Below are 52437 nucleotides of genomic sequence, written 5' to 3' on the forward strand. Positions count from 1 at the left end.
AGTTCCGCTAGCTGATCAACCCGCTGAATCATTTCCTTAATTACTTGATTCCATGAATCTCCAAAACTTTCGGCAGCCACGCCTTCCCAAGCTGGAATTGTGTAGCGCGCCAGCTCCAGGTCGTTCATCAAAAGTTCGGGAATTCTAGATGCATGCTCCACCGCATACTGGATATCTCGTAGTGCTACCTGGTCGCGGTCCTTGCGCAACACTTGCAAGAGCAGGTCAGCATATACGCATGCCGAAGCAAGGGCGCGCGGATGGCCGTGTGTACTCAACCCATTTTTCAGCACCTCAAGCATAACGTCATACGACGATCGCTTACTCTTAGCCCCCTCCCATGCATGGGGCTGCACTCGAATTACGACTCCGTTTCCGCCGGCGTCCGTCCAACCAGAATAAGTGTTAGCTAGCCACTTCCCCCCTCGGGCCAAGTTCCCAGCAGCATGCTTACTAGCCCTGCCTGCCCCGAGCGAATATGACAGCCATACAGGAAGTTCTACCTTCGCGAAGACCTCAGGATCGAAACCCTGACCTGCTCCTATCGCACGGCAGGTGGCCAGGCGTAGTTGAGTGTCATCAGAATATGTTCCAGCGGGCAGCGAGACGAAGGCTCCCTGCCGACCGCCGACTCGTCGCCGCCAGTCAACGGTGCGCTGTAGCGGCCAAGCCTCAACCGGCAGATCACCCCAAGGGATGGCCCCCTCGTCGCCGCCAAGATCGACGTTGCGCCCTAGGCGCCTCAGCAGTCCCCTAGCGTCAGTCAGCTCAGAGATGAACCCGAGGGCGTCCCCATAAGCGGCCCAACGGGCCGAATTGATGATGCGATACTCAAATTTTGATTTCACCGAAATGCCTCAGGATCGTATTTTATCTCCACGGATGGATGTCCAACGGCATCCATGGTCGCCGCCACCTTCTCCTCATGCTCGGGGAAGCGTACGTAGATGCGGAGCAGGTGCTCGGTGGACAGGCGTTGAGGATATAGGGCTTCAGCCCTAGCATCCGTCGGACACTCTTCGGGCTGATTGCTCCGCTTGATGATCACATTGGGGGGCGGGATGAACGGGCGGATCTCATCCGCAAAGAGTGCCTTGAGCGCCCCGACTCCTTCGCCGCGCTTGACATTTGAATAGATGTTATTTGTGGTGGTGAAGATTACTCCTGGGTGCGCAAGGACGGAAGCTTCAATTCCAAGCACTACCCACCAGACATCCGAACTGGCGTGCCATGAACCGCTGCAAACATTAAAGAAGTCGGCGTTGATTTTACTAATAGACAGACTGATGGTATCCAGATAGTGACGATCCTTCCTGGTGTCACAATTGGGTGTAAAAATATGTTCCAGGTATGACTCCTCAGGAAGCTGCTTCCGGGACAACAGCGATTGCGTTGCTAAAACACCGGCCAAGCCGCGGTTCGTAGTGAAATGCCGAATCTCACTGACTCCGCGTTGAACAAGATAACTATCTACGGTTTCTGGAGATTGAGTCACAGCCTTACCTCTTCATAGGTTCCCGACTGAAAGAACTGGAGCAAGTCAGACGCCTCTTCCGGCTTGTAGCCAAGGGTAAGTGTCTTTTTAGCACGCCCTACGCCCATTGCGAAGAGACGCCTAAGTGTTAGAACACTCTCGTGTTCCACGCCGTCACTGCTCGTCAGAAATTTTTCCCTCAGGCCAGGAATGATCACGTGATCGAATTCAAGGCCTTTGGCGGAATGAAAGGTAGTCAGGGCAATTGGCTCCGTGCCCAGAGGCCAGCTGCGGCGCTGCTGAAGTTCTGTGAACTTAAGCCCTGCTCGGGTTAGACGACTCCGAACATCGTCAAACCATCCGCCCCCATTGACCATGAGGAACCCAACATTTTCAGTCGCGAGATCCACCTCGCCAGACGAAAGGTAGTCCACGATCCAGTCCATCTGCTGGCTGAACCGACCAGCAAGAACAACAGGCTTCTTTCCACTGTGTCGCGCGGCTTCCGGATTCGGGAGTGAACCGTCCTCGTCGATTTGAAGGCCTGCCACCACGCCTTGCGCGAACGCGGCGATTTCCTTTGTATTCCGATAATTGCTTTTAAGGTGATGAGTTCTGCGAAAACGGGGGACGCCGGCTTCGGCAAAGTTGACATATCGCGGGTAGATGCGCTGGGCAGTATCGGTGACGAACGTCAACGAATATTCTTGCGCCAGATGAGACATGATGGCTCTGACCTGATTGTTGGAAAAGTCCTGGGCTTCATCGGCAATGACAACCTCGTAGCTCCTCCTAGGAGCAGTCATTGCAGCCAGGGAGAGGTCATTCCAGTCAAAGAGAGTGTTCTGATTTTTGTGGAGGGTATAAGGGCGAACGATCTCATCGAGTATGCGTTGCCTCATCTGGCTGTCGACACGCGGCCTCACGCCGCGCCCGGTCCTCTCGGCAGTCAAGTACTTATCGATGTCGAGCGGAAGGAAGCGGCCTAGAAGATAATCAACTTCACTGATCAGAAATCTCTCATCTAGCGGGATCCGTGACTGCCGAATAAGGCTCTTCAGGATCCGGTCTCGGTCGACATTTTCGAGGACTTCGCCTGTGAAGTTTGAGACGCTCTTCGCCCATGCTGCAACCGTAGAAATCTCAAGGTGGAGATTCTCGTCCTTGGGCACTTGGATGCGAGCTAGTTGCTCAACGTATCCTGCCAGGGTCCTGTTGAACGTGAGCACCAAAACCTGAACCGGAGTATTCAGCCCCAGACGCTTATTTCGCCGCATCCAATAACTGCTCAAATACGAGAGGCGGAGCAAAGCAGTCGAAGTTTTGCCGCTGCCAGCCGAACCGCGGATCAAAACTGCGCCTGGATCGTCGTCCGTGACGATGATCAGTTGCTCAGGTGTAGCTCTCGGGTTCCTCAGAGGCTGCACATTTCCCCCTCGATTTGACTCAGCCGGACGTGCGACCGGCCGCCCACCCCCCGGTGGCTGGTCTTAGTATGCGATGTCTCCTGTCGCTATGTCTCAAAGTGCACGAGATCTGCGAGGCCCCTGGGTCCTGTAGCGGAGCCGAGAGAGCTGCCGCTGCCTCGCTCGGCCCCCAGGACGTGGAAGTCCTTGGCAGTTCGGTATGCAGAGGGCCAGACGGAACGCACGTCGGCCGCCCTGTCTGTCCCAGTTTCCGTCTCGTTCGTCGTCGTACGCTGGCGTAGGACAGCGTTCAGGCCATCCGCCGAGTCTGCGTGCGCGTCCGGTCCTGAACCCACGTGAACGACACTCATTGTGCCCAGGCCCGGCACGACAAACCGGCAGACCGGGTTACGCAGGCGCGGTTTCCCAACGTCGCGCGGATACGCGCCTTCGGCAGCCGTCACGGCACGTGATGGGACCCAGCCGCTCCCGGAGGGCACAACGAGGGCACAACGGCTTCAGGCTGGTTCAACAGCAGCCAACGCCACCAAACACCATTTCGCCTGGTCAGCGACGTACCTTGACAGGCCCCGCACAGCATGCCCGAAGGGGCGGCACCCCCGCACAGGGTGTCGCCCCTTCTCTTTCGAACACCGGAGCCGCCGCCAATCGGTGAGGGTCGGGGACCAGCGGCGGCCCCGGATTCACGGGAGGATCAGCGGTGGTCGCTGCCCGCCGACTGGGTGGCGGCGCGGCCCGCTTCCAGCCGGGCCACCGGGATACGGAACGGGGAGCAGGAGACGTAGTCGAGCCCCACCTCGTGGAAGAAGTGGACCGACTCCGGGTCGCCGCCGTGCTCGCCGCAGACGCCGAGCTTGAGGTCGGGGCGGGTCTCACGGCCGGCCTTCACGGCGGACTTCACCAGGGAGCCGACACCGTCCCTGTCGATCGTCTCGAAGGGGCTGACGCCGAAGATGCCCTTCTCCAGGTACGCCGTGAAGAACGAGGCCTCCACGTCGTCCCGGCTGAAGCCCCACACCGTCTGGGTGAGGTCGTTCGTGCCGAAGGAGAAGAACTCCGCCGCCTCGGCGATCTGACCGGCGGTCAGCGCGGCCCGCGGCAGCTCGATCATGGTGCCGATGGCCAGCTTCAGCTCGGTGCCGGTGGCCGCCTGGACCTCGGCGATGACCTGGTCGGCCTCCTCGCGGACGATCTCCAGCTCCTGGACGGTGCCGACGAGCGGGATCATGATCTCGGCGCGCGGGTCGCCCTTGGCGTTCTTGCGCTCGGCGGCGGCCTCGGCGATGGCCCGTACCTGCATGGTGAACAGTCCGGGGATCACCAGGCCGAGGCGGACACCGCGCAGGCCCAGCATCGGGTTCTGCTCGTGCAGGCGGTGGACCGCCTGGAGCAGGCGCAGCTCGTTCTCGTGCGGGTCCTTGCGGGCCTCGGCGAGCGCCACGCGCACCGACAGCTCGGTGATGTCGGGCAGGAACTCGTGCAGCGGCGGGTCGAGCAGCCGGACCGTGACCGGGAGGCCGTCCATCGCCTCGAACAGCTCCACGAAGTCCTGCTTCTGGAGCGGGAGCAGCTCTTTGAGCGACTCCTCGCGCTCGGTCTCCGTGTCGGCCAGGATCAGCCGCTCCACCAGCTCGCGCCGGTCGCCGAGGAACATGTGCTCCGTACGGCACAGGCCGATGCCCTGGGCGCCGAAGCGGCGGGCGCGCAGCGCGTCCTCGGCGTTGTCGGCGTTGGCGCGCACGCGCAGCCGGCGCTTGCGGTCGGCGAACGCCATGATCCGGTGTACGGCCTCGACCAGTTCGTCGGCGTCGTCGGCGCCCGCGTGCATCCGGCCCTCGAAGTACTCCACGACCGGGGAGGGCACGACGGGCACCTCGCCGAGGTACACCTTGCCGCTCGACCCGTCGATGGAGATGACGTCGCCCTCCTCGACGACGTGCCCGCCGGGGACCGTCATCCGGCGGCGCTTGGTGTCGACCTCGAGCTCCTCGGCGCCGCAGACGCACGTCTTGCCCATGCCGCGCGCGACCACGGCCGCGTGGGAGGTCTTGCCGCCGCGCGAGGTCAGGATGCCCTCGGCCGCGATCATGCCGTCCAGGTCGTCGGGGTTGGTCTCACGGCGGACGAGGATGACCTTCTCACCCGAGCGGGACCACTTGACGGCCGTGTACGAGTCGAAGACCGCCTTGCCGACCGCCGCGCCGGGCGAGGCCGCGATGCCCCGGCCGACCTGCTCGGTCTTCGCCTGCTCGTCGAAGCGCGGGAACATCAGCTGGGCCAGCTGGGCGCCGGTGACGCGCTGAAGCGCCTCGGTCTCGTCGATGAGGCCCTGATCCACCAGCTGGGTGGCGATACGGAAGGCCGCGCCCGCCGTCCGCTTGCCGACGCGGGTCTGGAGCATCCACAGCTGACCGCGCTCGATGGTGAACTCGATGTCGCAGAGATCCTTGTAGTGGTTCTCCAGGGTCTCCATGATCTGCATCAGCTGGTCGTACGACTTCTTGTCGATCGTCTCCAGCTCGGCCAGCGGGACGGTGTTGCGGATGCCCGCGACCACGTCCTCGCCCTGGGCGTTCTGGAGGTAGTCGCCGTACACGCCCTGGTGGCCGGAGGCCGGGTCGCGGGTGAAGGCGACACCGGTGCCGGAGTCCGGGCCCAGGTTGCCGAAGACCATCGAGCAGACGTTGACGGCCGTGCCCAGGTCGTGCGGGATGCGCTCCTGGCGGCGGTAGAGCTTCGCGCGCTCGGTGTTCCAGGAGTCGAAGACCGCGTGGATGGCGAGGTCCATCTGCTCGCGCGGGTCCTGCGGGAAGTCCCGGCCGGCCTCGGTCTTGACGATCCGCTTGAACTTGGTGACCAGCTTCTTCAGGTCCGCGGCCTCCAGCTCGGTGTCGACCGTGACCTTCTTGGCGTCCTTGGCCTTGTCCAGGGCGTCCTCGAAGAGCTCGCCGTCGACGCCGAGGACGGTCTTGCCGAACATCTGGATGAGGCGGCGGTAGGAGTCCCAGGCGAACCGCTCGTCGCCGGCCTGCTGGGCGAGGCCTTGCACGGACTTGTCGGAGAGACCGATGTTCAGGACGGTATCCATCATGCCGGGCATGGAGAACTTGGCCCCGGAACGGACCGACACGAGGAGGGGGTTGTCGGCCTGGCCGAGCTTCTTGCCCATCGTCGCTTCGAGGGCGTCGAGGTGCGCACTCACCTCGTCACGCAGTGCCGCGGGCTCCTCGCCGCTGTCGAGGTAGGTCTTGCAGGCCTCGGTGGTGATCGTGAAGCCCGGGGGGACCGGAAGGCCCAGGTTGGTCATCTCGGCGAGGTTGGCGCCCTTGCCGCCGAGGAGGTCCTTGAGGTCCTTGTTGCCCTCGGTGAAGTCGTAGACGAACTTCACGTCCTCAACGCTGGTGCCGTGCTCGGCTACCTGGGGTTCTTTGTTTTCCGACACGGGTCTCGACTCCTCGAGGACGCGGTGGCTGCCCTGACGGCCAGGAACATACCCAGATCGAAGGCGTCTGGGTACGTCCACTCGTGCGTCATGCGCCTGTAACGCGACGTCCGCCAGGGGATCGAAAGTCAAAGCTTGGCAAGCGTCAGGCAGCTGATGTTTTCACTTGTTGAACGCATCAATGCGCACAGACCCCCAATAACGCTCATCTGAGCGACTCGGGGCACGTCTGATTTCGATCGATGAACGATCAAGGCATGGCACTCAGTGCCACTCCTTGGAGAAGTGCAATCGCTCAAGATCCGCTCATCTGAGCGGAACCCTTATCAAGGGTGGCGAGAATCACGCTTCCACAGGCGACCGGATTTCACCATCCGGACGTCCGCCCGGACCGGAAACACGCTCGTCATCCGCTTCACACACCGAGCGCGAGCAGTCGTTCCTCCACCCGCTCCGGCGCGTACAGGTACTCCACGACCATCGCACCGGCCCCCACCAGCCCGGCCCGCTCCCCGAGCCGCGAGGTCACCACATCGAGCCGGGCCGTGGAACGCGGCAGCGCCCGCTGGTACAGCAGCTCCCGCAGGCCGGTGAGGAAGGGAGTTCCGGCCAGATCTCCGGCGATCATCAGCACGCCGGGGTTGAGCAGGGTCACGACGGTCGCGAGAACGTCCCCGACCTGGCGCCCGGCCTCGCGCGCGAGCGCCGCCGCCTCCGGATGCCCGGCCGCGAGCAGGTCGCGCACGTCGGAGCCGGACGCCGCCGGCAGGCCGGCCTCGGCGAGCCGCCGGGCCACGGCGCCACCGCTGGCGACGGCGGCCAGACAGCCGTAGGAGCCGCACCGGCACAGCGCCTCGGCGCCCACCCGGATGTGCCCGATGTCACCCGCGCCGCCGTCGATCCCGCGGTAGACCGAGCCGTCCACCACGACGCCCGCGCCGATACCGGTCGACACCTTCACCAGCATGAACGCCGAGCAGTCCGGGTGTCCGGTGCGCTGTTCGCCGTACGCCATGAGGTTGGCGTCGTTGTCGACGAGGACCGGGACCGGCGGGGCGCCCGTGTGTTCGGTGAGAGCGCGGGCCAGCCGGCCCCTGATGTCGTAGCCGTCCCAGCCTGGCATGATCGGCGGCTGGACGACCCGGCCGGTCTCGCTGTCGACCGGGCCCGGCACCGCGAGCCCGACGCCGCAGACCTCACCCGCCGGATGCCCCGCCTTCTCCAGCAGTTCGGCGAACCACCGGCCCAGCTCGCCCAGCACGGCGTCCGGGCCGTCCTCGATGACCAGCGTGCCGGAGTGCTCGGCGAGGATCTCGCCGGTCAGCGTGAGGACGGCGGCGCGCGCGTGCCGGGTGTCGAGGTCGGCGACGAGGACGACCGCGTGGGCGTCGTCGAACTCCAGGGTGATGGAGGGGCGGCCGCCCAACGGGGAGTCCACGGGGCCGCCGGCGCCCTCGCGCAGCCAGCCCGCGCGGAAGAGGCGGTCCAGTCGCTGGCCGACGGTCGCGCGGGACAACCCGGTCACCCGTTGGAGCGCTCCGCGTGTGGTGGCGCGGCCTGTGCGCACCAGTTCGAGCAGCTCGCCGGCGCTCGCCTGGCTGCCCGTCCTGGTGGCCCTGCCGGTCCTGCCCGGCCGTCCGGTCATGCGCACCCCCTTGTGTTTCTCAACCCTGCATTACATATTGAGTTTTGCGTGTTAAATAGACGTAACCCTACGGTAGCCACTGCCGACCGGTCCGCCCTACGACGTCTTCGGGGAGCCCGAGTGGATCGCACCGCCCAGCTGACCGCCCGTCCCGCGGAGCGCGCCGTTGCATACGATCCGCCGTCCTCGGCGGGTTCGCTGCACCTCAGGGCCGCGCACGTGCTGGACGGGAACTGGACGGGAACGTCGACGGTGCCCTCGCACAGCCTGTACCCGCACCAGTGGTCCTGGGACTCGGCGTTCATTGCGATCGGCCTGCGGCACGTCTCGCCGCTGCGCGCCCAGACGGAGCTGGAGACGCTGTTCGCCGCCCAGTGGGGCGACGGGCGCATCCCGCACATCGTCTTCAACCCCTCCGTACCGCTCGACGCCTACTTCCCGAGCCCGGACTTCTGGCGCTCCTCGACCGCGGGGCGCGCTGCGGGCGCCCCGCGCACCGTACAGACCTCGGGCATCGTGCAGCCACCGGTGCACGCGCTGGCCGCGTGGCTGGTGCACTCCGCCGACCCCGGGCTGTCCCGGGCACGCGGCTTCCTGCCCAGGGTCTACCCGAGTCTCGCGGCCTGGCACCGCTACCTCCTGCACCGCCGGGACCTGGGTGGCGGCGGACTCGCGTCCGTCGTGCACCCCTGGGAGCAGGGGATGGACAACAGTCCCTGCTGGGACGCCCCCCTCTCCCGCGTCACCCCGGCCCCGGCCCGCTCCTTCCGCCGCGCCGACCTCGACCACGGCGCGGCCGAGGACCGGCCCACCGACCTGGACTACGGGCGGTACGTGCGGCTGGCGACGGACTACCGGGACGGGGGGTACGCGGACGGCGCAGGGGTGTTCGCCGTGGAGGACCCGGCGTTCAACGCCCTGCTGATCGCATCCGAGCACGCGCTGGCCCGGATCGCGCACGAACTGGGCGCGACCGGGACCGCCCGGCACGCCCGCGCGGAGCGGCTGACGGCGGCGCTGGTGGAGCGGCTGTGGGACCCGGCGGAGGGGATGTTCCTGTGCCGGGACGTCCGCGGGGCGCGGACGATCCCCGAGCGCGGCGTCTCCGGACTGGTCCCGCTCCTGCTGCCGGGCCTCCCCCGCGACATCGCCGCCGCCCTCGTCCGCACCGCCCGCGGACCCCACTTCGGCCTGGGCGACAGCACCCGTCTCGTGCCGAGCTACGACCTCCTCGGCGAGGCCTTCGACCCGCACCGCTACTGGCGGGGACCGGCCTGGTTCAACACCGGCTGGCTGCTGGAGCGCGGGCTGCGGCTGCACGGCGAACAGACGCGGGCCGACGCGCTGCGGACGGCGGCGCTGGACATCGCCGACGCCACCGGGTTCGCGGAGTACGTGGACCCGTACACCGGCGAGGCCTGCGGCGCGGCCGGTTTCAGCTGGACCGCGGCGCTCTCGCTCGACCTGCTCCACCGGCCCTCGGGGCACCGCGTGTCCACCACGGGCATCGGCACGTTCGACATGAGTGACAAGGGAGGGGACCGAGGATGACGGACCGGCTTCATCTGCTCGTGTACGGCGGCACGTTCGCCGCCGTGGGCGACGGAGGGGACATCAGCGGCGTGCGTGGCGGCTCCCCCGACGGGTTATTCGTGCGCGACGCCCGGCACCTCAGCCGCTGGCAGCTCACGGTCGACGGCGCGGTGCCGGAGGCGCTGTCGCCGGTCGCGGACGGGGACACGGCGCACTGTGTGCTCGTACCGCGCGGTGGGCGCGCCGAGCCGCCCGCCTACACGCTCTTCCGTGAACAGGCCGTCGGCGACGGTTCGTTCGTCGAGACGGTCCGGGTCACCAGCAACCGTCCGGTGCCCACCACCGTCCGCCTGGCAGTCAACGCGGACGCCGACTTCACCGACCAGTTCGAGCTGCGCTCCGACCACCGCACCTACGCCAAGTCCGGCGCCGTCCGCTCCCGCCAGATCCTCGACGACGGGGTGGAGTTCACCTACCGGCGCGGGGAATGGCGTTCCTGTACGACGGTGACGGCCGAGCCCGCGCCGGACGGCATCGAGGAGACCGGCACCGGCGCCCGCCGCCTGGTGTGGACGCTCGATCTCGCACCGCACGGCACGCAGGAGCTGACACTGCGGGTGATGGCCCGGCCGCACGGCGAGAAGCGGGCCCTGCGGGTGCCGCGCTCCCCGGCCGCCCTCAACGAGCAACTCCTCGCCCAGGAGGGGAGTTTCGTGGAGGGCGTGGCCTTCCCGACCGGCTGGCCGGAGCTGGCGGCGGCCTGCGCCCGGGGCCTCGCCGACCTCGCCACGCTCCAGGTCCCGGCGACCGGCCCGGACGGCGAGGAGCTGCGGGTTCCGGCGGCGGGAGCCCCGTGGTTCCTGACGCTGCTCGGCCGGGACGCCCTGCTGACCTCCCTCTTCGCCCTGCCCTACCGCCCGCGGCTGGCCGCAGACACGCTCCGGGCGCTCGCCGCGGCCCAGGCGACCGACACCGCCGTGGCGGCGGTCTCTCAGCCCGGCAAGATCGTGCACGAGCTGCGCCACGGCGAACTGGCCCACTTCGGCCAGGTGCCGTACGGGCGTTACTACGGCTCGGTCGACGCGACGCCGCTGTTCCTCGTCCTGCTCGGGGCGTACGTCGAGCACACCGGGGACGGCGCCCTGGCCCGCCGGCTGGAGCCGAACGCCCGCGCGGCGATCGGCTGGATGCTGGACCACGGCGGCCTGACGTCCCGCGGCTATCTGGTCTACCGCGCCGACCAGGGCGGCCTCGCGAACCAGAACTGGAAGGACTCCCCCGGGGCCATCTGCGCCGCCGACGGCACCCGCGCACGCGGCACGGTGACGGCGGCGGGGGCCCAGGGGTACGCCTACGACGCCCTGCGCCGTACGGCCTGGGTGGCCCGGACGGTCTGGGCGGACGAGGTCTACGCGGCCCTGCTCGAACAGGCGGCCGCCGACCTGCGCGACCGCTTCCAGCGGGACTTCTGGATGGCGCAGCGCACCTTCCCGGCGCTGGCGCTGGACGGTGAGGGCCGCCAGGTCGACGCGCTGGCCTCGGACGCCGGACATCTGCTGTGGTCGGGGCTGCTGGACAAGGAGTACGGGGAGGTCGTCGGCCGGCGTCTGCTCGAACCGGACTTCTTCTCCGGCTGGGGCGTCCGCACGCTCGCCTCCGGGCAGCCGGCGTACCACCCGCTGTCGTACCACCGGGGTTCCGTCTGGCCGCACGACAACGCGCTGATCACCCTGGGCCTGGCCCGCTACGGCCTGCACGACGAGGCTCGCACGGTCGCCCACGCCCTGGTGGAGGCGGCCACCGCGACGGGCCACAGGCTCCCCGAGGTCCTCGCGGGATACGGCCGGGACACGCACCCGGAGCCGGTTCCCTACCCGCACGCGTGCGTACGGGAGTCCCGGTCGGCGGCCGCCCCGCTCGCTCTGCTGACCGCCGTCGGGGGCGCGTAGGGTTCGGTCCTGCGGGGCCCGGCGGCAATATTGACGAGGCGTTTGCCGGGTGTTTGCCCTGTCTCGTGAACGGACCCCGAGGAGGGGCCGTACGGGATGGCGGCGGGCCCGGCATCCCCGAGCACGGCCCGCCACTCCGTCACGCGCCTCGCACGGAAGGACCTCCGTTGCCCCAGCACACGAGCATTCGCCAGGAACCGGACACGGCAGGGGTTGCCGCGGGCGAGCTCCCGACCCCGGACGCCGACGAGGGGTCGCCTGCGAGGACGGAGAGCGCGCCCGCGGTCCCGGAGGGGACCGAGGCCGCGGGCGACGGGTCCGGGACCGAGGCCGCGGGCGACGGGTCCGGGACCGAGGCCGAGGCCGAGGCGGAGACCGAGGCCGACACCAAGGCGGAGACAGCAGCCGAGGAAGGCCGACCGGCCGAGGACGAGAGCCCTGCGGGGGCCGAGGACGGCGGGTCCGAGACGGCGGAGACCGACAAGTCCGAGGCAGCCAGCACGGCGGCGGCAGCCGACACGTCCGACACCGCGTCAGCCGACGAGCCCCGCACGGCGACGACCGAGACGGACACGGACACGGCAGACCCGAACACAGCGGGCACAGCATCCATGACAGTCACGGCAGACACGGCAGACACGGCAGACACAGCAGCTGCGGACAAGGCGGCCACGGAAGAGGCAGCCACGTCCGCCGCCGAACCGGCCGAGACCAAGACCGAAGCCGGGCCCGAGACCGAGCCCGCGGCCGCCACCCCCGACGGCGAGACCGAGACCGAGACCGAGACCGAGGCCGCCGCCTCCGGCACCGAGACCGAGGCCGCCGCCTCCGACACCGACCCCACCCCCGATCACCCCACCCGCCCCGGAATCCGTGGCCGTTGGCGTGCCCGGCGGGCGAAGCACCCCCGTGTCTCCCGGGCGCTGTCCCTCACCGTCACCGTGCTCGCCGCGCTCCTCGTCCACCTCTGCCTCCAGATGCCGAGCACACTCGGGAACCTGAAGCCGGAGGAGTTCCTGCGGCTGCCCGCGGAGGCGGTGATGCTGGCCGTCGTGCTGCTCAGCCTGCCGCGCCGGCCGCGGCTGGTGGTGTCCGCGGCCGCCGGTGTGCTGCTCGGTGCCGTGACCGTCCTGAACATGCTGGACATGGGGTACAACGACTACCTCGGCCGGCGCTTCAACATCGTCCTCGACTGGGGCCTGCTCGACGACGCCCGGTCGTATCTGGCGGACTCGCTCGGCGGGACGGTCACCCTCCTGCTCACGGTCGGCGTCATCGCCGTCGTGGTGCTGCTGCTCGTCCTGGTCGCGCTCGCGATGGTCCGGCTGGGCAACCTGCTGGACCGACACCGTGCCGGGGCGACCCGGGCCACCCTCCTCGTCGGCACCGTCTGGATCACCTGCACCGCCCTCAGCCTCCAGGTCGGCGGCACCCCGATCGCGTCGCAGCACACGGCAGGCGTCTTCAAGTACCAGGCCCGCGCGGTGCAGGAGACCCTCCGCGACGAGGCGGCGTTCGCGAAGGAGGCCGGGCGGGACACCTTCGGCAACACCCCGGCCGACCAGCTCGTGCCCGATCTGCGCGGCAAGGACATGATCTTCACGTTCATCGAGAGCTACGGCCGCAGCGCGATCGAGGACCCGATCATGGCGCCCGGCGTCGACAAGACGCTCGCCACCAGCACCGAGGCGCTGGCGAAGGCCGGCTTCCACGCCAAGAGCGGCTGGCTGACCTCGGCGACGTACGGCGGCAGCAGCTGGCTCGGCCACTCCACCACCTTGTCCGGCCTGTGGATCGACAACCAGCAGCGCTACCGGACCGTCATGTCCAGCGACCACCTCAGCCTCACCGAGGCGTTCGGGAAGACCGGCGACTGGGACACGGTCGGGGTCATGCCCGGTGTGCAGAAGGCCTGGCCGGAGCAGAAGTACTACGGCCTCGACAAGGTCTACAACGCCTTCCAGATGGGCTACGAGGGACCGAAGTTCAGCTGGTCCACCATGCCCGACCAGTACGCGCTGGAGGCGTTCCAGCGGCTGGAGCACGGCAAGAAGCGCGACAAGTCACTGATGGCGGAGATCATCCTGACCTCCAGCCACCAGCCGTGGGCGCCCATCCCGAAGATGGTCGACTGGGGCACCCTCGGCGACGGTTCGGGCTTCGCGGGCATCGAGAAGACGGGCAACAAGGCGGCGGACGTCATCGCCGACGCCACCAAGTCCCGGCAGGAGTACGGCAAGTCCGTCCAGTACTCGGTGAGCGCCGTGACCCAGTGGCTGGAGCGCTACGGCACCGACGACACGGTCCTCGTCTTCCTCGGCGACCACCAGCCGATCTCCCGGGTCAGCGGTACCCACGCCAGCCGTGACGTGCCGATCTCGATCGTCGCCAAGGACCCGAAGGTGCTCGACAAGATCGCCGACTGGAACTGGTCGGACGGCCTGCGGCCCGCCCACGACGCGCCGGTGTGGAAGATGAGCGCGTTCCGCGACCGCTTCCTGACGGCGTACGGCTCGACCCCGCACCCCAGCGCGGACTGATCAGCCTCCGGACGTGTCCAGTTCCGCGTCCTCGCTGATGCCCGAGCAGTCGTACGGGTCCTCCAGCCAGCCGTCCGGCAGCACCACCCGGTTGTTGCCGGACGTACGGCCGCGGGGCCCGTCGGCGGCGCCGGTCGGCCAGGCCTGGTCGAGGTCCAGCTCGTCCAGGCCGGCCCTCAGCTCCGCCAGGGACGAGGTGATCGCGAGCCGCTTGCGCATCTCGGAGCCGACCGCGAAACCCTTCAGGTACCAGGCCACGTGCTTGCGGAAGTCGATGACCCCGCGCGCCTCGTCGCCGATCCACTCGCCGAGCAGGGTGGCGTGCCGGACCATGATGTCGGCGACCTCCCCGAGGCCCGGCCGCGCGATGTCCTGCACCCGGCCCTCGAAGGCGGCCACCAGGTCCCCGAACAGCCACGGACGGCCCAGGCAGCCACGGCCCACGACGACGCCGTCGCAGCCGGTCTCGCGGACCATGCGCAGCGCGTCCTCGGCCGACCAGATGTCGCCGTTGCCGAGCACCGGGATCTCCGGGACGTGCTCCTTCAGCCGGGCGATGGACTCCCAGTCGGCGGTGCCGCCGTAGTGCTGGGCGGCGGTGCGGCCGTGCAGGGCGATCGCGCTGACGCCCTCCTCGACGGCGATGCGGCCCGCGTCGAGGTAGGTCATGTGGTCGTCGTCGATGCCCTTGCGCATCTTCATCGTGACCGGCAGGTCCCCGGCCCCGTCGACCGCCTCGCGCAGGATCGCCCGCATCAGGTTGCGCTTGTAGGGCATGGCCGCGCCGCCGCCCTTGCGGGTCACCTTCGGGACCGGGCAGCCGAAGTTCAGGTCGATGTGGTCGGCGAGGCCCTCCTCCGCGATCATGCGGACGGCCTTGCCCACGGTCGCCGGGTCGACGCCGTACAGCTGGATCGACCGCGGGTCCTCGCTCGCGTCGAACTGGATCAACTGCATGGTCTTCTCGTTGCGTTCGACCAGCGCGCGGGTCGTGATCATCTCGCTGACGAACAGCCCCTTGCCGCCGCTGAACTCCCGGCACAGGGTGCGGAAGGGCGCGTTGGTGATCCCGGCCATGGGGGCCAGCACGACGGGCGGCCGGACGGTGTGCGGGCCGATCTGGAGGGGCGATGCGGGCGTGGGCATTCCCCCATTGTCCCGTACGCCCGCGGGTACTCGGACACCCGTCCGGCCGAGACCTCCCACTGATCATGTATCAACCATTAGTTAGTCGCACTATCGAAATGCGCGTACGATGGATCGCATGCCCGAGCTCAGCCATCGCCGACGTCAGCTCGTGCTCGCCATCTGCTGTATGAGCCTGCTGATCGTGAGCCTCGACAACACCGTTCTGAACGTCGCCCTGCCCTCCCTCCAGCGTGACTTCCACGCCTCCACGGCCGGGCTCCAGTGGACGATCGACGCGTACACGCTGGTGCTGGCCGCCCTGTTGATGCTGGCGGGCTCCACGGCCGACCGGATCGGCCGGAAAAAGGTCTTCATGGCGGGCCTGATCGTCTTCTCGGCCGGCTCGCTGCTGTGCTCCCTCGCCCCGAACCTGGACTCGCTGATCGCGTTCCGCATGGTGCAGGCGGTCGGCGGCTCGATGCTCAACCCGGTCGCCATGTCGATCATCACCAACACCTTCACGGACCCGCGCGAGCGCGCGCGGGCGATCGGCGCCTGGGGCGCGGTCGTCGGCATCTCGATGGCGGCAGGCCCGCTGGTGGGCGGCCTGCTGGTGGACTCGGTCGGCTGGCGGTCGATCTTCTGGATAAACCTGCCGGTCGGACTCACGGCCCTGGTGATGACCCTCCGCTATGTCCCCGAGTCCCGTGCGCCGAAGGCCCGCCGCCCCGACCCGCTCGGCCAGTTGCTGGTGATCGTGCTGTTCGGCTCGCTGACGTACGCGATCATCGAGGCGCCGAACGCGGGCCTCGCCTCGGTCGTCCCGTTCGCGGCGGTCGCCGCCGCGGCCCTGGCCGGGCTGCTGTGGTTCGAGCCCCGACGCCCGGAACCCCTCATCGACCTGCGCTTCTTCCGGTCGGCGCCGTTCAGCGGAGCCACGGTCGTCGCGGTCAGCGCGTTCGCCGCGCTGGGCGGCTTCCTGTTCCTGTCGACCCTGTACCTCCAGAACGTCCGCGGGCTCGACGCCCTGCACGCGGGCCTGTGGATGCTGCCGATGGCGATACCGACGTTCCTGTGCGCGCCGCTGTCCGGACGCTTGGTGGGCAGCCGGGGCCCGCGGCTGCCGTTGCTGATCGCCGGTCTCGCGATGACGGCGAGCGGGGTGCTGTTCGGGGCCTTCGAGGCGGAGACGTCGAACGCCACCCTGTTCCTCGGGTACGCCCTTTTCGGCGTCGGTTTCGGCTTCGTGAACGCGCCCATCACCAACACGGCGGTCTCGGGCATGCCGCGCAGCCAGGCCGGTGTCGCCGCGGCCGTCGCCTCCACCAGCCGGCAGCTCGGGCAGACGCTCGGTGTCGCGGTGATCGGTGCGGTGCTGGCCTCGGGCGTGGGAGCGTCGTCGTACGCGCAGTCGTTCGTGTCGGCGGCCCGGCCCGGCTGGTGGATCCTCACCGGGTGCGGCTTCTGCGTCCTGGTGCTCGGTGTGCTGACCAGCGGGCGGTGGGCACGCGGCACCGCCGAGCGGACGGCCGAGCGCCTGGAGTCCGTGGAGGCGCGGGACGTGGTGGGCGCGAGCGGCCGCGCCTAGGGCGCGTTTCGAAAGTGGCGTCGTCCGCCCGGAGGGCGGGGCCCGCGGCGTCCGGTGCGGTGCGTCGCAAGGCGGAGGGTCGTCCGCGTACCGGACGTACGCGGACGGTCCCGACAACGCGACAACGCGGTGAGGCGGCGTGCCAGGCGTCGCGGGCCGGACGGGACTTTCGACACACGCCCTGCGACTCTTCCGGTCCTGGTGCCGGACCTGGGCATGTGCGACGACCGGGTTGCCGACGCCGCCGACGGCGGCAGTGGTGCTGACCGGGCTGCTCGGCCTGCGGCTGCCCCGCACGATCGGCTGAGCGGGCCGGGTGCGGGGACCGCGGCGTGGGCACGGCTTGGCGAACTCACCGTGAAGAATCCCCTGTTGATGTTGGTCTTGCTGCACACTCCTTGCTGGCCGAGGTTTGCCCGGAGTGACCGTCGGAGGCGTCATGCCGATCAACGCGAGCAAGGTGTCCCGCTGGGACCAGCACGGGCGCGAGCACGTGGTCACGGTGCAGCGCGCGGGCGGTCGGCGCACGATCAGGTGCGAGACGTGCGGCTGGCGGCAGGGCGCGCAGTTCCTGCCCTGGCTGAAGGCGCAGGAGCACCTGGCGGAGGCCCACCAGGCCACGGTGGACCCGTCGGAGACGCAGGAGGCGTCGCGATAGCTTCCGCGGCGCGGGTCGATGACCTCCGGGAGTACGCGGGGCTGACGTTCCCGAGCGCGGGGCGATGACGCACTGGAACTCGGCGAGATGACTTTCCGCAGCGCGGGGAGTCTCATTCCGCACGATGCCCCCGCACGCACCGGAAGGTCTGCCATGAGCGCTCTGTACGACACCCTGCGACGGCACGTCGACGACGGCACGGTGCCCGGCGCCGTGGGCGTGCTGGCCCGCGGCGAGGACGTCGAGGTGGTGGCCGTCGGTGCCACCGACACCGAGGGTACCGCCCCGATGGCCCGGGACTCGATCTTCCGGATCGCCTCGATCACCAAGCCGGTCACGGCGGCGGCGGTGCTGATGCTGGTGGAGGACGGCCGCATCGACCTGGACTCCCCGGTCGAGCGGTGGCTGCCGGAACTGGCGAAGCCGATGGTCGTACGCACCCCGTCCAGCCCGGTGGACGACGTGGTGCCCGCGGCCCGTCCCGTCACGGTCGAGGACCTGCTGAGCTCCCGGGCGGGCTGGGGCTTCCCCTCGGACTTCGCCCTGCCCGCCGTCCAGGCCCTGCTCGAGGTCCACAAGGACGGTCTCGCCCCGCGGGCCCAACCGGACCCGGACACCTGGCTGGCCGCACTCGCCGAGGTGCCGTTGCTGTACCAGCCGGGCGAGGCCTGGCTGTACAACACCTGCTCCGACCTCCAGGGAGTGCTGGTGGCCCGGGCGTCGGGCGACACGCTCCCCGACTTCCTGGCGGAGCGGATCTTCGAGCCGCTGGGCATGCGCGACACGGCGTTCGAGGTACCGGCGGACAAGCGCGGCCGCTTCACGACGTCGTACCGCCCGGGTCCGGTGCCCGGCGCCCTGGAGCGGGCGGACACCCCGGACGGTGCCTGGAGCCGGGTCCCCGCGTTCCCGTCGGGCGCCGGCGGGCTGACCGCCACGGCCGACGACTGGCTGGCCTTCGCCCGGATGCTCCTGGCGGACGGTGAGGCGAACGGCCGCCGGCTGCTCTCCCCGGCCTCGGTGAGCCGGATGACCACCGACCATCTCACGCCCCGCCAGCGCGAACGGGGCGCCCTCTTCCTGGAGGGACAGGGCTGGGGCTACGGCGCCCAGGTCGACATCGCTCCCGTGGACCCCTGGAACGTCCCAGGCCGCTACGGCTGGGTCGGCGGCACGGGCACGACGGCCCACCTCGTCCCGGCCACGGGCTCGGTCGCGATCCTCCTCACGCAGGTCGCGATGGAGAATCCGACTCCGACTCCGCTGATGCGGGAGTTCTGGCGGTGCGCGGCGGACGGCTGAGCGGGCCCCGGACCGACCACGGCGGACGGCTGAGCGGGCCCCGGACCGACCCCTCAGGTGGTGCGCAGACCTCGTACCAGCAGGTCCACGACCGCCTCGAACTCCGTCTCGGCGCCCGGCTTCGCCCACTCGCGGGCGTAGCACGGGTCGTGGAAGCGGCCCGTGGCCTGGAAGACGGCGCCGGCGGCGGCCCCGGGATCAGGGGCGCTGAAGGTGCCCGCCGCGACACCCGCCTCGACGATCCGGGTCAGCTGGCCGGTCAGGTCGGTGACGTGCTCGCCGACCGCCTCGCCGTTCTCGTCGGTCAGCACCATGTAGGTGGCGAACAGTTCCGGGTCGTCGCCCGCCTTGCGGCGCTTGGCCTCGAACAGGGCCCGGAGCCAGGCGCGCAGCCGGTACTCGGGGTCACGGTCCTCGGACACGATCGCGGAGAGGGTCTCCGCGGTACGGTCCAGCCACCGCTTCGTCACGGCCTCGCGCAGCGCCGCCTTCGTACGGAAGTGGCGGTAGACACTGCCGTGGCTGACGCCGAGCGCGCGGGCCACGTCCACCACGGTGGCCTTCGCCGGGCCGTGGCGGCGGAGCACGTCCTCGGTGGCGGCGAGGATGCGCTCCGCGGTCAGGGTTTCGCTGGTGGGAGACATGACTCCGACCGTACCCGGCGGCCCGGACGCTACTTGCTGCCGAGGTGGCCCATCTGCGCGGCCGGGTAGCGGTCGCCCGCCGCCGCGTCCGCCGGGACGGCCTCCTCGATCGCCGCCAGGTCCGCCGCGTCCAGCGTCACGTCCAGCGCGCCCAGCGACTCGCTCAGCCGCTCCCGGGTGCGGGCGCCGACCAGCGGCACGATGTCCTCGCCCCGGGAGAGCACCCAGGCGATGGCGATCTGGGCGACGCTCGCGCCCTTCTGCTCGGCGATCTTCCGCAGCGCGTCGACGAGGTTCAGGTTGTGCTGGAGGTTCTCGCCCTGGAAGCGGGGCGAGTGCGCCCGGAAGTCGTTCGCGGCGAGCTGCCGGTCGCGGGTGAAGTGGCCGGAGATCAGACCGCGGGAGAGCACGCCGTACGCCGTGATGCCGATGCCCAGCTCACGGGTGGTGGGCAGGACCGACTCCTCGATGCCCCGGGAGACGAGCGAGTACTCGATCTGAAGGTCGGAGATGGGGGCGGTGGCGGCGGCCCGGCGGATGGTCTCGGCCCCGACCTCGCTCAGCCCGATGTGCCTGACGTACCCCTTCTCGACGAGTTCCGCGATCGCGCCGACGGTCTCCTCGATCGGTACGGCGGGGTCGAGCCGGGCGATCCGGTAGACGTCGATGTGGTCCACGCCGAGGCGCTGGAGGGAGTAGGCGGCGAAGTTCCGTACGGCGGCCGGACGCCCGTCGTAGCCGGACCAGTTGCCGTCCGGGCCGCGGAGCGCGCCGAACTTCACGCTGACCAGGGCCTGTTCGCGCCGGGCCGCGGGAGCGGCGCGCAGGGCCTCGCCGACCAGCATCTCGTTGTGGCCCATGGCGTAGAAGTCGCCGGTGTCGAGCAGGGTCACGCCCGCTTCCAGGGCGGCGTGGACGGTGGCGATGGACTCGCCCCGGTCCGCGTCTCCGTACAGCGCGGACATGCCCATGCAGCCGAGGCCGAGGGCGAAGACCTGGGGGCCGGTGGTTCCGAGGGTTCGAATGTGCGTCGTCATGTCCTCCACCTTGCCATGACAGCTGACAGATTTCAATATCTGTTACCTGTCACCTGATACTCCGCCCGGTACCGACGACCCCTCGTTCTGGTCCAGACCCATTGACGAGAGGTCTGGACCACGAGCACTGTCATGTCTACGACACCTCACCGACCCCCCACCGGGAGGCCCCGCATGCTCCGCCGCACGCTGCGCCTGTTCGCCGCCGCGCTGACCACGGCCGTCCTCGTCCCCCTCTCGATCGCCACCGCCCCCACCGCGTCCGCGGCCGACACCTGCGCGGTCAAGTCCCGCCCGGCCGGCAAGGTTCTCCAGGGCTACTGGGAGAACTGGGACGGCGCCGCCAACGGCGTCCACCCGCCCTTCGGCTGGACCCCGATCACCGACTCCCGGATCGCCGCGCACGGCTACAACGTGATCAACGCGGCCTTCCCGGTCATCCGCTCCGACGGCACGGCGCTGTGGGAGGACGGCATGGACGCGGGGGTCAAGGTGGCCACGCCCGCGGAGATGTGCGCGGCGAAGGCCTCCGGCCGGACGATCCTGCTCTCCATCGGCGGGGCGGCGGCCGGCATCGACCTGAGTTCGTCCACGGTCGCGGACCGTTTCGTCGCGACGATCGTGCCGATCCTCAAGAAGTACAACTTCGACGGCATCGACATCGACATCGAGACCGGCCTGGTCGGCAGCGGCACCATCAGCCGCCTCTCCACGTCCCAGGCCAACCTGATCCGCATCATCGACGGCGTGCTGGCGCAGATGCCGTCGAACTTCGGGCTCACCATGGCCCCGGAGACGGCGTACGTCACCGGCGGCAGCATCACGTACGGCTCGATCTGGGGCGCCTACCTGCCGATCGTCAAGAAGTACGCCGACAACGGCCGCCTGTGGTGGCTGAACATGCAGTACTACAACGGCAGCATGTACGGCTGCTCCGGCGACTCGTACTCCGCGGGCACCGTCGAGGGCTTCGCCGCCCAGACCGACTGCCTGAACAAGGGACTGGTCGTACAGGGAACCACCGTCAAGGTGCCCTACGACAAGCAGGTCCCGGGGCTGCCCGCCCAGTCGGGCGCGGGCGGCGGATACATGTCACCGAGTCTGGTGTCGCAGGCGTGGCGGCACTACGGCACCTCGCTCAAGGGCCTGATGACCTGGTCGATCAACTGGGACGGCTCGAAGAACTGGACGTTCGGCGACAACGTCAGGTCCCTTCAAGGCCGTTGACGCAGGCGGCCGGGCCGGCCCCCGCGGCCCGTGAACGCACCGGTGCCGGGCCCCGAACGGGACCCGGCACCGGTGATGGCGTCGCGCGGCGTCAGGCGCCGATCAGACGGCTCGCCAGGTAGCCCTCGATCTGGTCCAGCGACACGCGCTCCTGCTTCATCGAGTCGCGCTCACGGACCGTCACGGCGTTGTCGTCCAGCGTGTCGAAGTCGACGGTCACGCAGTACGGGGTGCCGATCTCGTCCTGACGGCGGTAGCGGCGGCCGATGGCGCCGGCGTCGTCGAACTCGATGTTCCAGTTCTGCCGCAGGGCCGTGGCGAGGGCCTTGGCCTTCGGCGACAGCTCCGGGTTACGGGAGAGCGGCAGGACCGCGACCTTCACCGGGGCCAGACGGTGGTCGAGGCGCAGCACCGTGCGCTTCTCCAGCTTGCCCTTGGCGTTCGGGGCCTCGTCCTCGATGTAGGCGTCGAGGAGGAAGGCGAGCATCGCGCGGCCCACACCGGCGGCGGGCTCGATGACGTAGGGGGTCCAGCGCTCGCCGGCCTCCTGGTCGAAGTAGGAGAGGTCCTGGCCGGAGGCCTTGGAGTGGGCGCCCAGGTCGTAGTCCGTGCGGTTGGCGACGCCCTCCAGCTCACCCCACTCGTTGCCGCCGAACTGGAAGCGGTACTCGATGTCGGCGGTGCGCTTGGAGTAGTGGGAGAGCTTCTCCTTCGGGTGGTCGTACCACCGCATGTTCTCCTCGCGCAGGCCCAGGCCGGTGTACCAGTTCCAGCGCTGCTCCATCCAGTACTCCTGCCACTTCTCGTCCTCGCCCGGCTTGACGAAGAACTCCATCTCCATCTGCTCGAACTCGCGGGTGCGGAAGATGAAGTTGCCGGGCGTGATCTCGTTGCGGAAGGACTTGCCCATCTGGGCGATGCCGAACGGCGGCTTGCGGCGCGAGGTGGTCTGCACCTGGGCGAAGTTGGTGAAGATGCCCTGGGCGGTCTCGGGGCGCAGGTACGCGACGGAGCCGCTGTCCTGGGTCGGGCCCAGGTGGGTGGAGAGCAGGCCCGAGAACTGCTTGGGCTCGGTGAACTGGCCCTTGTTGCCGCAGTTGGGGCAGTTCACGTCCGCCAGGCCGTTCTCCGGCAGGCGGTGGTGCTTGGCCTCGTAGGCCTCTTCCAGGTGGTCGGCACGGAACCGCTTGTGGCACGAGGTGCACTCGGTCAGCGGGTCCGTGAAGGTGGCGACGTGGCCGGAGGCGACCCAGACCTCGGGGGCCAGGATCACGGACGAGTCGATACCGACCACGTCCTCGCGCGACGTCACCATGTAGCGCCACCACTGGCGCTTCAGGTTCTCCTTGAGCTCGACACCCAGTGGTCCGTAGTCCCAGGCGGCCTTCTGGCCGCCGTAGATCTCACTGCAGGGGAATACGAAGCCACGGCGCTTGCTCAGGCTGACGATGGTGTCGATCTTGTCGGCGGCCACGGTGCTCTCTTCATAACGACGACGGGCGACGAAGCGAGATGCTTCCAGCGAATGCTTCAGCGTACCGGCGCAGGCTCCCCCTCAATCAAATCGGGCCAGGGTCTGGACGTCCGCCGGACCTCCGCGAGCCGTTACCGAGATGCTTGTTGACAACGGTTTCCATATTTGTTGAAAATGACTGTCATGAACGTACGACGACAGCACATATCCGGGGTCGCGGTCGCGGCGGCCACCGCCCTCGGCCTCGGGGTCCTCTCCGCCTGCTCCACCGACAGCGTGGCCGTGGGCAGCACGGACAAGTTCGACGTCGTCGCGTCGTTCTACCCCATGGCCTTCCTCGCCGAGCGGATCGGCGGGAACCATGTGCACGTCACCAGCCTCACCAAGCCCGGCCAGGAGCCGCACGACCTGGAGGTCAGTGTCCGGCAGCGGGTGGGGCTGGAGGCCGCCGACGCGGTGCTCTACCTCAAGAACCTCCAGCCCGCCGTGGACGACGCCGTCGCCCAGTCCGAGGCGAGAACGAAGATCGACGCCGCCGCCCTGACCAAGCTGGAGGGGCACGGCAACGAGGTCGGCGGCCACGCGGCCGAGCACGACACCCACGAGGGCGAGGAGTCGGCCGGCCTGGATCCCCACATCTGGCTCGACCCGGTCAAGTACGCCGAGGTCGCCAAGGGAGTCGGGGCCGCCTTCGAGAAGGCCGACCCCGGCCACGCGGCGGACTACCGGAAGAACACCGCCGCCCTGGTCGACAGGCTCGACGAGCTCAACACCCGGTTCAAGGACGGCCTGGCCCACACCGACTCCAAGGTCTTCATCACCACGCACGCCGCCTTCGGCTACCTCGCCGAGCGCTACGGCCTGACCGAGGAGGCCATCAACGGCCTGGACCCCGAGTCGGAGCCGAGCGTGAACCGCGTGAAGGACCTTGAGAGGATGGCGAAGGCCGACGGCGTCACGACCGTGTTCTACGAGACGCTCGTCAGCGACAAGACCGCCAGGACCGTCGCCCAGGACGCGGGCCTGAAGACGGACGTCCTCGACCCGATCGAGGGCATCACGGACAAGTCCCGGGGCACCGACTACTTCTCGGTCCAGGAAGCCAACCTCAAGGCGCTGCGCACCGCCCTGGGCGCCAAGTGATCTCCACGGAGGGAGCGGGCATGAGCGAGCCCGTCATATCGCTGCGCGGCGTCCGCGCCGAGCTGGGTGCGCGGCCCGTCCTGCGCGGGATCGACCTGACCGTGCGCCGCGGTGAGGTCGTCGCGCTGCTCGGCGCGAACGGCTCGGGCAAGTCGACGGCCGTGCGCAGCGTCATCGGCCAGGTACCGGTCAGCGCCGGCGAGATCGAGCTGTTCGGCACCCCGCGCGCCCGCTTCCGCGACTGGCGGCGAGTGGGCTACGTACCGCAGCGCACCACGGCCGCGGGCGGGGTGCCCGCGACGGTGACCGAGATCGTCGCCTCCGGGCGGCTGTCCCGGGCCCGCTTCGGCATGCTCCGCAAGGCCGACCACCAGGCCGTCCGGCGGGCCCTGGAGCTGGTCGGCCTGGCGAACCGGGCGAAGGACTCGGTCAACGCCCTGTCCGGCGGCCAGCACCAGCGGGTGCTCATCGCCCGCGCCCTCGCCGCCGAACCCGAACTGCTGATCATGGACGAGCCGATGGCGGGTGTCGACCTGGTCAGCCAGGAGGTGCTCGCGCACACGCTCGCCGAGCAGGTATCCCGGGGTACGACGGTCCTGCTGGTCCTGCACGAACTGGGCCCCGTGGAGCCCCTGATCGACCGGGCGGTCGTGCTGCGCGACGGCTGCGTCCTGCACGACGGGCCGCCTCCGCAGGCGGTCGGCCAGCACGCGCTGCCCGGCCACGACCACGTACACCCGCACGCACCGGCGGGCGCCGAACCGATCCGCACGGGACTGCTGAGCTGATGGAACTCCTCGACTACGCCCTCGTCCAGCGAGCCCTGCTCGCCGCCGTCCTGGTCGGCCTCACCGCCCCCGCCGTCGGCATCTATCTCGTCCAGCGCCGCCAGGCCCTCATGGGCGACGGTCTGGGCCATGTCGCGATGACGGGCGTCGGCCTCGGCGTGCTGCTGAACACCTCACCGGTGTGGATGGCGACGGCGGTCTCCGTCCTCGGTGCGATCCTGATGGAACTGATCCGCTGGTACGGCAGGACCCGTGGCGACATCGCCCTCGCGATGCTCTTCTACGGCGGTATGGCCTGCGGCGTGATGTTCATCAACCTCGCGCCGACGGGCTCGAACGCCAACCTGACCTCGTACCTCTTCGGCTCGCTCTCGACGGTGTCCGAGTCCGAGGTGACGGCGATCTGCGTGCTCGCCGCCTTCGTCCTGCTGGTCACCCTGGGGCTGCGCCGCCAGCTCTTCGCGGTCAGCCAGGACGAGGAGTTCGCCCGGGTGACGGGCCTGCCGGTGCGCGCCCTGAACCTGCTGACGGCGGTCACGGCGGCGGTGACGGTGACGGTCGCGATGCGCGTGGTCGGCCTGCTGCTGGTGTCCGCCCTGATGGTGGTCCCGGTCGCGGCGGCCCAGCAGCTCACCCGCAGTTTCGCGGCGACCTTCGCGATCGCCGTCGCCATCGGCGTGACGGTGACGATCGGCGGCACGGTCACCTCGTACTACCAGGACGTGCCGCCCGGCGCGACGATCGTGCTGCTGACCATCGGGGCCTTCGTGGCGCTGACCGCGCTGGCCGCTCCGCTGGCCCGGCGGCGCGCCCGGGCGCTGGCCGCCGCACAGCCCGCCGGGGACCCGGCAGAGTGTGCGATTCCGGCCGGCCGGGGGGCCGACGGCACGGTCGGCGTCTGACCGGTGACACGCCGGACTGGCACAATGGCCCGGCAGGCGCAGACGTGAGGAGGCAACCCGTGACGACCGCTGGACCGCCCGTGAAGGGCCGCTCCACCCGGCAGCGTGCCGCCGTGGCGGCGGCGCTCGACGAGGTCGACGAGTTCCGCAGCGCGCAGGACCTGCACGACATGCTCAAGCACAAGGGCGACTCGGTCGGCCTGACCACGGTCTACCGCACGCTCCAGTCCCTCGCCGACGCCGGCGAGGTCGACGTCCTGCGCACCTCCGACGGCGAGTCGGTGTACCGCCGCTGCTCCTCGGGGGACCACCACCATCACCTGGTCTGCCGTGTGTGCGGCAAGGCGGTGGAGGTGGAGGGCCCGGCCGTGGAGAAGTGGGCGGAGGCCATCGCGGCGGAACACGGCTACGTCAACGTGGCCCACACCGTGGAGATCTTCGGCACGTGCGCGGACTGCGCGGAGTGCGCGACGGCCCGGCAGGACTGAACCGCCCCGCCCGTGGCATCCCGCCCCATGCCCCTGTCCGGGACCATGGGGCGGGGTCGTGCAGAGGGCGGGCAGGTGTTGGTCACGCGCGGCCGAAGCAGCGCTCCAGCTCGTCCAGGTCGTAGAACTTGCTGCCCTTCGACACCGGGTGGCAGTCGGCCCTGAACGCGGTCTCCTTCTCGTTGTAGAGCATCCGGACCAGGTACCGACCGCCCTTGCGGAAGACGTCCCACTGGATGTTCCCGCCCAGCGGGGCCACGGACGCGCCCCGCCAGGGGTTGCCGCCGCGGGTGTACGGCCGGTCGGCGGTGACCGGCTGCGTGCTGCCCGGCAGGCCCATCAGCGCGGCCAGCGGGATGATCTCCTCGGCGTGGGTGAAGCGGAGTTCGGCGCCCAGCGTGCCGGTGCCGTCCCGCTTGGCCTCCACCTGCGCGAAGAAGTCGTCGAGCAGCACGTCGGCCATCCGGTACGTGATGTCGCTGTCCGCGAAGCCGGGACCCTTCTCGTAGAAGTCCTCGGCATCGCCCAGGTACCCGAACCAGGCCGCGTCCGAGGCCGAGATGTACCGCTGCATCCCCCAGCCGTCCCCGCCCGGGCTCTCCTCGCTCATCGCGGGCGCGATCGCGTACAGGTTGTGGACGGCCTGGGCCGCGGCGACCCGGTCGGCGTCGGGGAGCTGCTCGACGAACGCGTCCTTGAAGATCTTCCGGAGCACCCTGCGGGCGGCCGTGTGGGTCTTCGGCTGGTCGATGATGCCCGCCAGCGTGCTCGCCAGGCGCTGGTCGTTCTCGATGTAGTCGCGGTAGGCCGCGCCCCCGTCGGCCTTGTGGAAGTAGAGCAGGTCCTTGTCGGTGCGGGTCGGGCCGATGAGCGGCTTCAGGGCCGGGTCGGTGCCGGCGAGGGCGGCGGCGAACAGGTTGCCGCTGTCGACCGCGCGGCCCTGCCCCGAGCTGACGACGTCGATCTTCTCGCCGTCCGCCACGATCTTCGTGAAGAGGGACGGCAGACGCTCGGCCGTGCGGACGGCCGTGTCCTGGATCTCCCGCTTGCCGCGGGCGCTGAGGTTGCCGTATCCGACCCTCGCCATCTCGGCGAGCAGAGCCCGCACCTTCGGCCCGAACTCCGCTCCCCTACGGGTGAGTTGACCGGAGCCCTGCGCCTTGTCCCACAGCGCGAGGATCAGGTCGCCGTCCTCGCTGTCGGTGGCGGCGCGGGAGCCGTGGCGGGAGACGTTCTCCGTGAAGACGGGGGTGAACCCCGCCGGGGGCCGCTGGTAGGAGCGCGGGCTCTGCTGCGGGGTGTAGGGCGCCTTGGTGCCGTAGCTGTCGAGGTGCGCCGGCTGCCGGTCCGCGGCCCGCGCGGGCAGGGCCGTGACCAGCAGGGCGCACACGGCGAGCGTGAGGGTGGGAGTGACGCGTCTCATGAGTGGATCGTCGATGGTCCGCGTGAACCCCCGGTGGCCGCGAGGTGGCCGCCGCCGACGCTACTCGGGGCCCGACTCACCTTCCATCGCCAGCAGTTGCTCGTTCGGGATCGCGCCGCCGAAGCGGCGGTCCCGGGAGGCGAACTCGATACAGGCCCGCCACAGGTCACGCCGGTCGAAGTCGGGCCACAGCACGTCCTGGAAGACCATCTCGGCGTACGCGCTCTGCCAGAGCAGGTAGTTGGAGGTGCGCTGCTCGCCGCTCGGGCGCAGGAACAGGTCCACGTCCGGCATGTCCGGGAAGTACATGTACTTCGAGAGGGTCTTCTCGTTGACCTTCGACGGGTCGAGCCGGCCCGCCTTCACGTCCTCCGCGAGGGCCTGCGCCGCGTCGGCGATCTCGGCGCGACCTCCGTAGTTCATGCAGAAGTACAGGGTGAGCTTGTTGTTGTCCTTGGTCTGCTCCTGGGCGACCTGGAGTTCCTTGGCCACCGACTTCCACAGCTTGGGCATCCGGCCCACCCAGCGCACCCGGATGCCGAGTTCGTCGAGCGTGTCACGGGTCTTGCGGATGAAGTCGCGGTTGAAGTTCATCAGGAAGCGCACCTCGTCGGGCGAGCGCTTCCAGTTCTCGGTGGAGAAGGCGTAGAGGGAGATGCTGCCGACGCCGATCTCGACCGCGCCCTGGAGCACGTCCAGCACGCGCTCGGCGCCGACCTTGTGCCCCTCGGTGCGCGGCAGCCCGCGCTCCTTGGCCCAGCGGCCGTTCCCGTCCATGACGATCGCCACGTGCTTCGGGACCAGCTCACCGGGGAGCTTCGGCGCGCGGGCGCCGGACGGGTGCGGCTCCGGCGTCCTGTACTCGCGGCGCTGGCGGCCCAGGATCCCGCGTACGACCATGTGCTTCTCGTCTCCTCTGACGGGTTACGGCTTCATTCTGCACGCACCGGGCGAGCGGCCTACTTCTCCACGTACCGGAGCGAGCGCAGTCCGCGCTCCAGGTGCCAGTGCAGGTAGGCGGACACCAGCCCGCTGCCCTCCCGGACGTGCCGCGGCTCGCAGGCGTCCGCGGTCTCCCAGTCTCCCGTAAGCAGCGCGCCGAGCAGTTCGAGGGTCGCCGGCGAGGGTACGACACTGCCCGGCACCCGGCAGTCCACGCACAGGGAGCCTCCGGACGCCACCGAGAAGAAACGGTTCGGACCGGGCATCCCGCACTTCGCGCAGTCGCCGAAACTCGGCGCGTAGCCGTTGACGGCGAGGGAGCGCAGCAGGAAGGCGTCCAGCACGAGGTGCGATGCGTGCTCGCCGCGGGCGAGGGTGCGCAAGGCGCCGACGAGCAGCATGTACTGCTGGACGGCGGGCTCACCCTCGTGGTCGGTGAACCGCTCGGCGGTCTCCAGCATGGCGGTCCCGGCGGTGTACCGGGCGTAGTCGGTGACGATCCCGCCACCGTACGGAGCGATGGTCTCGCTCTGCGTGCACAGCGGCAGCCCGCGCCCGATCAGTTCGCTGCCCCGCGCGAAGAACTGCACGTCCACGTGGGAGAAGGGTTCGAGGCGGGCCCCGAACTTCGACTTCGTCCGCCGCACGCCACGGGCCACCGCCCGCACCCGGCCGTGACCGCGGGTGAGCAGCGTGATGATCCGGTCCGCCTCACCCAGCTTCTGGGTGCGCAGCACGATGCCGTCGTCGCGGAACAGACTCATGCGGCCCATTCTCTCGTACGTCCGGAGCGGGCGTGCCATGTCCCGGACCGACCCCGACGCGAGTACCCGGGTCGGGGGTACCCCGAGGGCCGGGACGGAGGTGAACCCCTGAGGATCGGGCTGTTGCCGGATGGGGCGGACCGGACCACGGGGCGTCCGACGTGCTGCTCGCGCAGAACGAGCGCGATGTCGCCACCCCGCTGAGCGGCGCCCGCGGACTGCGCGCGGCCTTCGGCGCGCGGGCCGTCATGGTGACCGTGAACGCGACCGGCCACGACTCCTGCTTCGCCGACGGCAACGCCTGTGGCGACCGTACGGTCTCCCGCTTCCTGACGACCGGGCGGCGGCCCGAGGAGGACGTGTACTGCCCCCGCGCGACTGTCGCGCCCGCAACCGGGGCAGGAGACTTTGCGTCTGTGACGGAAGGAACGTTCACCGAGCCCGGACCGGCGTTCGGTGAGCCCGATCGAAGGAGAGCAAGATTTTTGGCCCCGAGAGATTACCGATGACCGCCCGGCGCACCGTCCTCACCGCCGGTGCCGCCACCGCGCTGCTGGCCGCCGCGCCGGCCCGCGCGGCCGAGGACGACGTCACCGCCCGGCTGCGCGCCGTCGAGGAGGCGCACGGCGCACGCCTCGGCGTGTTCGGTTACAACGTGCGCACCGGCCGGTCCGTCCGCCACCGCGCCGACGAGCGCTTCCCGATGTGCTCCCTGTTCAAGACGCTGGCCGCGGCGGCCGTGCTGCGGGACCTGGACCGGCACGGCGAGGTTCTCGACCGCCGCGTGCACTACACGGCCGACGACCTGGTGGACGGCTCCGACCACACCCGGGAGAAGCTGGCCGAGGGCATGACGGTGGCCGAGCTCGCCGACGTGGCCATCCGCTACAGCGACAACACCGCGGGCAACCTGCTGCTGCGCGAACTGGGCGGGCCCACCGCGATCACCCGCTTCGCCCGCTCCATCGGCGACCGGGTGACCCGGCTCGACCGCTGGGAGACGGTACTGAACTCGGCCGAGCCGTGGCGGCGGACCGACACGACGAGCCCGTACGCGATCGGGCGCTCGTACGGCCGTCTCGTCCTCGGCGATGTCCTGTCCCGCCCGGACCGCGGGATTCTGACGGACTGGCTGCTGCGCAACACGACCAGCGTCAACCGGTTCCGCCTCGCGCTGCCGACGACATGGTCGATCGCCGACAAGACGGGCACCGGCTCCTACGGCACGAACAACAACGTGGGCGTGGCCTGGACCGATGACGGCACCCCGCTGGTCCTGTCGGTGCTGACGACGAAGCCGGCGCAGGACGCAGCCGCCGACAACGACCTGGTGGTGAAGACGGCCGAGCTGCTCGCGGAGGTCATGACCGAGGACAGCTAGTGCCGTGGCAGGCACGTTCGCCCGTGAAGGAGCGGGGTCCGGTGCCTGCTCCCGGCGTGCCGGCCGGAAGTCCTCGTACCGGGCGTACTCGGGCTTTCGGCCGGTGCGGCGGGAGTGCGTGCCGGGCGTCGCGACGGGGCGAACGTTGCCCGTTGCGGCACTAGCTCCGCGGCGCAGCGACGGGGAGTGCGGGCCGGGGCGCGGCTCGTCGAGGAGCCGCGCCCCGGCGGGCGCTCGTCGGCCGGGGGCCGGGCTCGCCCGGCGGCGTGACGGTGATGCGGGTGTCAGGACTCACCCGGCTCGGGCGGGGTCGTCGCCGTCCGGACGGAGGCCGGTAATCCGTTCGGACTGATGCTCCACAGTTCGGCGAAGCGCTTGACCCGCTCCTGCACTTCCTTCTCCGTCGCGTCCACCGTCGTCCACGAGGGCACGCCCATCTGGTCCGCGGTGATCTCGTAGGACAGTGCCCCGTCGAAGATGATGAAGTCGATCATCTTGCCCCGCTGTGCGTTGATCGGGAGCTGCGGCAGGGCCACGACCCTCACCTCGATGCCGATGCTCCGCTGCTCCTCGCAGAGTTCGTCGAGCGACGCGATGTCCTCCGGCTGCTTCACGACGAACAGGCGCCGCACCTTTACCCTGCGCTGCGGGTCGTCGATCGCCACGCGCTGTGCCTCCAGGTAGCGGCCTGCGGGCTCGCTGTTCCAGAAGTCGCCGTCGACGGGCGAGGTGCTGATGGCGTCGATGGAGGTCGTGGCGCACTTGGTGAGAGTCAGCAGCCAGTCGTGGTTCTCGCCCGGGGACTTGGCGTTGAGGTTGGCGAAGTTGTACATGTACCCGGCGAGGCGCTCGATCTCCTGGCCCGCGAAGTCGTGCAGGATCTTGGGCCCGTTGGCGACCACTTTCGTGGCGTACTCGGCCAGTCGGGGCACCCCGTCGCCCCGCAGCTGTTCCACCTCGTTGAAGAGCTTGGTCGCCTCACCGATGTCGACGAAGCGCTGCTCGACCACACCTCTGAGCTCGCCCAGCTGCTGCGCGAAGGTGATCATGAACTGGACGATCAGGATCGCCCCGCCGAAGAGGACGGACAGGACCACCCGCCACAGGTCGTCCGGACCCGGTGAGATGACGTTGGTGAGCACATACGCCCCACCACCGGTCGCCACGGTGATCAGCAGCTTCCGCAGCAGCGACCGCGCGTTGTCGTCGTGGCCCCGGTCCCCCCGGCCGGTCGTTCCGCCGTTGTTTCGCGTCGATATCGGAGCGTTCATCTCGTATCTCCCCCGTCGGGATCGAGCTGTGCGCGTTCAGGGCGTCGCAAGGGACTCTCGCCGCACCGCGGTCCCCCATAGGGCGAGTTGGTCACGGACGCGCTGAACCTGGGTGTGCCACTGCCGGCTGTACCCGGAGCCGTCTTCGAGTACGTCCCACAGGGCGGCGAGCCGTCGGTCCATCCGCGCTCCCGGCATCCACAGGTGCAGCAGATGCTCGACGAGCGGGCCCAGCACCTTCAACGCGGCTGTCTCGTCCGCGGATCCGAGCCGGATACCGTCGAGTTTGTCAATGACTGTCGTCAACAGCCAGTCATGGAGGGCGAAATCCTCGGCAAGGCGGGCCACGGCGGTGGTTTCGATGTCGTCCGGAACCCGCAACTCGACCAGCCGCAGGCTTCCCTCGGTGACCGTGAAGCGCTTCAGCGACACGCCCGCGCCCGCCGCCGCGGGCAGTGCGGCCCAGCGCAGGCTGGTGGTGCGGGAGGTGAGCGGGACGTCGTAGTCGACGAGCAGGCGGTTGCGGGAGACCGTGCCGAGGAGGCTCTCGGCGACGGAGCCGACATCGAGTTCGTCGCCGCCACCCGTCTGATCCTGCATCAGGAAGCCGTCGCCGACGGCAGTGGCGGAAAGGGTGCCGACGGGGACCAGTACCCCAGGTCGGACCAGGTAGTAGCCCCACGGCCGGCGTCGGTCCGGGCCCGCCGCCGGAGCCGAGAAGTACGCCGACGCCTGGAGGACGCGGCCGTCGGTGAGGCTCGCGCGGGCCGCGACCGTGCCGACCGCGCGGACCTTGGCCTTGTTGGCGGTGGGCAGCCGGCAGTCGACGCCGGTGAGCACCTCGGGAGACACCACGTACAGGTTGGGGTGTTTCGACGTGCTGACCTGTTCGTCGGCGCGCAGCCGCAGGAGCCGTTCGGCGACCGCCGCGCTCACCGCGTCGCGGCACGGCAGCAGACAGGTGCGCACCTCGCCGCAGGCGAGGACCGGGCGCGGCGTCTCCCCCGTCGCACCCATGTCACAGCCCCGGCGGGAACATGTAGGAGGTGCGCTCCACGACACCCTCCGGCACGGTGAACCGCTCGGCGGCGGCACGCGCGACCACCTGGGCCTGCGCGCCGGCGTCCACGTGGGTCTGTTCGAGTACGACCCGGACCGCGTGCTCGACGGGCAGGAAGCGGGACGGCAGCACACTGCACGTGTAGTACGCCGTGAAGGGCGCCGCCGACGGGTTGAGCCGGAGCAGGAACGGCAGGGCGTCCCAGTCCTCGGGGAAGGCGGCCGCGCCCCAGGTGGTGGGGGCGAGGACGACACTGCCCTTGTCGCGGAGCAGCCCCAGGCGGGCCAGCTGCCATACGGCGGCCAGGAAGGCGCAGGACCAGACGCGGCTGCCGGTGTGCTCGTCCCACAGCTCGACGTCGACGAAGACGGAGTGTCCGCGGGCGCCGGTCTCGCTGGGCGGCTGCCAGACGGCGGCGGCGCTGAGGGCGGCCGTGGTGCGGCGGTCGGGGGCGCGGCGGCCGTTGCTGAGCCAGCCGGTCTGCTCCAGGGGCGGGCGGAAGCCCCTGCTGCCGGGCGGAGGTGTCTCGACGAGCCGGCTCAGGACGGCGTCGGCGAGTCCGCCGCGCTCGGGCCGCTTCGGGTCGGTGCGGGCGCAGCCGGACTCGCGGGCCAGATAGTCGATGGTCAGTCCGGCCCGCTCGGCGGCCTTCAGCAGGGGCGGCAGGAGCTCGGCGGGGGTGGCGAGGCGGCTGAAGTAGTCGTCGATCAGGAAGCAGGTGCTGACCCGGGGCGGCTTGCCGTCCGCGAGCGCGGTCACCGAGGCGCGCGCCGCCTCCACCCAGGGTCGTACGGCGGAGAAGTGGTGGTACAGCCGCTCGGGGCCCTCCGCGAAGTCCTCCATGTACAAGTGGCCGAGTTCCAGGGAGAGATGGGAGAAGGGCACGGCCTCGGTGCGTGGCTGGGCGCTGGTCTCCTGGAAGACGGCTCCGGTTCCGCTCACAGCTGCCCCCAGTACTTGTCGTCGGCCAGCCGCTCGGCGAGGACACCCATCGCCTGCCAGGTCTCGATGTTGGCGATCCGGCTGTCGAGCACGTCCTGGTCGGTGATGAGCTGTTCCCGCAATTGCAGGACGGGTTCCAGCGGCACCGATCCCAGAACTCTGCTCCTGCCGATACCCAGGTCCGCGGCAATGGTCTCCAGCTGTTTGTTGTACTGGCGCATCCACGCCGACTGGGCGGGCGGCAGCTGGGACCACAGCGGCGATTCGAGATCGGGCACGGCGGCCCGTACGAAACGGATGGCGCCGAGCAGCGCCTGCCGGTCGTGCCCCAATTCCTCGCCGGCGCTCACGATGCCCTGTTTGCCGCCGACGAGTTCGGCGGCGGCCATCACGTGCTGGCGGGTCCAGCGGTGGTAGATGAGCCAGCGGGCTTTGATGCGCCGTAACTCCTCCCCGGCGGTGGCGGCGAGTGCCAGGTCCATCGCGTAACTGCGGCCGGCGCTCAGGTCCACGACGATCACATTGAATTCGCGCTTCAGCCGCAGGATCAGGTCCACGCAGCGGTGGAGGTTCTCCGTGTCGGTGACGAATTCGCCGCCGCTGCGGTCCCCGGGCAGCAGAACGAGCCGTCCGGAGCGGTCGGGTTTGTCGCGCAGGACGTAATGCTCCGTGCGGGCCCAGACGTCGACGCGCAGGGGTTCGCCGGTTTCGCCTTTCAGATACGAGTGCAGGCCGCGCCCTTCGGCTTCCTTGAGGACGTCGGGCAGGTCGAAGACGGCCGGGGCGGTGGGCGAGCCGAAGTCGAAGTCGAGATAACAGACGTCGTCCCCGTCGAGGGCTCTGCGGTAGGCGAGGTTGGCGCTCGTGACCGAGCGACCGGTGCCTCCCTTGTCGGAGGCGGCGAAGACGAGCACGGTTCACACCCCCGAACCGGTGTCCCTGGCCCGGGCCAGGATGTCGAGCCTGCGCAGCACTCCGTAGGCGAGGGCGCAGGCGGTGCCCGGCTGGTTGTCGAGGACCAGGCGGGCGCGGCGCAGGTCCGCCGCGACGCTCTGCAGCTCCTCGCCGCCACGGCTCTTGGCCGGCGGGGCGGGCTTCATCTGTTCCTTGCCCAGGAGGTGGGTGGCCTCGCTGAGCAGGGCCCGGGCCAGGGCGCTCAGTTCGGCGCTGCGGATCGGGGCCTGGTTGTAGAGCTGGGAGGCGGCGACCATGCACTCGGTGACGCGCTCGGTGATGCTCCAGGACAGCGGGCCGGTGCGCTCCTCCGAACTGGGGTAGACCGCGTGGACGTTGTCCCACAGTCCGCTGCCCTCACCCTCGCTGACGCGCCGCAGCCACAGGTGGCCGAGGATGTCCTCGGCGAGCTGGAGCAGCCGGTCGCGGGAGGAGAGGTTGCGGGACAGGGAGCACAGCTGGATGGTCCGCTTGAGCAGCTGCGCCGAGAAGTCGGTCATGGCCCACTGCATGGCCGGGCCCTGGCGGTCGCTGCCGAGCAGGGGCAGGAAGACGCCCGGGTTGTGCAGGCGGACCGCCGGATCGCCGTCGGTGGCCCGGCTGGTGATGCGGCCGCGTTCGGCGAGGCGCTCCATGACGTCGACGGTGCGGGCGAGGTCGTCGTCGGTGGCCCGGCGGCGGACCAGGTCGTGGACGAGGATGGAGGCCACGCAGAGCGAGAAGTACTCCGACTCCAGCTGCTGGCCCGTGGTCCGCCAGGGGATGTCCTCCAGGGGCCATCGGTCGTCCCCGAAGCGGGCGATGCCCGACCAGTACTGCTGGGTGATCTCCCACCGCAGTCGCAACGCCTCGGCCAGCCGCTGCTGTTCGGGGTTGAGCAGGGCGAGGGTGAGCGTGCGGTCGGAGAACAGGTCCTGGATACCGTCGAGCGCGACGACGGTGAAGTACAGGTAGGGGACGGCGTCCGCCGCGCCATCGGGCTGCCCGCCGATGTCGTCGGTGGTCTCCACCTCGGGTGCGTCCTTGACCAGGCTCCAGGCCCAGCCGCACTCGAACAGGCGGTTGTCGTTGCGGAGTTGCTCCTCGACCTCGACACCGAGGGTCAGGCTCTCGCCGATGACGGCGCGCAGGGCCTTGAAGCGCTCCTGGAACCGCTGGAGGACGACCCGTTCGGACACCCGCCCACGGCCGAGGAGGCGGCTCATGGCCTGCCCCTGGGAGGACTCGACGTCGAAGACGTTGACGGTGAAGGAGCGCAGAAGGCTCACCATGGCGGAGGTGAGCCGCTGGCTGGTCGTGTCCCAGAGCCCCTGGATCAGTTTCTGCGTCTCGGGGCGGGTCGTTCTCGTCCGGTAGACCCGGAGGAATCCGAGGGTGGCGAGGCACAGGGTGACGGACATCGAGAAGGAGTCGACGACCCCGAATTCCCGCTGTTCCTTGGTGAGTTCCTGCTCGGGGTCCTCCGGCAGGAAGTAGTAGCCGCCGGCGAACGTGGGACCCAGGTCGCCACCGTGGTGCTTCGCCATGAACTCATTGAGCACCCGGACCAGGTTCCCGGGAATCTCCGTGGCGTCCCCCACCTCTTTGAGGGCCTTCTCCACGTCCTCCTGGGTGATGTCGGGGTTGTCCAGGCCGAATTCCGGGATCTCGGTGGCGGGATACATGAGGCAGAGCAGGCGTTCGGCATCGGCGACGCTGCTGCGCCCGCCCCATTCACCCCAGCTCCATTCGCCACTCCTGAAGGAATGGCCGGCGATGGCCTGCCATACGTCGAGAAGCTGCAGGCGCGGTTTGATCTGCATTCCCCATGCCCCCTCACACAGGTACGAAAAGCGACCGCGGTCAGTCGTTCCGGTGACCGCAGGCCAGGATCATTCCCGTGTAGCCGTCGCGGAGATCGTCCGGTTTACCGATGTGCAGGGGATCGACATCACTCGCGAAGTCCTTCAGCTGGTTCCGGATCTCCACGGCGCCGACATAACTGGCCGGGAAGTCCCGCCCGCCCACAGGGTATCCGCGGGAATTCTCCATGAATGCGGCAGCGAACGGAGCGCCCGGTTCCAGCGCGTTCATGAAGCAGGCGACGCCGCGCGCGAACTCCTCGCGCGACTCGGTGATCGACTCCGCGACGAAGAACATCGTGCCCATCGCCCAGCGTTCCGGTTGGCCGTCGGCGCCCGGGCCGCCGAGGTCGTACAGGTTCCCCGGCCTGACGGTGACGACGTCCCTGAACCGCTCCCTGGGGCTCGGGCCGAGCGCGGCGTACCCCTCGCCGCCCTCGCCCTCGCACAGGACGTCCCAGAACGGGTCCCAGGTGGGGGCGTAGTCGAGGCGCTGCTCCCGCAGATGCTCCACGTTGGCGGCCGACCACTCGTACTGGGTGATGGCGTCGCACCAGGGAAGCATGGTGAAGGCGGGGTAGAGGTTCGGCCCCGCACCCGCGTCGATACCGGAGGGGACGCGACCCGGATTCCTCCGGAAATGATCACTGAAGTGGGCGCGGACGATCGACAGGATCAGCTTGTCATCGGGATGAAGCGCGAGGTAGTTGCGGCTGATGTATTCCTGTGGGTCAAATTTGTCCCAGTCGACATCAGCGTTCATCTTATCCGCGTCAGTTAGCGATCCCGAGGTCATTGGCTCAATGTAGCGCACCACGCACGCGAACCGGCCCAGCCAATCACGTCAAGTCCAGTTCTTGCCTTGAATGACCAGAAGAGGTCGGGCAAAGATAGGGAATCATGCGCGCCCATCCCAGTCGGTATGCATATCGCATCATTGGTATGCATCTTCGAATCCTCCACAAAGGGACGACATGCCTCCTCTTCTGCAGATCAGAGCGGTCACCGAAGCGGATCTGCCGGAACTGGTCCGCCTGGACACGGAGGCCTTCCCCTCCGGGCCGTACCCCTACTTCGTGCTGCGCCAGTTCTTCGACGCGTACGGCGACCACATGCTCGTCCTGGACGACGGCGCGAGCATCCTCGGCTACGTGCTCGCCACCGCGCCGAACCGCGACCTCAGCTGGATACTCAGCCTCGCCATCACCCCGGGCCTCCAGCGCCAGGGGCTGGGCCGCAAGATGATGGCCGGAATCCTCGACCACCTGCGCTCCGAGGGGGTGAAGGAGGTCCGGCTCACCGTCGAGCCCGGCAACGACTCGGCCGTTGTGCTCTACCGCTCACTGGGCTTCACACCGGAAGGCGCGCCCCGCAAGGACTACTTCGGCCTGAATCAGCACCGCCTGCTCATGATGCTCTTCCTCTGAGCCCCCGTCCACGACTCCGACCGGGGCAAGTACCACCCGAAGACCCTGCCCTAGGGTCCCACCCGCGGGCGCGCGGTCGGGCCCTGCTCGCGGTCGTTCGGGCGGCCCGCCCGGGCCTCGATGCCGTGGAAGTGGACGGCCATCGCGCGTTGCGCGCCCTCCACGTCGTGGGCGCGCAACGCGGTCACGATGTCGCGGTGGCGGCGCACGGTGAGGCCGGGGGCGGGGTCGTCGGGGCGCCCGCGGGCGCCGGAGACGCGCCGGAACACCGTCCAGAACGCGCCGAGCAGCTGCGACACGAGCGCGTTGCCGAGCGAGGTGTAGAGCAACTCATGGAACTCGCGGTCGAGTTGGGGGAAGGGGCGGCCGGCCCGGCCCGCCTCCTCCATCCGGGCCACCACCGCCTCCAACCGGTCCAGCTCCGGTTCGGAGAGCGTGGCCGCCACCCGGCGGATCAGCCCCTCCTCCAGCACCTCGCGCACCTGGAGGATCTCGGCGAGGGCGCCCGCGTCGTCGTCGTGCCGGGCGAGCGTGCGGAAGGTCAGCCCGTCGACCAGCGGGGTCAGCGAGGCCTGCCCGACATAGGTGCCGTAGCCGTGCCTGATCTCGACGATGTCGAGCGCCTGGAGCGCCTTGAGGGCCTCGCGCACGGAGTTGCGGCTGACCCCGAGATCCTCCATCAGCTCCGCCTCGGTGGGCAGCGCCGCACCGGGCCGGAGCTTGCGGTCCAGGATCAGCTGGACGACCTCGCGCCGGATCCGACTGTTCCTGGGCTCCCCGGGCATGCGCCGCATCGTACGGCCATCGGACGTCCCACGTCCCACGTCCGGCGGTATCCAGCGTGCCGAAGAGCCTGATAGAGCATCAACTCCAGCCATTTCACAGTGCCATTGGTCGGACCTCTGACGGATACCGCCATTCGTGTGCGATCCCTTGACCACCCCCACGGCCCCTCCTATGGTCGCGCTGACCGACAGGACGTAGGACGTCGTATCTCCTCGGCAGCCCACCCTTCTCGCCCTGCCTTCCCACCCCGTTCCCCTCCTTCCTCGCTCCCCGAACTCCTTCGCTGGAGGAACCGTGCGCGACGTGACCAACGACGTTCCGGCGCTGCACCGCCGGTCGTTCCTGAAGTACACCGGCGCGCTGGGCGCGGCCGCGGCGCTCTCGTCGTCGCTGTCGGCCTGCTCGTCCGGGCCGGAGTCCACCAACGACACCGGCGGCGGGGGCAGCGGCGCGAGCCGCACGCTGACCGCGGTCATCGGCTACGGCAACGACGGCAGCTGGGACCCGACGCAGACGGCGTCCGCCTTCGCCATGGCCGCCAACGCCCACATCTACGAGGGACTGCTCGACACCGACCCGATCTCCCGCGAGCCGTACGCGGCGCTGGCGACCCAGGTGCCGGCGGACCTGTCCGGCACCTCGTGGAAGTTCACGCTGCGCGAGGGCGCGACGTTCCACGACGGGAAGCCGGTCACCGCCGACGACGTCGTGTTCGTCTTCGAGCGGATCCTCGACCCGAACACCCAGACCCTCGCCAAGGGGTTCTTCGCGAGCTGGCTGAAGGAAGTCCGCAAGGTCGACGCGCAGAACGTCGAGCTGGTGCTGAAGTTCCCCTTCCCGGAGGGGGTCTCCCGGCTCACCCTCGCCAAGATCATGCCGAAACACGTCTTCTCGCAGCCCGGCGCCTGGGACGACGCGATCAAGGGCAAGGCGGTGGGCTCGGGGCCGTACCGGCAGAGCGCGCACCACCCCAAGTCCAACACCACCTTCGAGGCGTTCGCCGAATACAACGGCCCGCGCAAGGCCGCCTTCAAGAAGATGAACTGGCTCACGATCGTGGACGCCGCCTCGCGCGTCGCCCGGATCTCCGGGACGAGCGCGGGGGCGCAGATCTCCGACAACATCCCGTACGCCAACATCCGGCAACTGGAGAAGGGCGGCCTGTCGGTGGCCGGCGGGGCCGGGATGAACAACCTGTTCCTGATGTTCAACACCCAGCACAAGCCGTTCGACGACGTGCGGGTCCGCCAGGCGCTGCACTACGCCATCGACACCGGGAAGATGGTCGAGGTCGCCCTCAAGGGCCACGGCAAGCCGTCCTCGTCCTTCCTCAACGAGGGCAACCCGTCCTACCGGCGGGCGAAGACGGTCTACGACTACGACCCCGAGAAGGCGAAGGCGCTGCTGAAGGCGGCCGGGGTGAGCGGACTGGAGATCGACATCCTCGCGGTGAACGTGAGCTGGATCGTCGACTGCCTGCCGACCATCAAGGCCTCCTGGGACGCGATCGGCGTGCGGACCACGCTCTCCCCGCAGGAGACCACGGCCGTCTTCACCAAGATGGACCAGAAGCAGGACTACCAGGTCGTCGCGGCCGCCTCGAACCCCAACCAGTTCGGTCTCGACGCCGACCTGATCATGCACTACAACTACGGGCCCCAGAACCTCTGGATGCAGTACGCCCGCTGGGCCGGGAACCCCGTCGCCAAGCAGCTCTTCAAGGACATGGACCGGGCCACCCAGGAGCCGGACGCCGACCGGAAGAAGGCGGTGATCCAGGACTACGTCGACGTCGTCGCCGAGCAGGCCGTGCTCTACCCGGTCGTCCACAACGAGCTGATGACCGCCTGGGACCCCAGCAGGCTCAGCGGCATAAGGGCCCAGCCGTACCCCGGCGTGAACCTTCTCCAGGCCAAGTGGGCCTAGGGCCCGGGGAGTCGTCTCCGTGATCGCCGTCGCCAGGATCCTGGCCCGCCGTGTCGCCCTGCTCGTCCCGCTGATGCTGGGCATCGTGCTGTTCGTGTTCCTGGTGATGCGCTTCTCGGACGTCGACCCGGCGTCCGCGTTCTTCCAGGGCGCCAACCCGACCCCGCAGCAACTGCACGACTTCCGCGAGCGCAACGGCCTGCTGGACCCGCTGCCCGTCCGTTACGTCGACTTCATCGGCGACCTGCTCCACGGCGACCTGGGCACCAGCGCCCTGACCCGGGCCCCGGTCGTCGAGCAGGTCACCACCGCGCTGCCGCTCACCCTCCAGCTGACCTTCCTGGGGCTCGGCATCGCGGTGGTGCTGTCGCTGGCCGGCGGGGTGACCGCCGCGATCTACCGGGACCGGCTGCCCGACCAGATCATCCGGGTCGTCTCCCTCACCGGGGTCGCCGCGCCCGCCTTCTGGCTGGCACTGCTGATGATCCAGTACCTGGCGGTCGACCAGGGCTGGTTCCCGGCCGGCGGCTACATCAACCCGGCCGACTCCTTCACCGGCTGGCTGAAGACGATGACGCTCCCGGCCCTCGCGCTGTCCCTGCCGGTGGCGGCGCAGCTCACCCGCATCGTACGGACGGCCGTGGTGGAGGAGCTGGACAAGGACTACGTACGGACGGCGATCGGCAGCGGGCTGCCGCCTCGGGTCGTGGTGGGCCGCAATGTGCTCAGGAACGCGCTCATCAACCCGCTGACCGTGCTCGGACTGCGCGTCGGCTATCTGCTGGGCGGCGCCGTCGTCATCGAGACCATCTTCTCGCTGCCCGGCATGGGCAAGCTGATGATCGACGCCGTGCAGAACGGCGACCCGGCCGTCGTCCAGGGCGTGGTCCTGACCACCGCGACCGGCTTCGTCGTCGTCAACCTCGTCATCGACGTCCTTTATCTGCTGGTCAACCCGCGTCTGAGGGAGGCCGCATGACCTTCACCCGCAAGAGCCTCACCCAGGCCCTCGCCCGGCCCGGTGTCCGGCTGCGCGGCTGGCGCCGGCTGCCGCCGCTGTCGAGGGTCGCCGTATGCTTCCTGGCCGTGGTGGTGCTGACGGCGCTCCTCGCACCGCTGCTCGCACCGCACGACCCGCTCGACCAGCAGCCTCCCGTCGACGGCACCGGACATCCCTCGGTCCACCACTGGATGGGCCAGGACAGCCTCGGCCGGGACATCCTCAGCCGGCTGATGTACGGCGCCCGCTGGTCCCTGGCGATCGGGCTGGGCGCGACCGCGCTCGCCCTGGCCGTCGGCGCCCTGCTCGGCGCGGTCGCCGCCACCTCGCGCAAGGCGGTCGACGAGACGCTGATGCGCTGCCTGGACGTGGTGATGGCGTTCCCCGGCATCGCGCTGGCGGCCGTGCTGGTCGCGGTCTTCGACGGCGGCATCACCGTACTGATCTGCGCGATCGCGTTCCTGTTCACACCGCCGGTGGCCCGGGTCGTCCGCGCGAACGTGCTCGACCAGTACGGCGAGGACTACGTGACGGCGGAACGGGTCATCGGCGCCCGCACCGCGCACATCGTGCTGCGCCATGTCGCCGTCAACTGCGCCGCGCCGGTGCTGGTGTACTGCACCGTCCAGGTCGCCGAGGCGATCGTCTTCGAGGCGTCGCTGTCGTTCATCGGCGCGGGCGTTCGGCCGCCCGACCCGTCGTGGGGCAGTGTGATCGCGGACGGCAAGAACATGGTGCTGACCGGCGGCTGGTGGGCGACGGTCTTCCCCGGTCTGCTGATCCTGGTCACCGTCCTGTCCCTGAACATCCTCTCCGAGGGCGTCTCCGACGCGTGGGCGGCTCCGGCGGCGCGCGAGGTGGCGCCGGACGCGCGCGAGGACCGGCTGGAGAAGCCCGAGCCGGGCAGCGGCGAGATCCTGCCGCTGCCCTCCCTCGCCGAGGCCGCCGAGCGGCTGCGCGCCCGCGCCCGCCCGCTGCCCGAGGGGCCGCCGGTGCTCGCGGTGGAGAACCTCGCCATCGGCTTCGCGGACCGTCACCGGGGCGTGGACATCGTCGACGGCATCAGCTTCGAGGTGCAGGCCGGCGAGGTCCTCGGCCTGGTCGGCGAGTCGGGCTGCGGCAAGTCGCTCACCGCGCTCGCCGTCATGGGGCTCCAGCCGAAGGGCGCCCGGGTGCGCGGCCAGGTCCGCTTCGACCAGCGCGACCTGCTGGCCGAACCGATGCGGGTGCGCCGCAGGCTCCTCGGCCACGAGATGGCGATGATCTACCAGGACGCGCTGTCGTCGCTCAACCCGGCGATGACGATCCGCGCCCAGCTGAAGCAGGTCGTCCGGCGCGGTGGCCGGCGCGGCCCCGCCGAACTCCTGGGGCTGGTCGGCCTGGACCCCGGCCGCACGCTGCGCAGCTACCCCCACGAACTCTCCGGCGGCCAGCGCCAGCGGGTCCTGATCGCCATGGCCCTCTCCCGCGAGCCGAAGCTGATCGTCGCCGACGAGCCGACGACCGCCCTGGACGTGACCGTGCAGGCGCAGGTCATAGAGCTGCTGCTGCGGCTGCGGGCGGAACTGGGGTTCGCGCTGATCCTCGTCTCGCACGACCTGGCGCTGGTCGCCGACGTCACGGACCGGGTCGTGGTGATGTACGGCGGACAGATCGTCGAGACGGGTGTGACCGCCGACCTGGTGGAGGCTCCCGCCCACCACTACACGCGCGGGCTGCTCGGCAGCGTGCTGTCCCTGGAGTCGGCGGCCGAACGCATGACGCAGATCAGAGGCGTCGTCCCCTCCCCCGCCGACTTCCCGCCCGGCTGCCGCTTCGCCGACCGCTGCCCCCTTGCCGACGACGTCTGCCGGACGACGGCACCGGACCTGGTGGGTCCGCGCACCCACACGGCGGCCTGCCACCACCCGGCGGTGGACCTGGTGACCACGGAGAACCCGGCCGACTCGGATGACTCGGCCGACTCCGACACCTCCGACACCTCGGACACCTCGGACACCTCGGAGAGCGAGCCGGTGACATGACAGCCCTGGTGGAACTGTCCGACGTGCACGTCGTGCACAAGGCCCGCAGTGGCGGCCTGTTCACCCGGGACCGGGTGTACGCCCTGACCGGCGCCGGACTCACCATCGCGCCCGGCGAGACGGTCGGCGTGGTCGGCGAGTCCGGCTGCGGCAAGTCGACCCTGGCGAAGGTGCTGGTGGGCGTCCAGCGGCCGACCGCCGGCACGGTGTCCTTCCGCGACCGCGACCTGTGGGCCATGCCGCCCGCCGAACGCCGGACGGCCGTCGGGGCGGGCACCGGCATGATCTTCCAGGACCCGTCCACCGCGCTCAACCGCCGGCTGACGGTACGCCGGATCCTGCGCGACCCGCTGGACGTGCACGGCCGGGGCACCGCGGCGCAGCGCGAGGAACGGGTACGGGAGCTGATGTCCCTGGTCGGTCTGCCCCGGGCGCTGGCCGACGGCCTGCCCGGACAGCTCTCCGGCGGCCAGCGGCAGCGCGTGGCCATCGCCCGCGCCCTGGCCCTCGAACCCGACTTGGTGGTGGCCGACGAGCCGACCAGCGCACTGGACGTGTCGGTCCGCGCGCAGATCCTCAACCTGCTGCTGGACCTGAAGGAACGCCTGGGCCTGGCCATGGTCTTCGTGTCGCACGACATCCAGACGGTACGCCGGATGAGCGACCGGGTGATCACCATGTACCTGGGCCGGATCGTCGAGGAGTGCCCGGCAGACCGGGTCACCGACGGCGCCCGGCACCCGTACACCCGCGCCCTGTTCTCCGCCACCCCCGGCCTGCTGGACCCCATCGACCCGATCCCGCTCACCGGCCCGGTCCCGTCGGCGACCCGGCCGCCGAGCGGCTGCCCTTTCCGCACCCGCTGCTGGAAGGCGGACGAGGTGTGCGCGTCCGACATGCCGGACTTCTCGGCCGCGTCGAGCCCCGCGCACCGCTTCCGCTGCCACCATCCTGTGGAGGAGGACCGGCCCACCCGCGACCTCGTCCATCAGAGCCAGCACCCCAGGGAGCCTTCATGACGATCCCCACCCCGCTCACCGGTGTCGTCCCGCCCGTCTGCACCCCCCTGACACCGGACCGCGAGGTGGACGTCCGCTCGCTCCGCAGACTCGTCGACCACCTGGTGGACGGCGGAGTGCACGGACTGTTCGTGCTCGGCTCGACATCGGAGGCCGCCTATCTGACGGACCGGCAGCGGCGGCTGGTCGTGGAGACGGTGGCCGCGCACGTAGGCGGCCGGCTGCCCGTGCTGGCGGGGACGATCGACATGACGACGCCACGGGTCCTGGACCACGTGCGGTCTGTGACGGAGGCCGGGGCGGACGCCGTCGTGGTGGCCGCCCCCTTCTACACCCGCACCCATCCGGCGGAGATCGCCCGCCACTTCCGCCTCGTCGCGGCCGTCGGCTCCCTCCCCGTCATCGCCTACGACATCCCCTCCGCCGTCCACACCAAGCTCCCCGCCGCCCTCGTCCTGGAGCTGGCGGCGGACGGCGTGCTGGCCGGCCTCAAGGACTCCAGCGGCGACCTCGCCGCCTTCCGCGAGGTCGTCACCGGTGCCCGCGCCCACCCCGGCATCACCGGATTCAGCGCCCTGACCGGCTCCGAACTCGTCGTCGACGCCGCGCTCGCGCTGGGCGCGGACGGGGCGGTGCCCGGGCTCGCCAACGTCGACCCGCACGGCTACGTCCGCCTCGACCGGCTCTGCCGCGGCGGCGACTGGCCGCTGGCGCGGGCCGAGCAGGAACGGCTGTGCGCGCTGTTCGGCATGGTGGGCGTGGGCGATCCCGCGCGGATGGGCGGCAGCTCGTCGGCGCTGGGGGCGTTCAAGGCGGCACTGCACCTGCGGGGCGTCATCGACTGTCCGCTGACGGCGGAGCCGCAGGTGCGGCTGTCGGCGGAGGAGGTGGAGCGGGTAGGCAAGTTCCTGGCCACGGCGGGGCTGCTGTAGCCGGTTTCCTCGCCCCCGCCGCCCCTACCCGCCCCGTTCCGGGGGCGCTGCCCCAGGACCCCCGCTCCTCAGAGGCCGGAGGGGCCGAGGACGCGGAACTCGATCCGCTCGTACGGCCCCGTCACCCCCGTCTCGTACAGGATCCCCGCCGTCCCGTGGCCGACCTGCACCAGGTCCGAATACGCCGCCCAGTCCGCCGACAACGTCATCGCCCTGGTGAAGCTCGCCCCGCCGTCCGCGCTGCGCCAGATCGCCATGGACCGGCGGGCGGTCGGCACGGACGGGCCGGAGAACAGCAACGGGGCGCCGGTGCCGCGGAGTTGCAGGACGCTGCCTTCGACCACCGGCACGTCGTTCAGCGTGGGCTGCACGGCGTAGGGCCGGGACAGGGCCCGCGCACCGTCGGCGGAGTAGCTGTCGAGGCGGTTGCCGGGGCTCGTGCCGTTCTGGTCCCGGGAGCTGAAGTACAGCCGGCCGTCCGGGAGCTGCGTCGCGCTGGACTCGTTGGAGTTGTTCACGCCGTCGTAGGAGTCGTCCACGAAGCCGAGCCGCCAGCTGCGCCCGCCGTCGTCGCTGTAGAGCGCGTGCGCCCCGTAGTACCTGGCCTCCTGCCCCGTGTCCGCCGACCCGGCGGGCGGCGCGGCCGAGTGGTTGGCGGGCACGACCAGCCGGCCCGCGTGCCGGCCCCGGGTGAGGGCGACCGCGTGCCCGGGCCCGGTCGCGTACCAGCGCCAGCCCGCCGGCTTCACCGCGGCGGTGATGTCGCGCGGGGGCGTGAAGTGCCCCCCGTCGTCCCAGCTGCGCTGCACGAACACCCGGCGGCTCTGCTCGGGTGTGACCTCCCCGCGCATGATCTGCGCCTCGGTCACGGCACCGCTGTTGTACGAGGTGACCAGCACGACCGCACCCGTGCGCGGATCGACCACCGGCGCCGGGTTGCCCCGGGTGTCCCCGTCCCCGGCGGCGACGACGGCCATCGGGCCCCAGGTGCAGCCGCCGTCGGCGGAGCGGCGCAGCACGACATCGATGTCGCCGGTGTCGGCGGCGCCGGTGTGCCGGCCCTCGGCGAAGGCGAGGAGCGTGCCCCGGCGGGTGGTGACGGCGGCGGGGATGCGGTACGTGTCGTAGCCGCCCTCGCCCGAGACGTACGGCACGGAGGAGGCGCAGCCGGTGGCGGCGGAGGCGGTCTGGGTCGTGACGGCGAGCGGGGCGAGGAGTACGGCGGCGGTCAGGAGTGTGCGGGTGAGGCGGGTCATCGCTCTCCCTTTACGGAGGTGTCGTCCCCTGCGGGACACCGACCTGTCCGTCACATGCTCCCCGGAGTCACCATCCCTGACTCGTACGCCACGATGACCAACTGTGCCCGGTCCCGCGCCGCCAGCTTCCCCATGATCCGGCTCACGTGGGTCTTCGCGGTCAGCGGGCTCAGCCCCAACGCCTCCGCGACCTCGGTGTTGTTGAGTCCGCGCGCGACGAGGGCGAGCACCTCGCGCTCCCGGTCGGACAGGCACTCGGGGCCGCCCGCCGCGACCGGCACCGAGGGGCCGCGCAGGAACCGCGCGATCAGCCGGGCGGTCGGCCCCGGCGAGAGCAGTGCCTCGCCGGCCGCCACCGTGCGGATGCCGTCGAGGAGTTCGGCCGGCCGGGTGTCCTTCACCAGGAAGCCGGAGGCGCCGGCCCGCAGGGCCTCGACGATGTTCTCGTCGGTGTCGTACGTGGTCAGGACCAGCACGCGCACGCCCGCCAGGTCCTCGTCCGCCGCGATCAGGCGGGTGGCCTCGATGCCGTCCAGGTCGGGCATGCGGATGTCCATCACGACCAGGTCCGCGCGCCGGGTGCGGGCCAGCGCGACGGCCTCCCGTCCGGTGGCCGCCTGTCCGACCACCTCCATGTCCCGCGCCGACTCGACGAGCATCGCGAACGCGGCCCGTACCAGGGTCTGGTCGTCGGCGAGCAGTACGCGGATCGTCATTCGGTCCCTCCCAGCGGCAGCAGTGCCGTCACCTCGAAGCCGCCGTCGGCGCCGGGTCCTGCGGCCATCGTGCCGCCCACGCTGCGGGCCCGTTCGCGCATCCCGACGAGCCCGAAGCCGGGCGGTCCGGCGCCGGCGCCGGCCCCGTCGTCGGTGACGTTCACCCGGAGGGCGTCCGCACCGCCGGCCACGCTGACCCGCACGGTGAGGTCGTCCCGGCCGCCGTGGCGCACGGCGTTGGTCAGCGCCTCCTGCACGATCCGGTAGGCGGCGGCCCCGACCGCGGGCGGGGCCGCGTCGGCCGTCACGGACAGTTCGACCCGTGCCCCGGCCGTCCGGGCGGCCGCCGCGAGGTCGGCCAGGCCGTGCAGGCCGGGCAACGGGCCGCCCACCTCCGGCGAGTCGTGCTCGCGGAGCACCTCGAGGGTGGTCCGCAGTTCGCCGCGCGCCGACCGGCAGGTCTCGGCGATGTCGTCGAGGGCCTGGGCGACGGCCGTGCGGTCGAGCCGTTCGGGGTCGGCGGCGAGGACGTGCGCGGCCACCGACGTCTGGACGCCGATCAGGGTGATGCTGTGCGCCAGCAGGTCGTGCAGGTCGCGGGCGATCCGCAGCCGTTCCTCCGCGACGCGCCGGCGGGCCTCCTCCTCGCGGGTGCGTTCGGCGCGCACGGCACGGTCGACGATCGAGGCGACGTACTGGCGGTAGTAGCGGACGTCGACGCCGAGGAAGAGCACCGCGATCACCCAGCCGGACACCCGCAGCAGTTCGACGGCCTGGTGGGTGTCGACCTCGAGCATCACGCTGACGGAGACGGCGAGGACGGCCAGGCCCGTCAGCACGGTGCGCAGCGGGCGGCCGGTGACGGCGACGGTGTAGAGCGCGGTGTACTCGGCCGGGGTCGGGGCCGCGTGGTTGTTGTCGAGGGCGTGGTAGGGCACGACGAGGGCCACGACCAGGGCCAGCACGAGCAGCGGGCGGCGCCGCCGCCACACCAGTGGCACGGGGAGGGCGAGCAGCAGGGCCCAGCCGAGCGCGTCGGGCCGCTGCCCCGCGCCGGTGGTCAGGGCGATCACCGCGCAGAGCACGGCGACCGCCGCCGCCAGCCACGCGTCGTTGCGGGTGGCGTGCGGGGCGGTGCGGGGGTCGCGGTTGACCGCCGCCATGATGCGTTCGCTGCGGCGGGGCGGCACGGTGGTGGGCTGCACGGGTTCATCTTCCGGTAGGAGGGCGCCCCTGCGGCAGACAGGGGCGCCCGGCGGTCACACGGGTTCCGGCTGCCGCTTCGGCCGCAGCGGGCCGGGCGTGCGCGACAGCCGGCCCGGCCACCACACCGTCCGCCCGAGCGCGACGCTCGCGCTGGTCACCAGGTAGGTCCGGACGAGGAAGGTGTCCAGCAGCACGCCGACCGCGATCACGAAGCCCAGCTCGACGAGTTGCACCAGCCCCATGTCGGTGAGCACGGCGAAGGTCGCGGCGAGGACCAGGCCCGCCGAGGCGATGACCCCGCCGGTGGTGCGCAGCGCGGTCAGCGCGGCGGCGACGGGTTCCGCGCCGTTCCTCGACTCCTCGCGCATCCGGTGCATCAGGAAGATGCCGTAGTCGACGCCGAGGGCCACCAGGAACACGAAGGACAGCAGCCCGAGCCCCGGATCCGTGCCGCCGAAGCCGAACAGCGGCCCGAACACCAGCCCGCCGATGCCGAGCGCCGCGCCCCACACCGCGACCACGGCGGCGACCAGCATCAGCGGCGCGACCAGCGAGCGCAGCAGCAGGACCAGGATCAGCAGCACGCAGGCCAGGACGATCGGCACGACGACGAGCCGGTCGCGCGCGGCGGTGTCGCCGAGGTCGAGCTGCTGGGCGCTGGGCCCGCCGACGTAGGAGCCCTTCAGCTCGCGCCGGAGTTCCTCGATGGTGCGGGTCTCGCCCGCCGACTGGGGGGCGTCCGAGGCGATGACGGAGATCTCGGTCCAGCCGTCTCCGCTGCGGCCCTTGCGCGCGCTGTCGACGCCCGGCGTGCCGCGGACCGCCGTCAGTGTCGGGCCGGCGCGGCCGGCCGGGGTGATGACGGTGATGGGCTGGCTGGAGCGCTCGGGGTAGGCCTCGGCCAGCGTCCGCATCGCGGTCACCGACTCGGGCCGGTCGACGAAGGCGTCCTCCTGCTTGAGCGCGCCGGGCAGGTTCAGGGTCCCGAGGGCGAGCGCGCCGAGCAGGACGGCGCCGCCGGCGAGGACCACCAGCGGGCGCCGGCCCGCCGAGGTGCCCATCGCGGCGAACAGTGAGCGCCGCTCCCTGGGCGTGCCGCCGTACGCGGGCACGAGCGGCCAGAACACCCGGCGGCCCAGCAGCACGAGCACCGCGGGCAGCAGCGTGAGCATCGCCACGAGCGCGCACAGCACGCCCACCGTGCCCAGCGGGCCCATCCCTCGGCTGCTGTTGAGGTCGGCGGCGAGCAGGCACAGCAGCCCGGCGGCGACCGTCGCGGAGGAGGCCAGCACGGCGGGCCCGCAGCCGCGCAGAGCGGCCCGCATCGCGTCGTACGGCCGCTCGTGCCGGCGCAGTTCCTCCCGGTAGCGGGAGACGAGCAGCAGGGCGTAGTCCGTGCCCGCGCCGAAGACGAGGATGGTCATGACGCCGGTGCTCTGCCCCGACACCGTGGTCCCGAACGCCTGGTGGAGTCCGTAGGCGACGCCCGTGGAGAGGTAGTCGGCGACGCCCGCGACGACGAGCGGGACGAGCCACAGCACCGGGCTGCGGTAGATGAGGATCAGCAGGAGGGCCACGACGGCGACGGTCGTGTAGAGCAGCGGTCCGCCGAGCGAGTCGTAGACCCCCGCGGCGTCCGTGGCGAGCGCCCCCGGGCCGCCCACCCGGACGCTCAGTCCGCCCTCCCCGTGGGCGACTTCGCGTACGTCGTCGACGAGGGCGTCGCGCCTGTCCTCGTCGGTGCCGGGCTCGTTGCTGGCGACCGGGTACATGAGGGTGGTGCCGTCCGTGGAGGGCACGCCCTGCGGTGTCGTGGTCAGCGCGTGCCGCCCGGCGATCCGCTCGACCTGCTCCCCCGCGAGGGACCGGTCGGCCGCGGTCAGTCCGCCGTCGCGGTGGTACACCAGCACCAGTTCGGTGGTCTCCCCGCCCGGCAGCCGGTCCTGGATCCTGGCCACCCGGGTGGAATCGGCGCTCGCGGGCAGATAGTCGGTGACCCGGTCGTGCTGCACGTCGGCGAGCTTCGCCGCGAACGGCCCGACGACCGCCAGCACCCCCACCCACAACGCGAGCACCGCCCAGGGCACGGCCCGCAGCCGCCCCCGCGTACTTGTCTCTCCGGCCCCCATGGAACGGGCCTCCCTCCGGCACGGGTGTCTGCTTACGCGATCCAGACTTCCGGGGCGGGGGGCGGGTTTCGTCGCGCGTGAGGGCGAGTTCGGGCGTACTGCGCGGGGTGGCCGGACGGGTGCGTTACTCCCGGGGGAGTACCGGGCGGGGCGCTGCTTCGCGACCGGTGGGCACGCGCGGCCGGGCGCCGGTCCCTACGACGGCGTGCGGGCCGCCGCCAGCAGGCGGGTCACGTCGTCCGTGCAGATCGACAGCGCCGCCCCCACCGTCGCCAGAACGTCCCGTTCGGCGGGGGTGTAGGGGCCGTCGGCCAGGGCGATCCGGGCGCCCTGGAGGAGGATCGACTCGCGGCCCACCGCGGCGAGGTGGGGGGTGAGCGGGTCCAGGGCCTCGTGGAGTTCTATGGCCAGACCGGCGCCGCAGGGCGGCCCGAGGACGCGGCCGGTGTCCGCCGCGAGGGCTTCGACGAGAGCGCCGAGCTGGTCCTCCGTGCAGTCCTCGAAGCCGGCGGCCCGGACCGTGGCCGCGGCGGCCTCCAGGGACGTACGGGCGCAGCTGCCGCCGGCCGCCAGGACGGCGAGGGCGACGGTGTGGACGGCGTCGCGGAGCATCGCGGAGAAGCGGGTGGTGGTGGGGTGGTCCAGGACGTCGGCGCCGAAGTGGCGGCGGCAGGCCGCGCACTCGACGACCGGCCCGGTCTCGCCGCGCGGCAGCACGGGCACGCCGAGGAAGGTGAAGCGCCGGCGGCCGGTCAGCCGCTGGTAGTTGCGGTCGCCCCCGCAGCCGGGGCAGAAGAACTCGCCGTCGCCGACCGGCGTCCAGGCGGTACGTGTGCCCAGGATGCGCGCAAACCTGGCGGCACGGCCGTCTTGTCCCCGTACTGGCAGCACGTCGCACCTCCGTAATGCCACGGCAACATCGCCGCGCTTGCGTGATGTTAGCCACATCGACGAGGCCGCGTCAGTACCCCGGAAGAGACCTTTCCGTGACCTCCACGGTCGAATGGCCGAGAACCGACGGGGCCCCGGCCGCCCGTACAGGCGGCCGG

The 52437-nt window shown here is 70.4% G+C and carries 42 protein-coding genes and 1 pseudogene (1 of these 43 cut by a window edge); 19 read left to right on the forward strand and 24 right to left on the reverse strand.

Annotated features, from left to right (window positions below):
* The 5 genes from ACFV0T_RS14545 to ACFV0T_RS14565 all read right to left on the reverse strand — a co-directional run.
* Positions 1–848, reverse strand: partial view of an ADP-ribosylglycohydrolase family protein gene (locus ACFV0T_RS14545; RefSeq protein ID WP_385778272.1) — the beginning only. 928 nt of this gene lie to the left of the window's left edge; the window shows 848 of its 1776 coding nt (coding positions 1–848); the start codon lies at positions 846–848; the stop codon falls past the left edge of the window.
* Complete coding sequence (locus tag ACFV0T_RS14550) at positions 845–1495, reverse strand: DarT ssDNA thymidine ADP-ribosyltransferase family protein (protein WP_385778274.1); 651 nt, start codon at positions 1493–1495, stop codon at positions 845–847. Before ACFV0T_RS14550 ends, ACFV0T_RS14545 begins: the two co-directional genes overlap by 4 nt.
* Positions 1492–2901, reverse strand: coding sequence for a 3'-5' exonuclease (locus ACFV0T_RS14555; protein ID WP_385778276.1), 1410 nt, complete (start codon positions 2899–2901; stop codon positions 1492–1494). The genes ACFV0T_RS14550 and ACFV0T_RS14555 overlap by 4 nt, the downstream gene beginning before the upstream one ends.
* Before the next feature lie 694 nt (positions 2902–3595).
* Positions 3596–6343, reverse strand: coding sequence for a pyruvate, phosphate dikinase (ppdK, locus tag ACFV0T_RS14560; protein ID WP_385778278.1), 2748 nt, complete (start codon positions 6341–6343; stop codon positions 3596–3598).
* 415 nt (positions 6344–6758) lie between these two features.
* Positions 6759–7988 carry an ROK family protein gene (locus ACFV0T_RS14565; RefSeq protein ID WP_385778280.1) on the reverse strand — a complete coding sequence of 410 codons (1230 nt, stop codon included), beginning with the start codon at positions 7986–7988 and terminating at the stop codon, positions 6759–6761.
* Positions 7989–8108: 120 nt separating this feature from the next.
* Here ACFV0T_RS14565 and ACFV0T_RS14570 point away from each other — a divergent pair, with 120 nt between their 5' ends.
* From ACFV0T_RS14570 to ACFV0T_RS14580, 3 genes are all read left to right on the forward strand, one after another.
* Positions 8109–9539: a hypothetical protein gene (locus tag ACFV0T_RS14570; RefSeq protein ID WP_385778282.1), complete on the forward strand. Its 1431-nt coding sequence runs from the start codon at positions 8109–8111 to the stop codon at positions 9537–9539.
* Complete coding sequence (locus ACFV0T_RS14575; RefSeq protein ID WP_385778284.1) at positions 9536–11470, forward strand: glycogen debranching N-terminal domain-containing protein; 1935 nt, start codon at positions 9536–9538, stop codon at positions 11468–11470. Before ACFV0T_RS14570 ends, ACFV0T_RS14575 begins: the two co-directional genes overlap by 4 nt.
* Positions 11471–12081: 611 nt before the next feature.
* On the forward strand, positions 12082–14010 hold the full coding sequence (locus ACFV0T_RS14580) for a CDP-alcohol phosphatidyltransferase (RefSeq protein ID WP_385778350.1): 1929 nt from the start codon (positions 12082–12084) through the stop codon (positions 14008–14010).
* On the opposite strand, the gene dusB is transcribed toward ACFV0T_RS14580, so the two are convergent.
* On the reverse strand, positions 14011–15156 hold the full coding sequence (dusB, locus tag ACFV0T_RS14585; RefSeq protein WP_385778286.1) for a tRNA dihydrouridine synthase DusB: 1146 nt from the start codon (positions 15154–15156) through the stop codon (positions 14011–14013).
* A 118-nt stretch (positions 15157–15274) separates the two neighbouring features.
* Here dusB and ACFV0T_RS14590 point away from each other — a divergent pair, with 118 nt between their 5' ends.
* From ACFV0T_RS14590 to ACFV0T_RS14600, 3 genes are all read left to right on the forward strand, one after another.
* Entirely contained in the window at positions 15275–16726 is a 1452-nt protein-coding gene (locus tag ACFV0T_RS14590) for an MFS transporter (RefSeq protein WP_385778287.1), read from the forward strand.
* A 439-nt stretch (positions 16727–17165) separates the two neighbouring features.
* The gene (locus ACFV0T_RS14595; RefSeq protein ID WP_385778289.1) at positions 17166–17384 is read left to right on the forward strand and encodes a hypothetical protein; all 219 of its coding nucleotides are present in this window, start codon (positions 17166–17168) and stop codon (positions 17382–17384) included.
* Between the two features lie 153 nt (positions 17385–17537).
* Positions 17538–18686 carry a serine hydrolase domain-containing protein gene (locus ACFV0T_RS14600; protein ID WP_385778291.1) on the forward strand — a complete coding sequence of 383 codons (1149 nt, stop codon included), beginning with the start codon at positions 17538–17540 and terminating at the stop codon, positions 18684–18686.
* A gap of 53 nt (positions 18687–18739) precedes the next feature.
* Here the strand turns inward: ACFV0T_RS14600 and ACFV0T_RS14605 are convergent, their stop codons facing one another.
* Both ACFV0T_RS14605 and ACFV0T_RS14610 read right to left on the reverse strand, forming a co-directional pair.
* A complete protein-coding gene (locus ACFV0T_RS14605; RefSeq protein ID WP_385778293.1) occupies positions 18740–19330 on the reverse strand; it encodes a TetR/AcrR family transcriptional regulator in 591 nt (196 codons plus the stop codon).
* Positions 19331–19359: 29 nt separating this feature from the next.
* Entirely contained in the window at positions 19360–20367 is a 1008-nt protein-coding gene (locus ACFV0T_RS14610) for an aldo/keto reductase (protein WP_385778295.1), read from the reverse strand.
* Positions 20368–20541: 174 nt separating this feature from the next.
* On the opposite strand from ACFV0T_RS14610, the gene ACFV0T_RS14615 reads away from it, so the two are divergent.
* Complete coding sequence (locus tag ACFV0T_RS14615) at positions 20542–21594, forward strand: chitinase (protein WP_385778297.1); 1053 nt, start codon at positions 20542–20544, stop codon at positions 21592–21594.
* 91 nt (positions 21595–21685) lie between these two features.
* On the opposite strand, the gene ACFV0T_RS14620 is transcribed toward ACFV0T_RS14615, so the two are convergent.
* Positions 21686–23068 carry a glycine--tRNA ligase gene (locus tag ACFV0T_RS14620; RefSeq protein ID WP_385778299.1) on the reverse strand — a complete coding sequence of 461 codons (1383 nt, stop codon included), beginning with the start codon at positions 23066–23068 and terminating at the stop codon, positions 21686–21688.
* A 183-nt stretch (positions 23069–23251) separates the two neighbouring features.
* Here ACFV0T_RS14620 and ACFV0T_RS14625 point away from each other — a divergent pair, with 183 nt between their 5' ends.
* Genes ACFV0T_RS14625 through ACFV0T_RS14640 form a run of 4 tightly spaced genes read left to right on the forward strand, consistent with a single transcriptional unit; the run spans position 23252 to position 26389 of the window.
* Positions 23252–24211 carry a metal ABC transporter substrate-binding protein gene (locus ACFV0T_RS14625; protein WP_385778301.1) on the forward strand — a complete coding sequence of 320 codons (960 nt, stop codon included), beginning with the start codon at positions 23252–23254 and terminating at the stop codon, positions 24209–24211.
* A 20-nt stretch (positions 24212–24231) separates the two neighbouring features.
* Complete coding sequence (locus ACFV0T_RS14630; protein ID WP_385778303.1) at positions 24232–24999, forward strand: metal ABC transporter ATP-binding protein; 768 nt, start codon at positions 24232–24234, stop codon at positions 24997–24999.
* On the forward strand, positions 24999–25901 hold the full coding sequence (locus ACFV0T_RS14635) for a metal ABC transporter permease (protein WP_385778305.1): 903 nt from the start codon (positions 24999–25001) through the stop codon (positions 25899–25901). Before ACFV0T_RS14630 ends, ACFV0T_RS14635 begins: the two co-directional genes overlap by 1 nt.
* A 59-nt stretch (positions 25902–25960) precedes the next feature.
* A complete protein-coding gene (locus tag ACFV0T_RS14640) occupies positions 25961–26389 on the forward strand; it encodes a Fur family transcriptional regulator (protein WP_385778307.1) in 429 nt (142 codons plus the stop codon).
* Positions 26390–26471: 82 nt separating this feature from the next.
* Here ACFV0T_RS14640 and ACFV0T_RS14645 read toward each other — a convergent pair whose 3' ends face one another.
* The 3 genes from ACFV0T_RS14645 to recO are packed head-to-tail and all read right to left on the reverse strand — an operon-like array spanning position 26472 to position 29518.
* Positions 26472–27812 carry a histidine-type phosphatase gene (locus tag ACFV0T_RS14645; protein WP_385778308.1) on the reverse strand — a complete coding sequence of 447 codons (1341 nt, stop codon included), beginning with the start codon at positions 27810–27812 and terminating at the stop codon, positions 26472–26474.
* Between the two features lie 60 nt (positions 27813–27872).
* Positions 27873–28712 carry an isoprenyl transferase gene (locus ACFV0T_RS14650; RefSeq protein WP_385778310.1) on the reverse strand — a complete coding sequence of 280 codons (840 nt, stop codon included), beginning with the start codon at positions 28710–28712 and terminating at the stop codon, positions 27873–27875.
* Positions 28713–28771: 59 nt separating this feature from the next.
* Positions 28772–29518 (reverse strand): DNA repair protein RecO, encoded by a 747-nt coding sequence (recO, locus tag ACFV0T_RS14655; protein WP_385778312.1) that lies wholly within the window; start codon positions 29516–29518, stop codon positions 28772–28774.
* Positions 29519–29661: 143 nt separating this feature from the next.
* Between recO and ACFV0T_RS14660 the strand changes: the two are divergent.
* Positions 29662–29886 (forward strand): annotated as a pseudogene (locus ACFV0T_RS14660) (alpha/beta hydrolase); the annotation flags it as partial.
* 137 nt (positions 29887–30023) lie between these two features.
* Entirely contained in the window at positions 30024–30899 is an 876-nt protein-coding gene (bla, locus tag ACFV0T_RS14665) for a class A beta-lactamase (protein ID WP_385778314.1), read from the forward strand.
* A gap of 284 nt (positions 30900–31183) precedes the next feature.
* Here the strand turns inward: bla and ACFV0T_RS14670 are convergent, their stop codons facing one another.
* From ACFV0T_RS14670 to ACFV0T_RS14695, 6 genes are read right to left on the reverse strand one after another with little or no spacing between them, the layout of a single operon-like run.
* Positions 31184–32170 carry a hypothetical protein gene (locus ACFV0T_RS14670; protein WP_385778316.1) on the reverse strand — a complete coding sequence of 329 codons (987 nt, stop codon included), beginning with the start codon at positions 32168–32170 and terminating at the stop codon, positions 31184–31186.
* Positions 32171–32206: 36 nt separating this feature from the next.
* Positions 32207–33187 (reverse strand): SCO2521 family protein, encoded by a 981-nt coding sequence (locus ACFV0T_RS14675; RefSeq protein ID WP_385778318.1) that lies wholly within the window; start codon positions 33185–33187, stop codon positions 32207–32209.
* 1 nt (position 33188) lies between these two features.
* Positions 33189–34172, reverse strand: coding sequence for an SCO2522 family protein (locus tag ACFV0T_RS14680; protein WP_385778320.1), 984 nt, complete (start codon positions 34170–34172; stop codon positions 33189–33191).
* Entirely contained in the window at positions 34169–35086 is a 918-nt protein-coding gene (locus tag ACFV0T_RS14685) for an SCO2523 family variant P-loop protein (RefSeq protein ID WP_385778322.1), read from the reverse strand. The genes ACFV0T_RS14680 and ACFV0T_RS14685 overlap by 4 nt, the downstream gene beginning before the upstream one ends.
* Positions 35087–35089: 3 nt before the next feature.
* Positions 35090–36928 (reverse strand): SCO2524 family protein, encoded by a 1839-nt coding sequence (locus tag ACFV0T_RS14690; RefSeq protein WP_385778324.1) that lies wholly within the window; start codon positions 36926–36928, stop codon positions 35090–35092.
* Between the two features lie 40 nt (positions 36929–36968).
* A complete protein-coding gene (locus ACFV0T_RS14695) occupies positions 36969–37730 on the reverse strand; it encodes an SCO2525 family SAM-dependent methyltransferase (protein WP_385778326.1) in 762 nt (253 codons plus the stop codon).
* Positions 37731–37941: 211 nt separating this feature from the next.
* Here ACFV0T_RS14695 and ACFV0T_RS14700 point away from each other — a divergent pair, with 211 nt between their 5' ends.
* The gene (locus ACFV0T_RS14700) at positions 37942–38394 is read left to right on the forward strand and encodes a GNAT family N-acetyltransferase (RefSeq protein WP_385778328.1); all 453 of its coding nucleotides are present in this window, start codon (positions 37942–37944) and stop codon (positions 38392–38394) included.
* Between the two features lie 50 nt (positions 38395–38444).
* Here ACFV0T_RS14700 and ACFV0T_RS14705 read toward each other — a convergent pair whose 3' ends face one another.
* On the reverse strand, positions 38445–39179 hold the full coding sequence (locus ACFV0T_RS14705) for a FadR/GntR family transcriptional regulator (protein ID WP_385778330.1): 735 nt from the start codon (positions 39177–39179) through the stop codon (positions 38445–38447).
* A 295-nt stretch (positions 39180–39474) separates the two neighbouring features.
* Between ACFV0T_RS14705 and ACFV0T_RS14710 the strand changes: the two genes are divergently transcribed.
* Genes ACFV0T_RS14710 through ACFV0T_RS14730 form a run of 5 tightly spaced genes read left to right on the forward strand, consistent with a single transcriptional unit; the run spans position 39475 to position 46081 of the window.
* Positions 39475–41106: an ABC transporter substrate-binding protein gene (locus ACFV0T_RS14710; RefSeq protein ID WP_385778332.1), complete on the forward strand. Its 1632-nt coding sequence runs from the start codon at positions 39475–39477 to the stop codon at positions 41104–41106.
* 19 nt (positions 41107–41125) lie between these two features.
* Positions 41126–42085: an ABC transporter permease gene (locus ACFV0T_RS14715; protein ID WP_385778334.1), complete on the forward strand. Its 960-nt coding sequence runs from the start codon at positions 41126–41128 to the stop codon at positions 42083–42085.
* Complete coding sequence (locus tag ACFV0T_RS14720) at positions 42082–44130, forward strand: dipeptide/oligopeptide/nickel ABC transporter permease/ATP-binding protein (RefSeq protein WP_385778336.1); 2049 nt, start codon at positions 42082–42084, stop codon at positions 44128–44130. Before ACFV0T_RS14715 ends, ACFV0T_RS14720 begins: the two co-directional genes overlap by 4 nt.
* The gene (locus ACFV0T_RS14725) at positions 44127–45149 is read left to right on the forward strand and encodes an oligopeptide/dipeptide ABC transporter ATP-binding protein (RefSeq protein ID WP_385778338.1); all 1023 of its coding nucleotides are present in this window, start codon (positions 44127–44129) and stop codon (positions 45147–45149) included. Before ACFV0T_RS14720 ends, ACFV0T_RS14725 begins: the two co-directional genes overlap by 4 nt.
* Positions 45146–46081, forward strand: coding sequence for a dihydrodipicolinate synthase family protein (locus ACFV0T_RS14730; RefSeq protein ID WP_385778340.1), 936 nt, complete (start codon positions 45146–45148; stop codon positions 46079–46081). The genes ACFV0T_RS14725 and ACFV0T_RS14730 overlap by 4 nt, the downstream gene beginning before the upstream one ends.
* Before the next feature lie 68 nt (positions 46082–46149).
* Here the strand turns inward: ACFV0T_RS14730 and ACFV0T_RS14735 are convergent, their stop codons facing one another.
* From ACFV0T_RS14735 to ACFV0T_RS14755, 5 genes are all read right to left on the reverse strand, one after another.
* Positions 46150–47337, reverse strand: coding sequence for an exo-alpha-sialidase (locus ACFV0T_RS14735; RefSeq protein WP_385778342.1), 1188 nt, complete (start codon positions 47335–47337; stop codon positions 46150–46152).
* Between the two features lie 50 nt (positions 47338–47387).
* Positions 47388–48053 (reverse strand): response regulator, encoded by a 666-nt coding sequence (locus tag ACFV0T_RS14740; RefSeq protein WP_385778344.1) that lies wholly within the window; start codon positions 48051–48053, stop codon positions 47388–47390.
* A complete protein-coding gene (locus ACFV0T_RS14745) occupies positions 48050–49216 on the reverse strand; it encodes a sensor histidine kinase (protein ID WP_385778352.1) in 1167 nt (388 codons plus the stop codon). The genes ACFV0T_RS14740 and ACFV0T_RS14745 overlap by 4 nt, the downstream gene beginning before the upstream one ends.
* A gap of 96 nt (positions 49217–49312) precedes the next feature.
* Positions 49313–51388 (reverse strand): MMPL family transporter, encoded by a 2076-nt coding sequence (locus ACFV0T_RS14750; RefSeq protein WP_385778346.1) that lies wholly within the window; start codon positions 51386–51388, stop codon positions 49313–49315.
* A 195-nt stretch (positions 51389–51583) separates the two neighbouring features.
* Complete coding sequence (locus tag ACFV0T_RS14755; RefSeq protein ID WP_385778348.1) at positions 51584–52279, reverse strand: TerB family tellurite resistance protein; 696 nt, start codon at positions 52277–52279, stop codon at positions 51584–51586.
* Positions 52280–52437 lie beyond the last annotated feature (158 nt).

Origin of the sequence: Streptomyces sp. NPDC059582 (assembly GCF_042735715.1) — a bacterium.
Classification (GTDB): domain Bacteria; phylum Actinomycetota; class Actinomycetes; order Streptomycetales; family Streptomycetaceae; genus Streptomyces.

What these genes read in the sequence shown, in the direction of transcription:
- ACFV0T_RS14635 (WP_385778305.1), top strand. Translation starts at nt 24,999, where the DNA reads ATGGAACTCCTCGACTACGCCCTCGTCCAGCGAGCCCTGCTCGCCGCC.
- ACFV0T_RS14675 (WP_385778318.1), bottom strand. Translation starts at nt 33,187, where the DNA reads ATGGGTGCGACGGGGGAGACGCCGCGCCCGGTCCTCGCCTGCGGCGAG.
- ACFV0T_RS14625 (WP_385778301.1), top strand. Translation starts at nt 23,252, where the DNA reads ATGAACGTACGACGACAGCACATATCCGGGGTCGCGGTCGCGGCGGCC.
- recO (WP_385778312.1), bottom strand. Translation starts at nt 29,518, where the DNA reads ATGAGTCTGTTCCGCGACGACGGCATCGTGCTGCGCACCCAGAAGCTG.
- ACFV0T_RS14670 (WP_385778316.1), bottom strand. Translation starts at nt 32,170, where the DNA reads ATGAACGCTCCGATATCGACGCGAAACAACGGCGGAACGACCGGCCGG.
- ACFV0T_RS14600 (WP_385778291.1), top strand. Translation starts at nt 17,538, where the DNA reads ATGAGCGCTCTGTACGACACCCTGCGACGGCACGTCGACGACGGCACG.
- bla (WP_385778314.1), top strand. Translation starts at nt 30,024, where the DNA reads ATGACCGCCCGGCGCACCGTCCTCACCGCCGGTGCCGCCACCGCGCTG.
- ACFV0T_RS14610 (WP_385778295.1), bottom strand. Translation starts at nt 20,367, where the DNA reads ATGACGACGCACATTCGAACCCTCGGAACCACCGGCCCCCAGGTCTTC.
- ACFV0T_RS14735 (WP_385778342.1), bottom strand. Translation starts at nt 47,337, where the DNA reads ATGACCCGCCTCACCCGCACACTCCTGACCGCCGCCGTACTCCTCGCC.
- dusB (WP_385778286.1), bottom strand. Translation starts at nt 15,156, where the DNA reads ATGCCCACGCCCGCATCGCCCCTCCAGATCGGCCCGCACACCGTCCGG.
- ACFV0T_RS14740 (WP_385778344.1), bottom strand. Translation starts at nt 48,053, where the DNA reads ATGACGATCCGCGTACTGCTCGCCGACGACCAGACCCTGGTACGGGCC.
- ACFV0T_RS14750 (WP_385778346.1), bottom strand. Translation starts at nt 51,388, where the DNA reads ATGGGGGCCGGAGAGACAAGTACGCGGGGGCGGCTGCGGGCCGTGCCC.
- ACFV0T_RS14595 (WP_385778289.1), top strand. Translation starts at nt 17,166, where the DNA reads ATGCCGATCAACGCGAGCAAGGTGTCCCGCTGGGACCAGCACGGGCGC.
- ACFV0T_RS14630 (WP_385778303.1), top strand. Translation starts at nt 24,232, where the DNA reads ATGAGCGAGCCCGTCATATCGCTGCGCGGCGTCCGCGCCGAGCTGGGT.
- ACFV0T_RS14645 (WP_385778308.1), bottom strand. Translation starts at nt 27,812, where the DNA reads ATGAGACGCGTCACTCCCACCCTCACGCTCGCCGTGTGCGCCCTGCTG.
- ACFV0T_RS14695 (WP_385778326.1), bottom strand. Translation starts at nt 37,730, where the DNA reads ATGAACGCTGATGTCGACTGGGACAAATTTGACCCACAGGAATACATC.
- ACFV0T_RS14580 (WP_385778350.1), top strand. Translation starts at nt 12,082, where the DNA reads ATGACAGTCACGGCAGACACGGCAGACACGGCAGACACAGCAGCTGCG.
- ACFV0T_RS14575 (WP_385778284.1), top strand. Translation starts at nt 9,536, where the DNA reads ATGACGGACCGGCTTCATCTGCTCGTGTACGGCGGCACGTTCGCCGCC.
- ACFV0T_RS14690 (WP_385778324.1), bottom strand. Translation starts at nt 36,928, where the DNA reads ATGCAGATCAAACCGCGCCTGCAGCTTCTCGACGTATGGCAGGCCATC.
- ACFV0T_RS14590 (WP_385778287.1), top strand. Translation starts at nt 15,275, where the DNA reads ATGCCCGAGCTCAGCCATCGCCGACGTCAGCTCGTGCTCGCCATCTGC.
- ACFV0T_RS14730 (WP_385778340.1), top strand. Translation starts at nt 45,146, where the DNA reads ATGACGATCCCCACCCCGCTCACCGGTGTCGTCCCGCCCGTCTGCACC.
- ACFV0T_RS14615 (WP_385778297.1), top strand. Translation starts at nt 20,542, where the DNA reads ATGCTCCGCCGCACGCTGCGCCTGTTCGCCGCCGCGCTGACCACGGCC.
- ACFV0T_RS14725 (WP_385778338.1), top strand. Translation starts at nt 44,127, where the DNA reads ATGACAGCCCTGGTGGAACTGTCCGACGTGCACGTCGTGCACAAGGCC.
- ACFV0T_RS14700 (WP_385778328.1), top strand. Translation starts at nt 37,942, where the DNA reads ATGCCTCCTCTTCTGCAGATCAGAGCGGTCACCGAAGCGGATCTGCCG.
- ACFV0T_RS14605 (WP_385778293.1), bottom strand. Translation starts at nt 19,330, where the DNA reads ATGTCTCCCACCAGCGAAACCCTGACCGCGGAGCGCATCCTCGCCGCC.
- ACFV0T_RS14565 (WP_385778280.1), bottom strand. Translation starts at nt 7,988, where the DNA reads ATGACCGGACGGCCGGGCAGGACCGGCAGGGCCACCAGGACGGGCAGC.
- ACFV0T_RS14745 (WP_385778352.1), bottom strand. Translation starts at nt 49,216, where the DNA reads ATGGCGGCGGTCAACCGCGACCCCCGCACCGCCCCGCACGCCACCCGC.
- ACFV0T_RS14650 (WP_385778310.1), bottom strand. Translation starts at nt 28,712, where the DNA reads ATGGTCGTACGCGGGATCCTGGGCCGCCAGCGCCGCGAGTACAGGACG.
- ACFV0T_RS14705 (WP_385778330.1), bottom strand. Translation starts at nt 39,179, where the DNA reads ATGCCCGGGGAGCCCAGGAACAGTCGGATCCGGCGCGAGGTCGTCCAG.
- ACFV0T_RS14720 (WP_385778336.1), top strand. Translation starts at nt 42,082, where the DNA reads ATGACCTTCACCCGCAAGAGCCTCACCCAGGCCCTCGCCCGGCCCGGT.